The 41756-nt window shown below is 42.7% G+C and carries 52 protein-coding genes, 1 tRNA gene and 1 pseudogene; 34 read left to right on the top strand and 20 right to left on the bottom strand.

Annotated features, from left to right (window positions below):
• Both A1232T_RS09705 and A1232T_RS09700 read left to right on the top strand, forming a co-directional pair.
• On the top strand, positions 1 to 283 hold a 283-nt coding region (locus tag A1232T_RS09705), incomplete at its 5' end, for a transposase (protein WP_425272051.1).
• Positions 284 to 577: 294 nt separating this feature from the next.
• Positions 578 to 1831: a tyrosine-type recombinase/integrase gene (locus A1232T_RS09700; protein ID WP_077449226.1), complete on the top strand. Its 1254-nt coding sequence runs from the start codon at positions 578 to 580 to the stop codon at positions 1829 to 1831.
• On the opposite strand, the gene A1232T_RS09695 is transcribed toward A1232T_RS09700, so the two are convergent.
• The 11 genes from A1232T_RS09695 to A1232T_RS09670 all read right to left on the bottom strand — a co-directional run bounded on the left by A1232T_RS09695 (position 1826) and on the right by A1232T_RS09670 (position 6407).
• Positions 1826 to 2125 carry a hypothetical protein gene (locus A1232T_RS09695; protein ID WP_077449225.1) on the bottom strand — a complete coding sequence of 100 codons (300 nt, stop codon included), beginning with the start codon at positions 2123 to 2125 and terminating at the stop codon, positions 1826 to 1828. The two genes, A1232T_RS09700 and A1232T_RS09695, sit on opposite strands and share 6 nt — an antisense overlap.
• A complete protein-coding gene (locus A1232T_RS14155) occupies positions 2112 to 2279 on the bottom strand; it encodes a hypothetical protein (protein WP_167367063.1) in 168 nt (55 codons plus the stop codon). Before A1232T_RS14155 ends, A1232T_RS09695 begins: the two co-directional genes overlap by 14 nt.
• Complete coding sequence (locus A1232T_RS14150; protein WP_167367062.1) at positions 2276 to 2446, bottom strand: hypothetical protein; 171 nt, start codon at positions 2444 to 2446, stop codon at positions 2276 to 2278. The genes A1232T_RS14155 and A1232T_RS14150 overlap by 4 nt, the downstream gene beginning before the upstream one ends.
• Positions 2447 to 2448: 2 nt before the next feature.
• Entirely contained in the window at positions 2449 to 3417 is a 969-nt protein-coding gene (locus tag A1232T_RS09690; RefSeq protein WP_077449224.1) for a hypothetical protein, read from the bottom strand.
• Between the two features lie 22 nt (positions 3418 to 3439).
• Positions 3440 to 4456: a YqaJ viral recombinase family nuclease gene (locus A1232T_RS09685; protein WP_077449223.1), complete on the bottom strand. Its 1017-nt coding sequence runs from the start codon at positions 4454 to 4456 to the stop codon at positions 3440 to 3442.
• Positions 4449 to 4610: a hypothetical protein gene (locus A1232T_RS14145; RefSeq protein ID WP_167367061.1), complete on the bottom strand. Its 162-nt coding sequence runs from the start codon at positions 4608 to 4610 to the stop codon at positions 4449 to 4451. Before A1232T_RS14145 ends, A1232T_RS09685 begins: the two co-directional genes overlap by 8 nt.
• Positions 4607 to 4768: a hypothetical protein gene (locus A1232T_RS14140; protein ID WP_167367060.1), complete on the bottom strand. Its 162-nt coding sequence runs from the start codon at positions 4766 to 4768 to the stop codon at positions 4607 to 4609. Before A1232T_RS14140 ends, A1232T_RS14145 begins: the two co-directional genes overlap by 4 nt.
• A gap of 10 nt (positions 4769 to 4778) precedes the next feature.
• Complete coding sequence (locus A1232T_RS09680; RefSeq protein ID WP_077449222.1) at positions 4779 to 5114, bottom strand: hypothetical protein; 336 nt, start codon at positions 5112 to 5114, stop codon at positions 4779 to 4781.
• 131 nt (positions 5115 to 5245) lie between these two features.
• Positions 5246 to 5398, bottom strand: a complete 153-nt coding sequence (locus A1232T_RS14135) for a hypothetical protein (RefSeq protein WP_167367059.1) — start codon at positions 5396 to 5398, stop codon at positions 5246 to 5248.
• Positions 5395 to 5580 (bottom strand): hypothetical protein, encoded by a 186-nt coding sequence (locus tag A1232T_RS09675; protein WP_077449221.1) that lies wholly within the window; start codon positions 5578 to 5580, stop codon positions 5395 to 5397. The genes A1232T_RS14135 and A1232T_RS09675 overlap by 4 nt, the downstream gene beginning before the upstream one ends.
• 386 nt (positions 5581 to 5966) lie before the next feature.
• Positions 5967 to 6407, bottom strand: a complete 441-nt coding sequence (locus A1232T_RS09670) for a hypothetical protein (protein WP_077449220.1) — start codon at positions 6405 to 6407, stop codon at positions 5967 to 5969.
• A 206-nt stretch (positions 6408 to 6613) separates the two neighbouring features.
• Between A1232T_RS09670 and A1232T_RS14130 the strand changes: the two genes are divergently transcribed.
• Positions 6614 to 6790 carry a YdcA family protein gene (locus A1232T_RS14130; RefSeq protein WP_167367058.1) on the top strand — a complete coding sequence of 59 codons (177 nt, stop codon included), beginning with the start codon at positions 6614 to 6616 and terminating at the stop codon, positions 6788 to 6790.
• 111 nt (positions 6791 to 6901) lie between these two features.
• On the opposite strand, the gene A1232T_RS09665 is transcribed toward A1232T_RS14130, so the two are convergent.
• From A1232T_RS09665 to A1232T_RS09645, 4 genes are all read right to left on the bottom strand, one after another.
• Positions 6902 to 7606, bottom strand: coding sequence for a DUF1828 domain-containing protein (locus A1232T_RS09665; RefSeq protein WP_167367057.1), 705 nt, complete (start codon positions 7604 to 7606; stop codon positions 6902 to 6904).
• A gap of 1 nt (position 7607) precedes the next feature.
• Positions 7608 to 8105 (bottom strand): hypothetical protein, encoded by a 498-nt coding sequence (locus tag A1232T_RS09660; RefSeq protein WP_077449218.1) that lies wholly within the window; start codon positions 8103 to 8105, stop codon positions 7608 to 7610.
• A gap of 448 nt (positions 8106 to 8553) precedes the next feature.
• A complete protein-coding gene (locus tag A1232T_RS09655; protein WP_077449217.1) occupies positions 8554 to 8955 on the bottom strand; it encodes a hypothetical protein in 402 nt (133 codons plus the stop codon).
• 236 nt (positions 8956 to 9191) lie between these two features.
• Complete coding sequence (locus A1232T_RS09645) at positions 9192 to 9851, bottom strand: LexA family protein (RefSeq protein ID WP_077449215.1); 660 nt, start codon at positions 9849 to 9851, stop codon at positions 9192 to 9194.
• Between the two features lie 104 nt (positions 9852 to 9955).
• Between A1232T_RS09645 and A1232T_RS09640 the strand changes: the two genes are divergently transcribed.
• From A1232T_RS09640 to A1232T_RS09500, 30 genes are all read left to right on the top strand, one after another.
• Entirely contained in the window at positions 9956 to 10153 is a 198-nt protein-coding gene (locus A1232T_RS09640) for a helix-turn-helix domain-containing protein (protein WP_041773321.1), read from the top strand.
• A gap of 2 nt (positions 10154 to 10155) precedes the next feature.
• Positions 10156 to 10500 (top strand): CII family transcriptional regulator, encoded by a 345-nt coding sequence (locus tag A1232T_RS09635; RefSeq protein WP_077449214.1) that lies wholly within the window; start codon positions 10156 to 10158, stop codon positions 10498 to 10500.
• A gap of 5 nt (positions 10501 to 10505) precedes the next feature.
• The gene (locus A1232T_RS09630; protein WP_143513979.1) at positions 10506 to 10937 is read left to right on the top strand and encodes a hypothetical protein; all 432 of its coding nucleotides are present in this window, start codon (positions 10506 to 10508) and stop codon (positions 10935 to 10937) included.
• A 65-nt stretch (positions 10938 to 11002) separates the two neighbouring features.
• The gene (locus tag A1232T_RS09625) at positions 11003 to 11887 is read left to right on the top strand and encodes a replication protein (RefSeq protein ID WP_077449212.1); all 885 of its coding nucleotides are present in this window, start codon (positions 11003 to 11005) and stop codon (positions 11885 to 11887) included.
• Positions 11832 to 12452 (top strand): hypothetical protein, encoded by a 621-nt coding sequence (locus A1232T_RS09620; RefSeq protein WP_244152446.1) that lies wholly within the window; start codon positions 11832 to 11834, stop codon positions 12450 to 12452. Before A1232T_RS09625 ends, A1232T_RS09620 begins: the two co-directional genes overlap by 56 nt.
• The gene (locus A1232T_RS14125; protein ID WP_167367056.1) at positions 12449 to 12601 is read left to right on the top strand and encodes a hypothetical protein; all 153 of its coding nucleotides are present in this window, start codon (positions 12449 to 12451) and stop codon (positions 12599 to 12601) included. Before A1232T_RS09620 ends, A1232T_RS14125 begins: the two co-directional genes overlap by 4 nt.
• 117 nt (positions 12602 to 12718) lie before the next feature.
• Positions 12719 to 13063 (top strand): DUF1064 domain-containing protein, encoded by a 345-nt coding sequence (locus A1232T_RS09615; protein ID WP_077449210.1) that lies wholly within the window; start codon positions 12719 to 12721, stop codon positions 13061 to 13063.
• Positions 13064 to 13065: 2 nt separating this feature from the next.
• Complete coding sequence (locus A1232T_RS14120) at positions 13066 to 13239, top strand: hypothetical protein (RefSeq protein WP_167367055.1); 174 nt, start codon at positions 13066 to 13068, stop codon at positions 13237 to 13239.
• Between the two features lie 37 nt (positions 13240 to 13276).
• Positions 13277 to 13666, top strand: a complete 390-nt coding sequence (locus tag A1232T_RS09610; RefSeq protein ID WP_077449209.1) for an antiterminator Q family protein — start codon at positions 13277 to 13279, stop codon at positions 13664 to 13666.
• A gap of 548 nt (positions 13667 to 14214) precedes the next feature.
• Positions 14215 to 14937 carry a terminase small subunit gene (locus A1232T_RS09600; protein WP_077449207.1) on the top strand — a complete coding sequence of 241 codons (723 nt, stop codon included), beginning with the start codon at positions 14215 to 14217 and terminating at the stop codon, positions 14935 to 14937.
• Positions 14927 to 16348, top strand: a complete 1422-nt coding sequence (gene terL / locus A1232T_RS09595; RefSeq protein ID WP_077449206.1) for a phage terminase large subunit — start codon at positions 14927 to 14929, stop codon at positions 16346 to 16348. Before A1232T_RS09600 ends, terL begins: the two co-directional genes overlap by 11 nt.
• 6 nt (positions 16349 to 16354) lie before the next feature.
• Positions 16355 to 18517 carry a portal protein gene (locus A1232T_RS09590; RefSeq protein WP_077449205.1) on the top strand — a complete coding sequence of 721 codons (2163 nt, stop codon included), beginning with the start codon at positions 16355 to 16357 and terminating at the stop codon, positions 18515 to 18517.
• Positions 18518 to 18652: 135 nt separating this feature from the next.
• Positions 18653 to 19513: a hypothetical protein gene (locus A1232T_RS09585; protein ID WP_077449204.1), complete on the top strand. Its 861-nt coding sequence runs from the start codon at positions 18653 to 18655 to the stop codon at positions 19511 to 19513.
• A 3-nt stretch (positions 19514 to 19516) separates the two neighbouring features.
• Positions 19517 to 20800, top strand: coding sequence for a P22 phage major capsid protein family protein (locus A1232T_RS09580; protein ID WP_077449203.1), 1284 nt, complete (start codon positions 19517 to 19519; stop codon positions 20798 to 20800).
• A 2-nt stretch (positions 20801 to 20802) separates the two neighbouring features.
• Complete coding sequence (locus A1232T_RS09575) at positions 20803 to 20997, top strand: hypothetical protein (RefSeq protein ID WP_077449202.1); 195 nt, start codon at positions 20803 to 20805, stop codon at positions 20995 to 20997.
• A gap of 84 nt (positions 20998 to 21081) precedes the next feature.
• Positions 21082 to 21297 (top strand): Acb2/Tad1 domain-containing protein, encoded by a 216-nt coding sequence (locus tag A1232T_RS09570; RefSeq protein WP_077449201.1) that lies wholly within the window; start codon positions 21082 to 21084, stop codon positions 21295 to 21297.
• A 9-nt stretch (positions 21298 to 21306) separates the two neighbouring features.
• Positions 21307 to 21789, top strand: a complete 483-nt coding sequence (locus A1232T_RS09565) for a hypothetical protein (protein ID WP_077449200.1) — start codon at positions 21307 to 21309, stop codon at positions 21787 to 21789.
• 3 nt (positions 21790 to 21792) lie between these two features.
• Entirely contained in the window at positions 21793 to 22203 is a 411-nt protein-coding gene (locus A1232T_RS09560; RefSeq protein ID WP_077449199.1) for a packaged DNA stabilization gp4 family protein, read from the top strand.
• A 1-nt stretch (position 22204) separates the two neighbouring features.
• A complete protein-coding gene (locus A1232T_RS09555) occupies positions 22205 to 23623 on the top strand; it encodes a packaged DNA stabilization protein (RefSeq protein WP_077449198.1) in 1419 nt (472 codons plus the stop codon).
• Positions 23610 to 23981 (top strand): hypothetical protein, encoded by a 372-nt coding sequence (locus tag A1232T_RS09550; protein WP_077449197.1) that lies wholly within the window; start codon positions 23610 to 23612, stop codon positions 23979 to 23981. The genes A1232T_RS09555 and A1232T_RS09550 overlap by 14 nt, the downstream gene beginning before the upstream one ends.
• Before the next feature lie 7 nt (positions 23982 to 23988).
• The gene (locus A1232T_RS09545) at positions 23989 to 24285 is read left to right on the top strand and encodes a hypothetical protein (RefSeq protein ID WP_077449196.1); all 297 of its coding nucleotides are present in this window, start codon (positions 23989 to 23991) and stop codon (positions 24283 to 24285) included.
• Positions 24286 to 24290: 5 nt separating this feature from the next.
• Positions 24291 to 24716, top strand: coding sequence for a hypothetical protein (locus A1232T_RS09540; RefSeq protein ID WP_077449195.1), 426 nt, complete (start codon positions 24291 to 24293; stop codon positions 24714 to 24716).
• A 1-nt stretch (position 24717) separates the two neighbouring features.
• Positions 24718 to 25326, top strand: coding sequence for a hypothetical protein (locus A1232T_RS09535; protein WP_077449194.1), 609 nt, complete (start codon positions 24718 to 24720; stop codon positions 25324 to 25326).
• Positions 25326 to 26963: a hypothetical protein gene (locus A1232T_RS09530; RefSeq protein ID WP_077449193.1), complete on the top strand. Its 1638-nt coding sequence runs from the start codon at positions 25326 to 25328 to the stop codon at positions 26961 to 26963. Before A1232T_RS09535 ends, A1232T_RS09530 begins: the two co-directional genes overlap by 1 nt.
• A 10-nt stretch (positions 26964 to 26973) precedes the next feature.
• Positions 26974 to 27906 (top strand): hypothetical protein, encoded by a 933-nt coding sequence (locus A1232T_RS09525; RefSeq protein WP_077449192.1) that lies wholly within the window; start codon positions 26974 to 26976, stop codon positions 27904 to 27906.
• 11 nt (positions 27907 to 27917) lie between these two features.
• A complete protein-coding gene (locus A1232T_RS09520) occupies positions 27918 to 30104 on the top strand; it encodes a hypothetical protein (RefSeq protein WP_077449191.1) in 2187 nt (728 codons plus the stop codon).
• 133 nt (positions 30105 to 30237) lie between these two features.
• Positions 30238 to 31242, top strand: a complete 1005-nt coding sequence (locus A1232T_RS09515; RefSeq protein ID WP_077449190.1) for a hypothetical protein — start codon at positions 30238 to 30240, stop codon at positions 31240 to 31242.
• Between the two features lie 115 nt (positions 31243 to 31357).
• Positions 31358 to 33718: a hypothetical protein gene (locus A1232T_RS09510; RefSeq protein WP_077449189.1), complete on the top strand. Its 2361-nt coding sequence runs from the start codon at positions 31358 to 31360 to the stop codon at positions 33716 to 33718.
• Positions 33719 to 33882: 164 nt separating this feature from the next.
• The gene (locus A1232T_RS09505; protein ID WP_077449188.1) at positions 33883 to 34275 is read left to right on the top strand and encodes a hypothetical protein; all 393 of its coding nucleotides are present in this window, start codon (positions 33883 to 33885) and stop codon (positions 34273 to 34275) included.
• Positions 34276 to 34330: 55 nt separating this feature from the next.
• Complete coding sequence (locus tag A1232T_RS09500) at positions 34331 to 34894, top strand: M15 family metallopeptidase (RefSeq protein ID WP_244152445.1); 564 nt, start codon at positions 34331 to 34333, stop codon at positions 34892 to 34894.
• Positions 34895 to 35004: 110 nt separating this feature from the next.
• Here the strand turns inward: A1232T_RS09500 and A1232T_RS09495 are convergent.
• Together A1232T_RS09495 and A1232T_RS09490 are read right to left on the bottom strand one after the other, a co-directional pair.
• Positions 35005 to 35081, bottom strand: a tRNA-Ile gene (locus A1232T_RS09495).
• Positions 35082 to 35176: 95 nt separating this feature from the next.
• Positions 35177 to 36388, bottom strand: a complete 1212-nt coding sequence (locus tag A1232T_RS09490) for a tRNA nucleotidyltransferase/poly(A) polymerase-related protein (protein ID WP_077449187.1) — start codon at positions 36386 to 36388, stop codon at positions 35177 to 35179.
• A 194-nt stretch (positions 36389 to 36582) separates the two neighbouring features.
• Here A1232T_RS09490 and A1232T_RS09485 point away from each other — a divergent pair, with 194 nt between their 5' ends.
• Positions 36583 to 37233, top strand: a complete 651-nt coding sequence (locus A1232T_RS09485) for a BLUF domain-containing protein (RefSeq protein WP_077449186.1) — start codon at positions 36583 to 36585, stop codon at positions 37231 to 37233.
• Positions 37234 to 37362: 129 nt separating this feature from the next.
• Here A1232T_RS09485 and A1232T_RS09480 read toward each other — a convergent pair whose 3' ends face one another.
• From A1232T_RS09480 to A1232T_RS14440, 3 genes and pseudogenes are all read right to left on the bottom strand, one after another.
• On the bottom strand, positions 37363 to 39702 hold the full coding sequence (locus tag A1232T_RS09480; protein WP_077449185.1) for an NADP-dependent malic enzyme: 2340 nt from the start codon (positions 39700 to 39702) through the stop codon (positions 37363 to 37365).
• A 273-nt stretch (positions 39703 to 39975) separates the two neighbouring features.
• The gene (locus A1232T_RS09475) at positions 39976 to 41514 is read right to left on the bottom strand and encodes a protein adenylyltransferase SelO (RefSeq protein WP_077449184.1); all 1539 of its coding nucleotides are present in this window, start codon (positions 41512 to 41514) and stop codon (positions 39976 to 39978) included.
• A 160-nt stretch (positions 41515 to 41674) separates the two neighbouring features.
• A pseudogene (locus A1232T_RS14440) lies at positions 41675 to 41756 on the bottom strand (RNA-guided endonuclease TnpB family protein); the annotation flags it as partial.

The raw sequence follows: 41756 nt of genomic DNA, 5'->3' as shown, positions 1-41756 counted from the left end.
TCGGCATGCCGTGGTGGTCATGGATGGGGCGCTATGGCACCAACCAAGTTTGGATCAAGACAATGTGACCATGCTTAAATTGCCTCCCTACTCACCTGAACTTAACCCTGCTGAACAGGTATGGCAGTACCTTAAACAGCATTGGTTGTCTAATCGCTGTTTTGAGAGTTATGATGCGATTGTCGATGCGGCATGTGACGCTTGGAATGCATTGTGTAATGAGACTAACTTAATTAGGTCTATCACTCAGCGGGAGTGGTGCGACTTGAGTGTTATTTTTTAGAATTGGTATTAGCAGCAGCCACTTTATTTTAGGAATTAAAAAACCCTTACAACCGTTGAGTTGTAAGGGTTTGAAGTTGGTGGGCCCAGCTGGACTCGAACCAGCGACCAAAGGATTATGAGTCCTGACCAATGGGCATAACTGACTATCACCCAGTATCACTTAAACGCTAGATATGTAACCGTATTACGGGGCTTAGCGGTTAATGGCTTAAAAAAGTATCACTCAGTTTATCGCACTTTACCGCAAAAGAGGGTACTATATGGGTACTAAATTAGTACCCGAGTTAGTGCCATGAAAACCAAACTTACTACAAACAAAATTGAGAAGCTGCAACCCCAGGACAAACAGTATTTTGTCTATGATGACAAGTTTGCAGGCTTCGGCTTGCGAGTGTCTCCTGGCGGCTCAAAATCATTTTTCTATCAAGGGCGTATTGGCGGGATAGGCCAGCCTAAGCGTGTAACTTTAGGCAAGTACCCGTTAATGAGTCTGCAGGACGCAATTGACGCAGCAAGTCTGATGAGTAAGCAAATGGCGGGAGGGATTGATCCAAGACGTCAGAAAACCGAGCAGCTTGAGAAAAACAAGAAGTTTGCAAGGGAGCAAGTTAGAAAATCGCTTACTTTTGGTGACTTATTCACTCACTATATAAATACTCACAAATCTGAATGGTCAGAGGGTTATCTTAGGGATCATTTAGAATCTGCTAGACCCTACTTAGATGATAAAACTTATAAAGCTCAGCCAATAGGTAATATCTGGGAAGTACCTCTAGCAGAACTAACTCCGGACTTTGTTGAATCTTGGATTAGAAAAGAAAGCGAGACAAGGCCTACAACTACAGCTAAAAGCTTTCGCATGTTCAAGGCTTGTGCCAATTGGGCAGAAGATACTGAAAAGTATTCAGGATTGATACCTGCTAAAACCTACAATAGCAGGAAAGTTAATAAAGCAGTGCAGGGGGTAAGGCCACACAAAGGCGCCCTACAAAAACAGCAGTTAAAAACTTGGTTTGAGGTTGTAGATCAGATTGATGAAGTACAAAGAGCTGCATTAATCTCTATGCTGATTAATGGCTCAAGACCAGGAGAGATGCTATCGCTTGAGTGGGGTAGTGTCGATTTTGAATGGGACACTATTACTATTATAGATAAGGTGGACCAGTGGGAACGCGTGATACCGCTTACGCCCTTTGTTAAGCAGACAATCAAGGCGCTACCAAAAGTTAATGAGTATGTATTTGGTAGTCTTAATACACATACCGGCCATGTTGAGATAACTAAGAAATATAGAACGCTATTGGTTGAAAACGGCTTACCTAATCTACCACCAAAAGCCATGCGCAAATCATTTAGAACATTGTCGGAATGGGTGGAAATGCCTCACGGTGTGGCCAATCAGATTATGGGCCATAGACCAAGTGCTATTGATGAAAAGCACTATGTAGACCGGCCCATTGACTTGCTTAGAATGTGGCATACTAAAATTGAGGACTTCATACTAAAAGAGGCCGGAATAAATACCGACCTCTTTGATAACTCATAAATCTAACAATTCACGTATATCCCGCATACGCCAATACGGTGTGCCATTAATATACTTAGGCGATAAGGACCCATTTGATTGACTGCACCAGTTGCGTAGGGTAGCAGGGCTGTAGCCAAGCATACTTGCTGCCAAAATATGATTAACGTGAGGTGTGCCCGCATAAATAGCGGTATGTACTAGCTTTTCGCCATCGTACCGCAGTATCTTATGTGCGTACTTTACAAGCTCAAGCCCACGTTTACCAGATGCCTTTAATTTGTCGATATTAATATCGGTTTCAATAACTGCCATTTGTACTTAACTCCCATTCTTCTAAAAAATCATCAACCCATGCTTTGTTTGTCACTACCAAGCCATCATGCATATATTGATAAATCACATAGCCATCACTTGCATCGATAACTGTGCAAGTGACGCCAGGCTTTGATTTGTGTTTATATGTCACGCCATCGCCTCAAACATATCCAACTGACCAGACTCTTCAGGGTTTAAGTTACGCTCCAGCCGACAGGCTAAAGCGTAAGCTAGTGAGTCATAACCCTCATCTGTTGCCAACGCTATCAATTCAAATTCAGATGCATTAGCGAATCGGCGGTTCATTAACAGGTCCATGATTAACCCTCAGCACCAATTTCTTCAGCGATCATGTCTAGCGTGTCGCTAAGTAGCTGTAAATCAGGCTGTGCAAAGTCACCAGACTTGTCTTCAATTACACCGCGCATACGCTCAACATCATCTAATGACTGGCATGATTTGATGTTATTCATAAGATTGGCGTACTCAAGCTCCAGCTTTTTATCTTTCCAAGCTTGGCGTAGTTCTGCTAAATCATCATCTTTCAAAGTGATGCTACTGTTCTCAGTAAGTTCTTTAATTTCTTTGCCGATACCATTAATCTGCTCTAAGTTTTCAGCTTGGCCAATAAAGTTGATTAATTGAGTGGTATCAAAATACTCAATAGCCGGCGCTTCAACTGTTGCCGCCTTTGCTTTGACACGCTCAAGCAGGGCAGAGGCACCGGCGTTTTTGGTCTTAACCGGCTTGGCTGGAGTAACGTCAATCGCACGGTCTTTTTCTTCTTCAGTGATGCCAAAGCCACTTAGCACGTCAGCGAACTTGTCACGTAGAGCGTAAGCACGTGCACGGTTTTTCATCATGCGCTTGGGATACTGAGTCCAAGGACCTTGTTTCCCAGCCAACCCTGCTTTTTTAGCGTCTTGCATACTAAAGGTTACGCTGTGTGGCTCTTGACCAATACGCTTAACAGTGACCGTTGCATATTCATCGGTGACTTCTTCAGTGATATCTTCAAGCATTCCTGAGCTTTGGCAAATGGCCACTACAGCATCACCCCAGATAGTAGGACGGCCATTAACTACAGCGATGTTTTGCAATGATTGCAGGGGTTTTAATCCGATCTCGCTACCCATTTGCATAGCGATTAAAATATCAGCCGGTTTACCTTTGAAGTTTTTGGGCACCATTTCAGATGCTGCTAACATTTCGCTAAACTGCCAGGCTTCTTGATAGTTTTGAGGATTGATAAAACCAGATGATTGAGTTTGTTGAGGTAAGTTATTCATTGTTTTGTTCCTTATTTAATGATTATTTGATTCGCATCACACGGCTGGCTGACTGTTTGACGTACTTGGCAGCAAGCTCGGGCATATCTTTTTTAAAGCTATTGCTATCAAATCGATTGCTGACCTGAGCCTTATATGTCACTGCAATATCACCATCAATCGCCAGCGCTTCATTGTCACCAATCGTGCAAATAAGCTTGGTTTGAGCGGCTTCAATCTGTTTTTTAAGTAGCTTTTCAGCTTCTTTGAGCTCAACGTATTCGTTAAACACTTTGACTTCTTCGCTATCAATATTCACATCAACCACAGTATCAGGGTTGTGAGTGGGATACTTATTCTTAGCGTTTTGAAGCGTGGTTGGCTCCGGTGGCACACCTGCTAATACATTGTTAACCCAAAAGTCTTCGGCCACTTCAAACAACACATCGATTAACTCTTGATTGCGCTCGATGCGATACTGACGGTACTTATTACCACCGATTAAAACAGCCATGTAGCAAACTTGGGTATCAGTCACGCCCATATACCACTGTGCTTGACACATATACTGATCAGGTACTTGATCAGATTCTTCATCCCCCCAGTCTTTAGCGACGTACTCAGATGCTGTCTTAATCTCTAAGATAGTATCGGTAGTAAGCTTGCCGTCTTTAAATCTAACGTTGCCGCTAATCTCTGGATTGATAACAGCGCGGTCAATGTTGGCAACTGCAAATTTATGGACCGGATGACGCATCATGAAGTTGACGTTTTGGATCTTAAGGTCGTTGCGCTTAGCAAACTCAGTAGCGACTACTGGTTCTAAGGTGGTGCCCCAGTAAGCAGGTTCGCCGGCGGTATCTTCAACTGGCTGCGTTTTGCTGACATAAACATCGTAGGCGGTAGCGTAGGGGTTAACACCCATAATTGCTGATATATCACTGCCACCAATACCGGTTTGACGAGCCGTTAACCATTCTTCACGGCTCATGTTTTTGGTGCTAAGCGCAAGGTTTGATGCGTACTTTTTAAAGCTTTCTAAGATTGCTAAATTACTCATAATCTTTTGCCTCCATTTGGCTCATTTCATAATCGTAGTTATCAATGAATTGTTGTTGATTGTCCGCTTGCTTATCGAGAGTAAGCAGTGCGACATGGGTTGAACAGCCACCTACAATGGCTGCTAATAGAGCTGTAGCTAATGCCTTCATCATGCGCCCACCTCGTTAACTTCAATGACTTCTTGAAAATCTACCCAGCGCTTTAAGCTATGAATGATTTGACCACGTGCTTGCATGATTGTTTCCCCATAGACGTAGTCAGTAATGTACGCCCCTTGGTCGATGTAACTGACTCGATATAACTTTTCCATCACCATCCCCTTAACCGTATAAAAAATCAGAATTTGTGAAACCAAGACTGGCCATAGTGTCACGCTCTTCATAAGGCTCTTCACCCCATAGCATTGGCTCGATTTGGTCACGCATGATGTTGAAAATCTCGTCAGTGATTTCGAACTGCATTGGCTCTTCACCGTCTTTTAATGCTTCAATAACTTCCAGCTTTTGGATATTGCCGTGTTCGTCTGAGACGAAGGCCACTTTGATAAGGTCCCAGCCTTGCTCAAAATGAAAGTTGCCGGTTTTTTTGCGATAACCTTCGTTAATTTCGTAGTCATAACCAAGGTCCAACTTGAGTTTTTCTAAAATTGCTGTCATAATGATTTCCTCGCTTTAGTGAGAAGCCCCTTTGATGTCCAGTCGTGAGGGGCTTTTTTGTGGGTGACTGTTTAGTTAGTACGCGATAGCCGTCGATTAAAACGGCTATGACTTACTAGCTATTGCTGCACCTAAAAGGGTAGATTGACCGTAAAGCCAACCACTCTGTATTTCTGTTTACGCGCTTTAATGACATTTCTGATAGCTCTGATTGCGTTGTCATCTTCTACATACATACAACCTTCACCATTCCATAACTTAAACTCGAACCACTTACTTCTCATGCAGACTCCTTTTTAATATGCTGATAGACAGCGCGGTGGCAGCCTTCTAATAACTTCGTTGTCACCTTTTGTCTTCCGCTTTTAGTGAAGATGTTGTGCTTGGTATCTACATAATCAGTATCAAACGACTCTGCGTAGTAAGCTGCCTCATTACGTAAACCTCTTGCTTTTCTTCCGTTCATATCTCTATCCTCGTTGTGGTCATAGACCGTTGGTTAACACACAACAGCCGACTACTTGAATCGGCTGTAATTTGTTAGCCTTTAATCATGTTTTTATATAGTCACTAGCATCATCGTCTGATTGCTTGTCTTTGTTGATGTTTATTAGTTTAACAAATTAAACCTTTGTGTCAAGAAAAAAGTTCAATAAATTAAACTTATTTATTAAAGGCAATAAAAAACCGCCCTCAAGGCGGCTTCGTTCACATCATTTTGTGTTTTTTAAGAAACAAAGGATTTTGCTTCTTGAATTGCGGGCACAAGACACTCTTTATGAGGGCTTGGTGGCAGGGTTTGAGTATAGAAAAATCAGTAATAGTTATTTATTGAATTAAAGTTTATCAACTCTAAATTAGATCATTTATCATGCTATAGGCACAAATATTTCTAACTATCCTCTCTCCAACCGTATCAGGATAGGCTTTAGTCAAACTTCTGCTTGTAAAATGCTTCTCATTGGAGTTCATTAAAACTTCATTTTTAGATCCATAAATAACTGTACTAGGAGAGAAGAGAGATATCTTGTCACAATCAACGATGTAAAAATTATAAGAATAACTTCCTCCTAGTGGTTTAAGTCTATGGCCTTTCAAATAATCATATCTAATAAATGCCGACGAATAGCTTTCACTAGAAAAAAACGGCTCATCGTAGTATTTTCTTGCGGATTCGATATCAATAAAAGTTTGAATATCCTCTTCAGCTGATTTCCCCAAATCAACCCAATGAGCCGCCCCCGCCGAAACGCTAGCAGCTCCAGCCAACATCATTGCAAGCAATTTTTTCATACCCAGTCCTTATAAGCTTAGATTATTGTTGCTTTTTTATTGCTACTATATTACCCAATAATAACTGACCATAACAAGCCATGAGAGGGGAGGCAATAAGAAGCCGCCACTGGAGGCGGATAAAACCCTTCAAATAATTGTGGATAAAAGAAGGGCTTAATGCTATCGTTTAAGACTACTTTATTTCATTATTAAGGTGGTAGTTTATGAAGGTTTGGTCAGCACTGCTTATCTCTATGCTTATGATGGCGCCAGTAATGGAAGCGAATGCTCGTAACCAACCGTGCTCTAAAAGCATGGGCGGAGTCTCGCACTGTAAGGACGGCAAGTTTGTCTGTAAAAATGGCAAAATCAGTAAGTCTAAGCAAGTGTGTAAGATGTAAAACAGTGGTTTAAGAGTAATTTGATACCTATCGGCTTATTTGAGTTGATAGGTATTTTTTTGATAATAAAAAACCGCCACTGGGGCGGTTTAGAAAAAAATAAATTATTATTTATGCAGCCGTTTGAATATTACTTAAGGGAACGACTTTTGCAACTGAAGAAAGGATTTTAGCTTCTTGAATAGACTTTTTATTGTTTCGATCGTCTATAACTACTTCGAACTTATAGTCAGACTGAACAAGATTATGAACATCATGAATCTTTCTGAGCAAGGATCCAGTAGCACTATGATGACTACTTGTAAAGTCCAGTAAAACATCATCAGCTAAGAAATCAAACACGTACTCACTGCCTGAAATTCCATTGATATGATAATCATACGTAACTTCATCATGATTTTTTTTAAGATATGAAAATATATCCTCAAGAATCAAGTCGCGATTAATTTCAACAGTGGTCTTAGGTTTATAATTTGTTAAATAGCTAAATAAACTTAAGAATTCTGCTAAAGCATCAGTTTTTTCAAATACTTCAGCTCGTCTAAAAAAATTGTATCCATTAAATTCAATTTTATTATCAAACTTACTTAATATGTTGCTGATTATTTTTTTAGACTGACCAGGGTTTGGAAGAGAGAGCTCAAGTGAATGAAGATTAACCCCGTAATCGTCAAGAATTAACTGCTCATGTTGACGAAGAATGTAAAAAGACACAGGGTCTCCACTAGCAAAAGTTTGAGGTGTAGTGACACAAATTGTGTCCTCAAACTGCCTAGTATTGAAGCCTAAAGTTTCAATTTCTTTAAAAAGGTTCATATTATAACCCCAATCCATCACTAATTATTGGCTCGTAATGACGACCCTGAATTGTTATGTTTGTCGCATTGCAAAAATACTTTAGCCAGTCATACCAAGTATCACTATTATAGTTCATATTGTTTATCTTTTCTGTGTTATAGAGGTTGTGAGTGTGGCTGCCGTAAATCTCAACACCACCTTTTTCTCTATGGCTGAGCTTAAAATCAGGATACACTTCAACTTGAAAAATAATATTTACATGCTTTTTATACACTAATTGCAGTGCAAACGAATGGTATACAAAATCAGGATAAGCCCTGCATTCAATTTCTACGAACAATCCCTCTTCAACATTTTTATCCATCAATGTATGTGCATTGCGCCACTTTAAAGCAAGCTTGTAACTGCCTTTCCTGCTATATCTTGTGAAATCAATATCTTCATATATATATTTCTGTTTCTCAAGAAATGTTTTTAAGGCATCAATAGGTAGATTGTAACTTCTCTGTTCAGACACGCTTACTTCCTAATATCTATGGTTTATATTAACTTCTTCTTGTGCTCGATCGCCACACCTAAAACATCAAAGGTTATGTTGGAAGAGTTCTCTATATATCATTCTGCTAGTGAAAAGTTTGTTGCCTGCAGGAAAATGGCAAGATACAGACATAATGCCTCCAGTTTTAAATATCAAATCTTTACCAGTCGGAGACGTTATAACCGTACTTCTTGGCAAGCTCAACAGTATCACCGTCAAAATTATGACAAGCTTGCGCATAAAGTATGCCGTCACCATACAGAATCAGGGCAATCGCACTATAGAAAATAGCTGCTTTAAATTAGGTTATCTAAACTAAAAGGATTAAATAGTTAGAAACTATAACTAAAATATTTTTATATATCTCGTGTTTTTGTTATTTGCGTCCGAAAGTTGGTGATAACATCTGTAAAAGGTCAATAATTAATTAAAATGTAGCTAAAATTAATTTGTAGTGCGATTGCCCTGCATACAGAACGCCAGGCATTGCCATATCTGTATTAATAGGCAGTGTTGTGATTTGGTCCCCATTTTGAACAGTAGGTGAGGATAAAGAACAAGTTATAAATAAATTATGGGAGTGATGATTCCAAACGATTTTCTTAGAGTCCCAAGCCTGTCTACCACCGACAACGTTTAGTTTAATGAGGTGATAACCAGGCTGATTTTCAATTAATTCAAACTTCATGACCTTTGCAATGCTGCAGGGGTCGTGATAACAATTTTCAGAAATTGCACCTTTTTGAATGCCCCTATGATCAAAGGTAGGAGCAGCGAACGCAGATGTACTTAGTGCACTTAAAATAGTAATGAATAGCATCTTCTTCATAATATATCCTTATTAATTATCCCATAAATGACCATTCATACCGCAGTTCCTTTCCAGTGCGTTTATGATCTCTTCTGACTCATATTCGCCAGCACGCCAAGAATCTACGCTACGTTGAATATATGACCGACAGTTACTAGGCAAGCCTGAATCATTAGAAAATTTAGGCTCGCTATTGGGGTCGCCACTGCACCCAGCCAAAGATATTAATGCGATAGATAATGCAAATAGTCTAATCATTTTAATTTCTTCTTATGTTCAACAGCCACGCCACAAACTGTGAACGGAGTATGCCTACTATCAATGATAGGGAAGTCAGGGTTTAGAGGTACCAGCTCACAATACTCAACGCCCTCATCATCAAACCCACGTGGCCGCCATTTTTTAAACGTTACAGCATTTTCACCTGCCTTTTTAGCAACGACATAATCACCAGGTGAGGGTTGCATATCGGGATTAATAAGAACTAATTCCTCGGGATAAAAGTCCGGAATCATGCTAAGCCCGTTGAGCTCAACCCAATAAGAATTTTTGGGGTGTTTTGTGCTTACAGGCTCAAACCTATCAGCAATCGCGTCGTCAAAATACTCACAAAACTCACCGGCTTGGACATAGTTAAGCACAGGAGCCATTCTGATTTCATGCTTATCTACCGGCCTTACATTGCTAAAAGAATGGTTTTTAGACTCCCGTCCTGTAACTAACCAATCTACTGACACTCCAAGCGCTTTTGCCAAATCCCCCAGGGCTACAGTATCGTCTGGGGTAGTTTTGCCGCTTATCCAGTTTGAGACTGTGCCCTTACTAACTCCCGTCGCTTTAACAAGATCAACTTGCTTCAATCCCTTCTCATCTTTGGCGTATATCAACCTGTCTCTAAATGTATCTAGCTTCATAACTAAACCTTGTTTAACTTATTAAACATAATTTACCACTGTCAGTTGATAAGCGCTTAAACTTATGGTTTAATATATTAAACTAATAGTTTAAGGAAATGAACATGACAGTAGATGACCTAAAAAGGTTTTATAAAGTCAAAACCTTGGAGGAGGTGGGCAAACGAGTTGGCAAATCTAAAGGGTCAATCAGTCTTTGGAACGCCAATGGCATCCCGCCTGAACAACAAGCAATTATCCAGATTCGGACTAACAACAAGCTCAAAGCTGATTTATCAACTTTAACCATAGAGGAGGCTTAACTATGTGCCATACCCCGATATATGCATTATCAGATGAATTGCGTGAAACCGCACGAGAGAACCATCGCATTTTATTGCAGCGACTTGCAGATGTTGGTCAAAAAACAGTTGCTGAAATTGTTGGTATTACTGAAAGCAAGATGAGTCGTTTGAAAGACACGACAGACGGGAAGGGTGACCTTGAGCTCTTTGCTTCGATTGCTGCCGTGCTCGGTATAAAGCTGACAGATAGGGATGCCGTTTACTGTGACCGAGACATGGCCCAGGCAATGGCCACTATGCTACGCACGAGCGTAAACAGCCCTGATTTTATCGACATTATTTTTAGCGGTGGAGATAAGAAGTAATGGCTATGAAAATCACTCATCCGCTACAAGCCAAGGTTGATCAGATTATAAAAAAAGAGCTTGGCACAGAATTGGTGGAAGGCGTGCAGATATCGCTCACAAGTTTTGAGCATATTCGAAACAAAGAATACGTGCGCAGACGATTAGAGCAGAGGGGGTTTAAACAGATAAAAGGTTCAACTATCAGATACTCGTATCAGATAGTGATCGATGAACGCCCGCCAAGTTGCCGCAAGTACAGCAAAGAAGATGTGCTTAATCGATTTAAACATGAGGCTGGGATTATCTCGAACGAAGGGTTAAAGCTGTCTGAAAGAAACAAACTATCCAGGACTATTACTTATCTTAGACAGATTGGATATGTGATTGAGTCAAAAAGAGACTGGTCAAAAAAGGCGGGTACAGCTGTCACGACCTACAAATTAAAAAACCTCTGATAACTGCGAATTATCAGAGGCGTGTTAATTAACCATCAAAAAGTAACTAACAAGGATATTTAATCATGAATACGGTTTATAGGCAATCACCAATGAGAGAAACAGGCTATACGCAGATTGATAACAAGATTTTTGACGCACAGCCATTCTTATCGCCCGCTGCATTTGGTGTTCTTCTACGCATGGTGAGAATGATAGACGGTTATGGAAATACCGATAAATCTCTATCGAATAGCTTTTTACAAGAAACCTGTAATTTGAGCAAAAACACGGTTTCAAAAGTAGTAAATGAGCTGGTTGATTTTGGCTTTTTAACTGCCAAAAGACAGCAAAGAAAGACAACAATTTACAGTCTAAATTATGAAAATATCGCCAATTTCGACCCCAAAAAACTAGGTCAAAATTTAGCATCCCAAAATTTAGCATCCCAAAATTTGACCATTAGATTCCCAAAATTTGACCAAGATAGCTCCCAAAATTTGGGAAGTAATAAAGAAAAAGAAAGAAAAGTAATTAAAGAAAAGTATAAAGAAAAAAATAATAAAAAAGAAAAGCCAGCCGAGCCTGACAAATCCAAAAAAACAAATCAGTTTGTTAAGCCTAGTGTTAATCAGATTAAAAGTTATTTTTCTGAACTAGGTCGTAGTGATTCACAAGCAATTGCTGAAAGGTTTTTTGATTACTACGAATCGAACGGCTGGAAGGTTGGTAGATCATCGATGAAAAGCTGGCAAGCAACTTGTCGCAACTGGAATCGAAATAACAAGCAGACCGCAGCTAAGCAAAACACAGGAAATCAGAATACAGGACTTAATCATGCAATCAATCAACCAGCTAACAACCCAGCTAACGAACAGACAAAGAAATCAAGCGCAGACATCTACGCAGAAAACCTTGCCAGAGACCTTGCACAGCAGTACCCAGACGAATTCGCAAACGTGCCTTTCTAAGCAGCAGATAGCCAGTTTGTTTGCAGGGTGGAAAAAGTTATTTAGATCAAAAATCAAAGATGAGGACTGGGGTGTTGACACACTGACCGTCTGGTATATCGCATTAACCGACCTAGGCATGACACAAGACGAGTTCAACCAAGCTAAGCGTAAGTCGTTAAGTCTTTCATGGCCACCAACAGCCCCAGCTGATTTTTTAGAGTTAGCGAGAGCTGGCAAACAAGGTGAGTACCTAGACACACAAACCGCATTTGAGACAGCCTGTAGATGCGCAGGAATGCGCGGAGACGTCGAAAGAGACTGGAGGCACCCAACTGTACTAGAAACTGCAAATCGCATTGGATGGGGAGTGTTAGCTCAAGCTACAAACGGATTCATCAAGTATTTTGAGCAAGTTTATTCAGGAGTTATCGCAGAACACCAGAGTGGTGCTGAATTTACCATACCAGAAGCTAGACGCATTGAGGCGCCAAAGAAAACCAAGCTCGATGACGATAGCCCGGTAGCTCAAGACTGGGAAAAACTAAAAGCAAGAATGTTAGGGAAGCGGAGAGAGTCAGCATGAAAAAACACATCGGTACAGGCAAGGAAGTCAAGAAATCCGAATGGCTAGGGGTTAACAAGGTGAAAGTCACTTACTCAGACTTATCAAGCGAAGAGTTAACGCGCCAGGCTTATGAGCAGGTTATTAGGGAAGTTAGGCAGGACAACTAATCAAATAGGCAATTAAAAGAGCGTGAGTAGCTCAAATTTAATTAGAAACTCAAAATATGAGTAAGGGTAGCCAAAGGAATTTAAACGCACGTTAGAACGCAAATAAGGGGGGATTTGGTGAAGAAGTACAGAAATAAACCAAAGGTGCTAAACGGCATCAAGTTTGACAGCCAGAAAGAAGCCAGGCGATACCAAGAATTAAAGCTGCTTGAAAGAGCAGGGAAGATTAAAGACCTAGAAGTTCAGCCAAGGTTTAGCCTGATAAGAGGGGTGAAGTTTAGCAGCGATAAGCGAGCCAAGCCGGATTTGCGTTATTTTGCAGACTTTGCTTATACAGACATGGAAACTGGCGAGCGGGTGGTTGAGGACGTGAAGTCAGTAGCCACGAAAGAAAGCACGGTCTACAAGATGAAGCGGCACATGATGCTGGCAATACACGGGATTGAGGTTAGGGAGATTTAACGATGGACTATCCAATCAGAATCTTAAGCGACATACGCGGTCAAATCGTGGCAGTAGTGGATGTGAACGGCAATGAGTACACAGTGCAAATGAATTCAATTGGGGTGCCGACAGCTGAAAGAAATGAGTTGATCAGGAAGCTGGCAGTTGAGCAGGCAAACAAGGCGGTCCGGTAATTTACTTTAGTTTACTTTTATATTGTTTCGGGGTTTTATGATTGATTTAATTAATGACTGCTCAATTGAGGAGATTTTAACAGCTTGGGGTCGATGGGCTGGTCAAGGTAACTCTAACGGCTCATATCTTGGCTATAAGTCGTTTCACAGTGTTATATTTGGCTCATGTGGTGGAGGTGGCGTCAGTGTCAGTCAAGACGATGACATGATGGCAGTTGGTAGGGCTATGAGTCAATTAAAAGCCCTTAATCCGTTTTATTTTAAGATGCTCAAGCTTAGATACTTGTACGGCTACAGCTACACAAGATTGGCGAGTAAGCTAAGCCGAGATTTACCGGAGTATCGCAATAACCACAAACGCATGTGTCATAAGACAGCCAAAGTTTTGGTTGGTGAAGCACATGAGGCTATTGAAAGGCTGCTATGAGAACTTTTGGCTATGACCCTTGTAAGCTTTCAAAGCATTACACGCTCGATGAATTAGAACGAATGTTAAAAGAAGTGACAGAGCAGCACACCAAAAGCGATGAAGAGCGGGCAAACCAAACATGCATGGAGAGGCTGTATCTGATTGATAAAAAAGGGCGTTGGAAGTGTGATCAGATAACGTGGGCCATGTATTATTTAACTAAGAATAAAAATAATTCTTGATTTTCACCCGAGGAAGTAGTACAAATGTGCTATATTGGCACGAAGTTATGAATAGGCGACAGGTTAACCACCTTGTCGCTTTTTTTGTGCCTGAATGTTTGTCCTTACCCACGTCTAAACAGCGTGGGCTTTTTTATACCTGGGATTTATCATGGCTCTTTACTTGATATCGTCTAAAGAGATACATGATAAGCATCACCAGGCTGAAAATTACGCAGCCAAGAATGCATACAAAGAGATATTGCGGTTAAGGGCAGAGCGCGGAAGTAGCGAAGCTAGGTATTATTTTAATCTTATTAATCGGAGTTTAGCGGAGGGCTGAGCATGTCAAAGTCTAAAAAACTAAACTCTAAATTAATGCAGTTGTTTGTGCTTGAGTACATCAAAGATTTCAATGCAGCCCAAGCAGCTATCAGGGCAGGGTATAAATCTGACACTGCAAGACAAAAAGCTTATGGGTTGCTAAAAGATGAGCGGATCAAGCAAGCGATAGCTTCGTCAATCGCAGAGCGAAAAGAGCGCCTGCGTATTGACGCTGACAACGTGCTTTACAAGTGGTGGCAGATTGCAACCGCTGATTATAACGAGCTGACCCAATTGCGACGGGTTAACTGCCGTTACTGCTGGGGGAATGAGCATGAATATCAATGGACTCCGAAAGAGTACGAGAAAGCTTGTCATGAATCTGAAATTAACATGGCTGCTGATCCGACTAACATTGGCGGACTAAACTTTGACGCGAACCGTCCACCGCACCCTGATTGCCCAGAGTGCAACGGCAACGGAGTTGAACAGGTTTATATCGCAGATACTACCAAGCTGTCACCTGAAGCTAGTTTGATTTATCAAGGCGTTAAGCAAACCAAATTCGGACTTGAGGTTACAACAGTGGACAGAATGAAGGCGCTGGATAATGTCGCTAGGCACCTTGGGATGTTTAAAGATAAGGTCGAGCATACTGGCGCTGATGGTGGACCTATCGTTACTGCAAACTTAACGCCCGATCAAGTTATTGAGCGGATGAAAGAATTGGATGATGAATACTAATGCTCAAGACTTACTTGCTAAACAGGCTAAAGCTCAGACTGATTTTTACTGGTTCAGTCGCTACATGTTTTACCAGCGCAAGCACTTTAAGTGGATGCACAATTGGCACCACGAAGAGATTTGTCGCAAGTTAGAGGCGGTTTACCGTGGCGAGATCACACGCTTAATTATTAACATGCCGCCGCGTTACTCAAAGACTGAATTGGTTATCGTAAACTTTATCGCTTGGTGCATGGGCAAGACACCTGACAGCGAATTTATTTATACGTCATACAGCGCGGACTTGGCTCATAACTACAATGCTCAAGCAAGGGATTTAATTAAGACTGAAGCCTATCAAGAGTTGTTCCCAGATACTCAAATTGCGACAGATAAAGATGCTAAGGGGCACTGGGGTACTACTAATGGTGGTGTGGCTTATTCAGCCGGTGTAGGCGGTACGATGACTGGTTACGGCGCTGGTAAGATGCGTGAAGAGTTTGGTGGGGCTATCTTAATTGATGATCCGCACAAGGCATCTGAGGCGCGTAGCAAGAAACGCAGGCAAAATATCCAAGAGTGGTTTAGTGAGACTCTTAAATCACGTCTTAACGACCCTAAACGCACGCCAATGATTTTAATCATGCAGAGATTGCATGAAGATGATTTGACGGGTTATTTGCTATCAGGCGGTGACGATGACGAGTGGGAGCACTTGCTATTACCCGCTATCCAAGCAGATGGCACAGCGCTATGGCCAGATAAGCATGACATAACCAAGCTTAAAGCAATGCAAGAGGCGAATCCTTACATGTTTGCAGGTCAGTATCAACAGACACCAACGCCAGGCGAGGGTGGTGAGTTCAAGGTTGATAAGCTTGAGATTGTTGACGCATTACCGGCCACTGCTAAGAAGTCATGTCGTGGTTGGGATTTGGGAGCGACTGCAAATGATGGCGACCCGACAGCGGGTGTAAAAATCTGGGACGGTGGTGACGGTTATTACTATGTTGAGGATGTTGAGCGTGGTCAATGGGACAGCAGTACAGTCCGCTCAACGATTAAGCTAACTGCCCAATTAGACGGCAAATTAACCGCCATTAGACTACCGCAAGACCCTGGACAGGCTGGTAAGGACCAGGCCAAGTCTTATACAAGATTGTTAGCCGGTTACAACGTGGCAATTCTGCCAGTTAGCGGTGACAAAATTACAAGGGCCGAACCATTTGCAGCACAAGTTAACGCGGGTAACGTTAGGCTAATTAAAGGCGATTGGAATAAAGCTTACATTGATGAGCTTAAGCTATTCCCACTGGGCGCTAATGACGATCAGGTTGATGGCAGTGCTGATGCTTTCAATCATTTATTTGACTTTGAAAATCAAGACGACGCACCTCCAGCACCGATTCCTATAGTCACTAATTATTGGTAATAAACTATGAGCAAGCAAAACGAAAAACTGCATGAGCGCTTGCTTGAGCGTATCGATGCAGACTATGAGCAATCTCACGACAATCAACGCCAGTCTTATGATGACCGGCGTTTTTGTTTTGTAGCGGGCGCACAGTGGGATGGCGATATTGGCAGACAGTTTGCTGGTCGCCCAAAGTTTGAATTTAATAAGATTCAACTTAGCGTTATTCGCATCTATAACGAATGGGCTAAAAACCGTTTTACGGTTGAGTTTAGACCGCAGAACAACATTGCCGACAGTGAGACAGCTGATAAGTTGCAGCAGCTATTTAGAGCTGACGAACGTGATAGTAATGCTGATGAAGCATACTCTACTGCGTTTATGGAGGGAGTATCAGGCGGCATTGGTGCGATATTACTCGAGGCTAAATATGAAGATGAAGATGGTGATGATGACGAGTATCAACGTATTCGTATTAAGCCTATCTTTGAAGCCGATACGATGGTTTATTGGGATGCTAACGCCCGTCGGTACGACAAGGCAGATGCTAAGCATGTGACTATCGTTACATCAATGAGTAAAAGCCAGTTTGAATCTAAGTACAAAAAAGAGCCTGCTAGTTTTGATGACTTGCAAGGCTATCGGTTTGATTGGCGTGATGGTGATAACGTACGAGTTGCCGAGCATTATGAGCTAACCGAAAAGAAAGTCGAAGTTACTAAACTTTCACATCCCGAGGGTGGCGAACCAGTCAAGCTATACGCTGACGATGAAGATTACGATCAGCAATTAGATGACTACATGGCGCAAGGCTTTGAGATTGACTTTGTTAAAAAGGTCAAGCGCAAACAGGTTGAGGGCTATGTATTAAGCGGTAACGGGATTGTCGAGAAACTAGGCGTCATTGCGGGTAAGTATTTGCCTGTAGCGCCTTTTTACGGCAAGCGCATGTATGTCAGTGGTCGAGAGGTAACACAAGGGCATGTAGGTCTATCTCGCGACGCTCAGATAGCATTTAACCTCAAAATGTCAGGACTGATTGATCTAGCAAGCCGTCCACAAGATGAGCTGCCAATCTTTACGCCAGCACAGATTAAAGGGCATGAGCAGCAGTGGGCAAATAAAGAAGTCGCACGAGTACCATACCTAACAGTTAACCCGACGAAAGACGCAAGCGGTCAAGTTGTCGGTGTTGGTCCAACTGCCTACACTAAAGCGCCAGTCATTCCGCAAGCAATGGGCGCACTGATTGAGTCTAGCGGAGCGTTAATTGGTGAGCTGACAGGCAATCAGGCAAACGGTGAGCAGTTAGTTAGTAATGTATCAACCGAAGCCGTTGAAATGGTACAAGACAAGGTCGATGCGCAGGCATATATCTATCTTGATAACTTTGCTAAAACCATTGCACACGTTGGCCGAATCTGGCTATCAATGGCACAGGATGTTTACGATGAAGAAAGCCGTGAAATGGCAGGCGTTGGTCATGATGATACTGATAGTAAGATTATTATCAACAAGCCCACTATCAAAGACGGCGCACTTGCATACGAAAACGATATGCAGGGCGGTAAATATAAAGTAACCGTTGATATTGGCGAAGCGTTTAGCACACAGCGCGATAAGACAATTAAACGTCTGCTTAATCTTGTGCCAATGGTGCAAGACCCACAGATGCAGTCAGCGCTACTTAATACTATCTTGGCTAATCAAGATGGCGAGGGTATGCACGACTTGGCTAAGTTTGCTCGCAAGAACAACATCAACATGGGGATTACTGAACCTGATGAGCAAGAAGCCAAAGAAATGCAAGCAGCGCAGCAAGCAGCCGCTAATCAGCCGCCTGATGCACAAACGCAATACTTTGAGGCTGAGGCAGCTAAAGCACTCGCGGGAGCGGAGAAGGCGAAAGCTGACACGCAAAAGGTACTTGCAGAGGTTGATGAGACTCGCGCTGATACGGCTAAGACTTTGTTTGAAATGCAGAAAGAGCAGCAGCAAACACAGCAGACCATGCAAGAAATGATGGTCATACTGCAAGCCATGCAGCAATCACAGCTAGCGAATGAGCAGCAAATCAAACAAGAAGTTACGCCGCCGCCTGAACAGTTAATGCCTGATATGGGGCAGATGGAACAGATGATGGAGGGCGCTCCTGATGACCTGCCACCAATGGAAGGCATGATGTGAGATTAAATTCATTACTATGCGCTGATGACAAGCTGTCATCTAGTGCTAATGACAATAGGCCGCCTAACTAGCGGCTTTTTTGTTGCCAAAAATTAACCAACGGCCACCAGATGCCTAATCTGAGGAGATAGAAACGTGAGTGAATTTGACGACGACAACCAAGACTATCAAGAAGATATCGAGCAAGTCGATGACGAGCTGTTAGACGACGAGCAAGACATTGAAGACAGTCAAGACGATGAGCAAGATGCCGACGGTGAAGAAGCCGAAAGCCAAGATGATAGCGACGATGATGCGCTTGATTTTAGCTTTGATGATGATGGTGAGAGCAGCGACCCTTTCAAAGGACAAGAAGCACCCGAGTGGGTGAAGAAAGTTCGAGAGGAAAACCGCGAGCTGAAACGTCAATTAAAGCAGCGTGAAGCACAGCAAATGCCGCAACAAGTGTTGCGTGAAGAACCGACGCTTGACGACCATGATTATGATGACGAGGCGTTTAAGCAAGACTACGCCCAGTGGTTGCAAGAAAAGCAGCAAATTGATGCGCAGGTACAAGCCGAGCGGCAAAAGTACCAACAGTATCGTGAGCGCTATAAAGCCGATGTTGACGCAATTAAGGCCAAAGCACCTGATTATGACGAGGTAGAGTTATCCGTCGTTGATGTGCTGTCTGAGCAAAAGCAAGGCTTACTGCAAATGCTAGTCGATAATCCTGCCAAAGTGGTTTACGCGCTTGGCAAAAACTCACCGGCACAACTGGATAGATTATCAAAACTTGATGACATTCAGTTTGCTAAACAAATTGTCTTAATGGAGATGCAAATGTCGTCCAAGACCAAATCACGTAACCAGAATAAGCCAAAACCGAAAACGCATGAGCTAGAGGGCGCAGCAGGAGGGGCTGATACTCGACTAGCTAAGTTAGAAGCAGAGGCAGACAGAACAGGCGACCGCTCAAAAGTGGCTGCATACAAAAAACAAATGAGAAAGGGGTAGATTATGGCTGGATCAACTAAAAACCAGTTATTGAAGCAAGAATTAGTAATGTTCGATGAAGTCATTGCTGATTTTGAAGAAACGTTAGTTTATACACAAATGGCAGAGCGTTTTAACATCGGTGATGCCGCTGTATCAGCTCGCGCTAACGATACCGTATGGCGTCCAATGCCGCTACAAGTCGATAGCCAAGAAGGTTTAGACCAAACGGGTAACTTCTTAGGTCATACCGAGCTTGCAGTACCAGTGACTGTTGACCGTGTGCGCTCAGTACCAGGGACTATCAATAGTCGCGAATTGCGTGACCCAAGCGTGCTACGCCGAAAAGGTAATGCCGCTAAGCAAAAGCTCGCTAGTGATGTGAATGATGCTTTGCGCCGTCAAGTGGCTTACTACGGTTCTATTGTTGACACTCGCGCAGGCGCTGCAACAGGTTTTGACGATGTTGCCTCGCTAATGGCTAAGTTTGATGACTTAGGCGTACCAGAAAACGACCGCATGGCGATTTACTCAAGCCGCGACATGGTAAAAATGGCAGGTGATTTAGCAAGTCGTCAGACGCTATCAGGTAAGACGCAGACAGCGTATGAAAAAGCCTATATCAACGAGATTGCAGGTTTTGACGTACATAAAGACGCGTCAGGTATTTATCTACCAGCGGCAACCGTAACAGGTGCGACGGTATCAGGTGCTAATCAGCGTCATATTCCGACAGCAACCAAGAAAAACCCAGCGACAGGTGACGAGCATAACGTTGACAACCGTTCAATGAAATTGACCGTTGCAGCTACAGGCGGTGCATTCGCTGTTGGTGATGCGTTCACGATTGCCGGTGTTTACGCCGTTAATATGAAAAACAAGCAGCAAACGCAAGAGCTTAAAACGTTCCGCGTTATTGGTGTTGATAGTGCAACTCAGATCGAAATTGTACCAGCTATCGTTTGTGATGATGGTCCTAACCCTACCGGCGCAGAAGAAGCGTACAAAAACGTATCAGCGACGCCAGCAGCGGGCGCAGCAATTACCATGCTGAACAAGAAAGCGAGCTATGCAAACAGTGCGTTTGTTAAAGGCGCGCTTGAGTTTATCCCGTCAACATTGGCGCTTGATGGCCAAGATGGTTGGGCTACTACTAAGGCGACTCTTGATAACGGCTTAACGGTTTACTATACCCGTCAAGGCGATATTAACGACCTATCAACTAAGTATCGTTGGGATATTGTGTTCGGTACAGCATTGCTTAACCCAGAAATGGCAGGCATTCAGCTATTTAATCAAGGAGCTTAATAATGGCAAACCCTACTTTTACAGCAGCAAAAATCACTCGTGATGGTGTGACAGGCTTGTATCATTGCGAGTTTACCGTATCAGGAACAGATGTTAAGGCGGAAGGCGTAGGCGATACTGAATACCAAGCCAAGCGCCATGCAGTCGTAACATATCGCAAGGCCAATCCGCTTGCGTTTCTTGATATCCCTGCTTAGTAGTTAATTATTAGATTTATGGTTATATGTACTGGCTTCGGCCGGTGCATATTGCGATGAATTTAACCAACCAGGAGTACAGCAATGTCAAAAGTTACAGGGCATAACCCATTAACACCAGAGCAAATCGAACTTATGAACAAAGTCAAAGCTAAAGGCAATGAGCTTGGTGAATTGATTGACGAGCTTATGGCTTTAGATGATACCGATAAGCGGTCACTGGCTACTGGTAAAACGAACATTCAAACAGGTCTAATGTGGCTGGTGCGCTCAGTTGCTAAACCTTCTACATTTAGCTAGGAGAATACAATGTCAAAGATTATGATTTATGCCGCGCTATCAGCTATCGGCGGTACGATTGAAAACGTATGGGGCACAGAAATGCGCGTCAAGTCGATTGATTCAAGTGATAAAGACGCCGTAGAGCAGGCTAAAGCAGACGGTTGGACAAACAAGCCGCAAGACGTTATCGATCAAGTAGAAGCCGAAAAGCTGCAAGCTGAAAACAAAGTTATGAAAGGTCAATTAGGCGATAGTAAGCGCATCAAAGAGCTTGAAGAACAGTTATCGCAAGCATTGACCGAGGTTGCAGGACTTGAAGAAACTGTGACTGAGCTAAAACATAAGGTCGAAGTTTACGAATCAGCCAAAGACATCAACGGCAATGGCAAGGTCGACTACGAAGAAATGACCAATGCCGAACTACAAAAACTACTTGACCAGCGCAAGGTCGAATACAACAAGCGCGATGGTAAAGATGCGTTAATCAAAGCAGCTAAAGAGAGCGAGTAAATTATGAACATCACAAAGCGCGATATTGTTGACAGGGCGTTCAAACTCTTATCCATGTCGGGCTTTGAGTTGGATGACGCGCCCGAGGACGAGCAAGACATTCTACAGACGCTCGATGACATGATGGCAGAGCTACAAACGGATAACTACGACTTTGGTTATCTTTTTGCCGAGGACGTAACCGAAAGCTATTTAGGCGATTTAGCAGGCATTAAGCGTGACGCCATTAGCGGCATTGCTCATAAGCTCGCATTACGCATCTGTAGCTTGTTTGGAAAGACGCCGCCAGTGTTGCTACTTAATCAAGCTGACGACGCTTATAACGCATTATTGACACGCTATCAAAAGATACCAAAAGTCACTGAACGCGAAGAAAACTGGTTTTATGGCGTGGGTAATAAGGTAAGGTGGTGATATGCAAATCCCTATTGTAAACGGCATCTATACTGATGTAACGGCGGATTATCGCACGTCATACCCGCTTAACCTTGTGCCAGTGCCAAAACAGAACGGTATCGCTAACGGCTATCTACGCAAGGCAGATGGTATCGCGTTGTTTTGTGACATGGAGAAAGGCGGCATTGATAGAGGCGGTATTAATTGGAACGGCGTTTGTTATCGTGTTATCGGATCAACGCTATGGCGCATTGATGAACAGGGGCATTGCACAAGTATTGGCACGGTATCAGGTAGTGAGCAATGCAGCTTTGCTTACTCGTTTGACCGATTAGGCATATCAAGTGGTGGCAAACTTTACTACCTAAAAGACAATAAACTTGAGCAAGTCACTAACGCCAATCTTGGCGCCGTGGTCGATGTTGAGTGGATTGATGGTTATTTTGTCACAACCGATGGTGAGTTTATTATCCAAACGGAATTAAACGACCCTACGCAAGTTAGCCCAACAAAGTACGGCTCAAGTGAAGCAGACCCTGATCCGATTGTTGGCTTGATGAAAGTCCGCAATGAGCTTGTCGTTTTAAACCGCTATACCATCGAAGTATTTAGCAACACAGGCAGCGCGGGTTTTGCGTTTGCCCGTGTCGATGGGGCGATGATGACCAAAGGGCTCATAAGCACGCAAGGCAAATGCTTGTTTGCTCAGTCATTCGCGTTTGTTGGCAGTGGTAAAAATGAGCCTTGCAGTGTTTATCTTGGTGCTAATGGCGGTCTATCAAAGATTGCCACTCGTGAGATTGAGCGCATTATCTCAGAGTATAGCGACGCACAACTAGCGACCATTGTGCTTGAAGCTAAAGAGCAAGAGATGCACCAGCATTTATATCTACATCTGCCCAACAGAACGCTAGTGTTTGATTTTGCAGCCACTCAAATCATGCAGCAACCTATTTGGTTCGAGCTGTCATCATCAACTGATGGCAAGGGCGCGTATCGAGCCATTAATCATGTGTGGTGCTATAACAAGTGGATAGTTGGCGATAGGTTTAACAGTAACGTAGGCGTGCTTAGCAACAAGCTATCAAGCCACTACGGTGAGCCAGTTTGTTGGCAGATTGACACAACCTTTATTTATAACGGCGGTCAAGCAGGACAAATCAAATCAATTGAGCTTGTCGGCTTAACTGGGCGCACAAATGATATGCCTGACCCAAAGGTATTCTTATCGTGGACAAAGGACGGTTTAACATGGTCAAACGAGCGATTGCATCGGCAAGGTATGCGCGGGCAGTACAACAAGCGCATTATTTGGCTACGAGCTATTGGTATGTTTAGGCAGGCGATTGGCTTGCGATTTCGTGGCTGTGATGACTCCCTAGCGAGCTTTACAGCGATTGAGGCAGACGTGGAGGCTTACGGTAATGGCGGTCAATAAAGTATATAAAATCCCGCGCGATGTTCTAGCCAAGATGACGGACAATAACCCGCAAGCAATCGCGGCATTGGAAAACAGTCAGAACATGGCTGAGCGCACGCCGCAAGAAATGGAAGATATCCTTATCAGGATTGAGCGAGCAACAGAACAAGCAGAACAAGCCGCACAGATTGCCACACAGTCAACCGCTATCGCTCAACAGCTAGTAAGCGACCTTGCACCACAATTAAACGCTGTGAGCGTACCACAAGAGCAATCAGACGCATTAAACGCGGTCAATGTATCAATCGAGCAAAATAATCAACTGCAACCAGTCGGCAACTATCAAGACTGCCCTATTCAACTCATGCCAATTTAGGTGATATATGAAACTAATTAACAAACAGGCTGCAAATATCACTTTGGCAGCCGAAAGCAATACCGTCTATCTACCAAAGACTGACGCACAGATTCGAGCCTTAACCATTCATAATCCGACCGCTGAGCCTATCGATTTAACGATTGAAGTTAGCGGTAAATCAATGATCAAGAAAACCATTACAGCAGGTGCAACCGAGGTTATCAGCTCGCTATTTAATCAGCAATTGGTCAAAGACGAGCCATTAACCATGACAGGTGAGGGTGCCAACGTACTGATCACAGTTGTTGAAATTACGGAGTAATTGCCATGGCAGTCAGGCAGGTTAAATTCGCAGAATATCAGACGGAAATTACAGCAATGATGCTTGATATGCTGCATCTTGAGCCGCAGCCGGTTGAGATACCGATTCAATATTACATCAACATTGATGAGGCAGGGGTATTAAAGCCAATGCTATGGTTTGATGGCGATGTTATCAAAGGAGTGGCCTTGATATTCGTTTCTACATCTATGCGTAACGAAGCCTTGCTTGATGCTCAAACAGATGTGTTATGGGTTAAGCCTGAATATCGCGGTAATAGCTCAGAGTTTATCGATGACATACGCTCGCATTTAAAAGAGATTGGCGTAAATTTTTGGTATGCGTCAAGCCGTGATACTTCACCGATTGATAGCTTTTTAATCAAAAACAAATTTAAGCCACTAGAACGGCTATTTTATTGCGAGGTGTGACATGGGATTTATTAAAAAAGGTTTTGACAGTATAACGGGTAAAACAGCCGCAAAGAACGCCAGTAAAGCGCAGCAGCAAGCAACACAGCAAGGCATGGAGGAACAGCGCCGCCAGTTTGATATTATGCAACAGCTCATGAACCCTTATGTCCAAGCAGGGCGGCAAGGGCTGAGCGGTCAGCAAGACTTACTAGGATTAAACGGCTTTGATAAGCAACAAGTCGCTATCAGAAACATTGAAAACAGCCCATTCTTTAAATCGCAATATCAGCAAGCAGAAAACGCGCTATTACAAAACGCAGCAGCGACTGGTGGATTGCGCGGCGGAAACTTCCAGGAAGCCTTGGCAGATAATCGCTCGAATATGTTATTTAATAACGTCAATCAGCAATTACAAAACCTATCAGGCGTGGCTAGTAATGGTCAAAGCGCAGCAGCAGGTCTTGGTGGTAATGCCTTACAGTTTGGTAATAACATTGCGCAAGGCTATCAAGATATTGGTCAGGCTCAAGCAGGGTATCAGTTAGCTAAAGGTCAGGTTAATAGTGGATTGCTAGGCGGCGTACTGAACACTGGTTTTGGACTAGCAGGATTTAAGGGGTTCTTCTAATGCAACTAGCACAAAGTTACTTACAAGGCATGGCAAGCCCTTTTGATAATATCTTAGGTGCTTACAGTCAAGGTCAAACGCTACGCCAAAATAGCGACCTACTCAAATCCCAACAAGCAGAACAGGCGCGTAAGATTGCAGCGCAACAGGCGCTTGAAACGATTGATTGGAATGATAAAAGCGCTATCGCTAGAATAGTAGCGCAATTTCCTGAATACACTAAAGGCGCAAAAGACTACTACGATGCGCTTGAGCAAAAAGAACAACAAGCCCTGCTCTATGATATGAGTACGTCTATATCGGCATTGAGCAGCGACCGTCCTGATATTGCTGTCCAAAATATGCGCGATAAAGCAAACGCTTATCGTGACGCAGGCAATGAAGAAAAAGCAGAAGAATACTCGCAAATGGCAGCATGGATGGCTCGGGACCCGCAAGGTGCAAAGAGAGCAATGCAGATGAATTATGCAGTGTTAGCGGGTGATAAAGCGGTGTCCGGCTATAAATCTTTTGTTGATGCTGATATTGCAGAAGACGCCGCGCCAGTCGATAGAGCAGCAACGCAAGCCAAAACGATGGTTGATCGTGTTAATGCAGCAGGTGGCGTTAATAAGCTAATCTCTACCGCTGCACTGACAGACGACCCCAACACATTTATGGAAATGATAGACACGGCTTATGATTCAGGGTTAATTACACCAGAGAAATATAATAGCTTGCTTGAATCTGTATCAGGTGACGGCGAGGAAGCAGTGGCAACGCTTAGACGGTTGGCGCGCGGCAATCCTGATATTATTGATAAGTTATTGCCTGATGTTAAATACATTGATGTAGGCGACGGTATCACTGTTAATACGTTCGACCCACAGACAGGCGGAGTTAGCACACTTGGAACAATGACCAAAGGCATCAACCCCGAAACTATCTACAAAGAAAATGCCGAAACTGATCGTAATACCTACTCGCAAGATTCAGCCACAAACAGGGCCGGAATTCAGGCGGAGACCGCACGATACGGTGTAGACATGCAAGCTGAAACCGCAAGACAATCAAGGGAGCTGCAAGCATATTTGGCAGAACAAAAAGCTCAGTTAAGCAGCAATGAATTTACGCAAAAGGTTATGCCTGATGGTCGAGTTCTGCTTTTTAACAAACAAGGGCAGTGGAAGCCCGTCTTAGACACCAACGGTAAGCCGATGATATCCAAACCAAGTGTTGCTGATAAGCCGCTAAATGAATCGCAGGCAAACGCACTAATGTACGGCAAGCGTATGCAGACAGCCAATAAGATACTAGAAAACTTAGAGGCAAAAAACGACACTTGGGATATTAAAGGCGGTAACCTATTGGCAAGAGTAATCCCTAAAGCCGGCTCAGAGGACTTCAAGAAGTATGAGCAAGCTAAGCGCAACTTCATTAATGCCGTACTACGTAAAGAATCGGGTGCAGCTATTGGTAAAGATGAATTTGAAAGCGCTGATAAACAATACTTCCCGCAAATCGGCGACAGCGAGGCGGTTATTAAGCAGAAAGCTGCTAACCGTAGGCAGGTGACTAACACTATGCTGTCTAATGCGGGTCCAAAAGGTGAAGCAGCTAAGAAAAATAAACCTGTAAAAACCAATGATTTATTTTAGGTGGTGATCTATGGCAGCATATAAAGGTAGTAAGTTACCGGACGGTACGCCGCTTAATGTGGCGGTTTACAAGGCTTATCGCAACGCAGGGTTGTCACATAATCAGGCGTTAGCGGTGACGGCTGAGGTAGGGCGCGAGAACAGCTTTAGTGCTGGCACATTGTTTGGCAATCATACCGACCCTGCTGCAACTAAAGGCGGCAAGCCAATTCGCAATCTTGGTATGCTGTCATGGAATCAAGGGCGTGACAAAATGCTTGAGGATTACTTGGTTAAAAATGGCGTCATGAAAAATGGCGTCATGGCTCAAAATCAAGCCAATCTCAACGCACAGGCGGCATTTAGCGTTAGAGAAATGAAGAGCCCTCGTTATGCAGGTAAGCTTAAAAACTTTTGGAACAACCCAAATGCAAATCCAGATGTTTACGCTAGAGAGCTTGGCAAGCATTACATCGTATGGGCTTATGGTCAAGACACTATTAAAGCGAAGGGCGGTGGTCGTACAGCGTTTGACTGGAGAAAACACGATAATAGGCGCAGGGGTCATTTAAACACGCTTGCCGGTATGTTAGGCGGTAAAACTAACTATCAGGCTCAAGCGCAGCAGCCAACATTTCAAGCACCATCTTTTAGACCTGCATCGGAATTAAAAGTTGCTAAACCTACTTTTACAGCCCCATCATGGCAATCACCGGAAGCACTTAAAGGCGCACCAGTTGCACCATCGTTTAATCCTCCCAAGTGGCAGACAGGCGGTGATATTAATCCGCCTAGCGATATACAGCCAACAGGATTTAAACCGCCTGAATGGAATAGCGAGCCGCTAGAGCAAGAGTTTAAAGCGCCGGCGTTTAAACCGCCTGAATTTATGCCTCCCGAGCAATTACAGACAGTACAACAAACAGCAATGCCAGAGCTTGAACCGCAAGAGTGGCAAACCTAACAGGTGATACTATGGCAAAGATACCAAAAGAAAAAGTCGTTAGAGTAATCAAGGCTAAGCGTGCCACCGGCATGACTGACAAGCAAATTTTTGACGAGTTTGTAAGACGCAAAGACGGTCTAGGTAATAATGTACGCACCTTGATTAGTCGTTATGAAGATAACGAGTCACCTGACGCCAGAGAAGAAGCTGCCAGGTTTTTCGGCTTAGATATTACACAAGTGAAAGGCAACTCGCAGCAAGGCTCAGCCAATAAAAACGCAACCGTTCTCGACAAAGCTAAGTCTTATGCAGCTAGTGCCAAAGCCGGTCTTGCTAACTCGACCGTGGGCTTGTTTCAGCTCAACGATATGGTAGCAGACGGGCTTGGCAAAGGTATCAATAAAGTCTTTGGCACCAATATTGATACGAATGCGTTAGCAAGAACCAATGCGGCCAACGATGAGCTTAACGCGCGAGCAGATAGGTCTCGTCTTGCTGCTAATCGCACTGGTGGCGACTGGGTAAAAGGAGGCACAGAAATAGCTGCGACATTGCCGCTTTATATGGTTGGTGCAGGGGGTGCCACAAGAACTGCAAGAGCAGTAGAACAAGGGGTAAGAGGCGCAGGTGTTGCGGCTTTAGGTAGAGCGGACAACAACGAAGAACGCCTATATAAAATGGGTTTGGGCGCATTGGGTGCGGGTGTAGGGCAACTAGGTGGCGAAGTGGTCGGTGCAGGTCTATCAAAGGTCGCCGGTAAAGCTGCAAACGTCAAAACTGGTAAACTTAAACCTAAATACCAAGAAGTCGATAATTTGGGTAAAAAGTATAACGTACCGACATCGCCAGGGGATCTAGTAGGAAAAGGTGTTCTTCAGAATACTGAATCCCATCTAAATCGCTTGCCCGTAGTCGGTAACAGCAAATTTATGGAAGGTCAGGCAAAAGCAACCGAAAAAGCATCTAAAAAGGTTGTTAAGAAATTAAAAGACACAATGAATGCTACTGACTTTAAAGCCGTCGCTAAGATTGAGAAGGCAGCCAATGCGGGCGACCCTAACGCTAAGCGCGTTTTAGGCGTTATCAACAATGCAGGCGATGATAGTGACAAAGTTATTCAAGCGAGCCTAGAGGTTACGAAATGGCGTAAAAAGCAGATAGCAAAAAACCTATATAGCAACGTGGCCAAGGAAGTTGAAAAAACAGGTAATGATATTGTCGATGTATCAAACACAAGAGCCGCTTTAACAAAGGTGCTTGACGAGCAAAATTCTTCAATATCACCTAACAAGGTAGTGGTTAGGGAGGTGTCCGAAATGCTTGAAAACCTTGATGATGTAGCAAGGCCGCTGACATTCAAGAATATTCGTGAGTTACGATCTAAACTTGGCAATCTAGCCGACGAGTATGGCAACCCAACAGGTAAAGCGGATAACTTCGCGTCAAGCGTGTTTAGCAATGCAAGACAAGCGGTTACTAAAGACCTTGATAATTTCGCCGCCACATCAGGAGGGAAGGTTAAAGAGGCGTACAATAAGGCGGACAAGTTCTACGCTAAAGCCATCGCCAATACAGACAAGTCTATTGAATCAGCCATTAAGACAAACAAACCTGATGAAATATACGATAAATTCTCAAAGGCTGGTAAAGGCGATAATGCGCAAATATTAGTAGGTAGCTTAGATCCAAAAGGTCGTGATGCATTGCGCTTACGCATGGCAGAGAAGGCGATGGATAAGGCGTGGCATGAAACAAGCGAATCCTTTAGTCCTGCTAAGTTTGCCGGTGAATTTGAAAGGCTATCAGAGCCTTACAGTAAAATATTTACCGGTGAAGCCAAAAAAGAAATGGATGGTTTTGTGAAGCTTATGCGTCACGTTGAACGCGCAGGTTCGTTTAAAATGAATCCGCCCACTGGTGTGCGAGCGACTGATATTGGTATTGCAGCGACCGCTATTGCTAGTCCAACAACCGCTGCAACGGGTGCAGGTATCGCATTCCTTGCTAAGACCCTACTAACCACTCGCGCAGGAAAAAACCTATTGTTAGCAGCCAGCGAGTTGCCACCTACGCAAAAGGCAGCGTTTGACAACATCATGAAAATTGCTACTAAACTCGCATCGTCGTCAGGCTCGAAAAAGGGTCGTGACACTGCCGAACGTGTAGCAGGCACCAGAGTAAGCGAGCAGGATAGCAAGTCGCTACAGTCTTTCTAATTGCTGTATCCTGTAGTTTTGGTTATATTGCTTTAATGGGTATTATAGTAAATATTCTGTAATGAGATAAACATCGGGAATATGATAGCGTTAGAAAAATAACTAGTGCTATCCACTTTTTAAAGGTCGAAGTATGGAGTATTTACTATTAATCATCGGAGTTGTTGCCGGCATCCTAGCTTTAGTGCTGCTGGGCTATTTGGCAAAAAGCCTTTGGCGGTTTGGTCAATACCTAAAGATTAAAGCACCTGCAATTTGGTATATTTACAAGGTTTTTTGGGTTTTATTGTTACTGGTCATCCTGATAATAACTTTTGCTAGTGCTGTCAATTATTACAATCAGGAGAAAAGAAGAAAAGCCGAAAAAGTTTTCTTAGAATCCAATTCAACGCTCATAAATACAGCTGCGAGTGACTTTGTTGATTTGATTTATCGAAACGACGATATTTATATTGATGATCACCTTGAGCACTTAGAGAAATGCATTCCAAGTTACATCAAGTTAAAGCAGATTGATGTTAACGACTTCTATTTTGATGCAGGTTATACTGTTGTAGATCGCGCTAACAAGTTGAGAGAAGATATCACTCCTTGGAATAATTTAAGCGATGAGGAGCGACTAAGGATCACATTGAAAGAGCTGGATTGCGATAAAAAACTAGGGAAGCTAACTCCTGAGGAGTACAACTTAAGAAAAAAACACTATCTAACAAAACCAAAAGTTATATCTAGGTCCCAAGTTGAGAAAGTAATCCAAGAGCTAAAGGATAAAGGGCTTTCTGACAAATCTATTATGAAAGAGTTGCTTGCAAATGAGAATTTCAAAGGGACTCTCAACTATATGATTACAGGTTATGATATTAGCGGCTCACCAAATCCTGTTTATGTAGTAGGGAGGGAGTTTGGCTTGGATACCGATTCTGATATACCTAGAATAACCAAAGCTATGAGGGACAAAAGACTTAAAGATATGGATAAAAGAGATGAAAACCTGCGATTGAGCATAGATGCGCTAGGCGCCACGCCGCGTCCTGATTACTCAAGCGCAAGACCAACACCAGCGCCCGAAGTTATTATCGATAACCCTTACGTGGTTCCAACTCCTGAATCCGATATTTTGGAACATGATAGTGAATAACCAGTAATATCTGAACCTCAACCACATCAACAAACACCGCCCATCGAGGCGGTTTTTTAATGCCCACAATCCCGCCATGCGCGGGTATTTTTTTGCCTAAATTTTGGAGATTAACATGGCATTACGCACCCCTTTAAGCGTTACCCCGCATTTATACATGGGCGATAGTACAGGTCGCCCGCTTGATAAGGGCGTTGTTTACTTTGGAGAGCAAGATAAAGACCCCGAGTTTTATCCTATTAATTTATTTAGTGATGATGCGCTGACCAAGCCGCTAGCACAGCCAGTTCACACCAAAGGCGGTTATCTTTACGACAAAGGCGATATGGTAGAGCCTCATGCTAAAGAGTTGATTTACAGTGTAAAGGTCCTTGATAGTTATGGCCGCAAAGTGTTCTACAAAGGCGCGATGATGCGCAATAGCTGGAATGATGATGTTATTGAGCAGATTAATACAGCTATTATTGGCTCGGCTGATATAGCTAGACAGATTGCTACAAATATAACCAACGATGCCATCAACAGCACAGCAGTCGAGGGTGGCGTTTTAGCTGATACATTTGTTGTTGTTGACAGCTCTTTGTCACAGCGAACTATAAATAAAGGCTTAGAGTCAATCGCTGACTTATCCACTATTAAAAATCCTAAAAACGGACTACGGGTTTATGTTAAGTCATACCATGCAGGTCTTGGAAAGGGCGGGGGTTATTTTACTTATGATAGCTCAAAATCTAGTGTTAATAATGGTGGAACTGTTATAAATGGGTGGGTAAGGAGTTACCAGTTGCTCGATGTAACTATGTTTGGAGCAATAGGAGATGATAAACAGGAGTTATACGATACTAATTACAACTCTGATTATGTAAGTCAGCCTTCAAAGATAACCCAGCAGACAGCAGACGGTTTAGCCATAAACAAAGCTATTATTTACGTGAGAAATGCAGGAGGTGGTTCTATCTATTTTCCAGAAGGGACGTACAGAACTTACGGGTATTTTGAACGTATTGACTTTCCATGTGTAATCTATGGAGCAGGTTCTAGCTCGCTAATCAAGAATTGTGATAATTCTCCGACTGACAAAAATGGTTACGGTATATTCCATATCCAACCAGAGTTTGTTAGTGAAATAACATTCATGAACTTAAAGGTTGATGGGAATGGGCACGCCAGAACAAAACCTACACAAGAGTGGCGAAGTTACAATTTTCATGTATGCGGCTTACCGCAATTGCGAATGCTTAACGTTGACTCTGTGAATGCTGTTATTGACTGTTTATGCTTGCGATATCGTAGACCGTTTGAGTTGACAAACGATGCTGGTGACTACCCTTTGAGTTGTAAGTTTGTCAACTGCAATCTTACAGATGCGTTTAGAAACACTCTTACATTAGCGGCAGGAAATAATGTCAGTTTTGTTAACTGTGATATTACAGGCGGTGGTTACGTACATGATGGAATTAACCCAAGGGTTTGCTTAGATATTGAACCTACAACTGGATATGCCCAGTATCACGTTTTAAATGTCTCATTCACTAATTGTTTATTTGCTAAAGCTATAAACGGCATACTAGGAGGTACTTGGGGGCAAGCAGTATTCACCGATTGTACGATTGATGCGAGTCATAAACACGCCGTTAATGCGAATAAAAAGGGATATCCGTGGGCGTTAATTATGTCATCTATAGGTCACTGGACTTTTAATAGTTGTAAGATAATAGGGAATAAAGAGGAAAAAGAGACGTACTGCTACCACTCAAATGCACACGATTTAATATCTGACTTCGCAGAAGAGGGTGGCTTGTTCCTCAATAATACCGAATTTAGTTATTGTGGATTCAGTGCAAATGGGCGTAGATTAGAAATTAATAATGTAACTTTTAAAAACTCTAAACGTCCATTTAGTATATCTCCAGGAAATAAGCCACCACAAGGGGATGTGAAGATACGGAATTTAACATTAGTAAATGTATTTGAAACAACAAACACGTCTGGTGCATACTCATCATTTTCACTCAATAGTTTTCATAAAGGAAATATTGATATTGATGGTTTACGCGCTATTGTTGATAAATCCCAATTGCTTAAAAACTTTACTGAGTCTGATTTAGTTGATCGTGTAAGTTTTAGTGGCATCACATTAAGACGAGGTTTAGATTACTGTGCTGCTAATGGCTACCTGGCGGTGGCTAAAAACATCCACTCGGAAGGTTACTACAAACGTATAAACAGTATTCTTACAATTCCTAAGGATAACAAAGATTGGGGAGACCCTTCTTTACCTCCTGCTGACACGCAAGCGTCACATACAGCAAGTATTGTTGGGAAGTTAGTTGATGGGGCAGTTGCCCAAAACATAGTGACTAATACTAATATTTCTGGTACAGCAACGTCAATTGATAACCCTTCTAGTCGGGTTTTGGGCGGACGAACAACTGGGTATTATCAAAACTGTACGATGTGGGGGGGTTACGATTAGGTTATACATGCAATAGAAATCTTTTATCGTTAAAAATTAGCAGGGGCAATACCGCTTCTAAATGTCTTTTACGAATTAGCCAGACTTCGTGTCTGGCTTTTTTGTGCAACCAACATGGAAACCCTCTTTTGAGGGTTTTTTATTATCAAAATTTAGGAGATCCAATGCCAAATAATACACCCTTCTGGGATATCATTTTACTAAAGCTTTTGGCATTCTTGCCTAAGGTTTTTGCAGCCGTTATTGGTGCTATTTTTGGTCTGATGCTGAGCGGAGACATCGGCAAAGACGGAAAAATACAGGTCAATATGTCGGTTATTATCAAGTTCACCATAGCAGTAACTGTTTCGCTCTTTGGCGGTGCAGCGCATATCGAGCTCATGGACTATCAAAAATATAGCGTCATGACACATGGAGCAATCATGTTGCTATGGGCCGTCTTTGGCATGTTAGCGATTGGTATTGTTTATCAGTCTGTAGCATTGATGCAAGGTAAGCCCTTGTCAGCAGTAATCAAAGAGATTAAAGACGCAGCACTCGCAATAATCAGCAAGTAGTGATTACCAACTAACTGGCCCCTTGATTGGGGCTTTTTTACGTCTGGAGAAAAAAATGAAAGAAGCGACAGTTAAGAATCTGCAAGCTACTTTAAAGCACAATGGATTTTACGATGGTGAAGTAGACGGTGTTTGGGGCAATATGAGCCAGGCTGCATTTTATGCGATGGTAGAGGCAGCGAATCACTGTAAGCAGCATCAGGGCGTTGATGCAACTCAAGAAAAATTGGAGCCGACAACCGGTAGTAACTACAAGCTATCAGCTAAAAGCTTAGAGCGACTGCACACTACTAAGCCAGAGCTTCAGCGACTAATTAAAAGAGCGATTGAGATTACTCCGATTGATTTTGTTGTTTTAGAAGGCAAGCGTGACATTCAGCGTCAAAAGTGGCTGGTAGCAAATGGCAAATCTAAGACAATGAATAGCCGACACTTGACTGGCGATGCTGTCGATATCGCACCAATTAAGAACGGTGCTGTATCTTGGGATTGGAATGACTACTATCCGCTTGCTAAAGCAGTGAAGCAGGCAGCCAAGGAGCTAAACATTCGTGTAGAGTGGGGCGGGGACTGGACTAGCTTTAAAGATGGCCCCCACTGGCAGTTGCCGTGGAAGTAAAAAATAGCAACGGCGGGTACTATTGGGGTACTTTTTGAGTACTCATAAAAATAGCAGACAATAAAAAAGGCTCTCAGTAGTCTGAAAGCCTTTGATATCAATGTATTAACTGGTGGGCCCAGCTGGACTCGAACCAGCGACCAAAGGATTATGAGTCCTCTGCTCTAACCAACTGAGCTATGAGCCCTGATAACAAGCTGTTTAATCAGCTTTATTAGACGCATTATATTACCTGAAAAATATAATTTTGCAAGCGTAACTCGCTAAATTTGTGACAGTTTTTTATTTAATTTTGGCAATCGCCTCAACTCTAGCTTGATGTATGGCCTCACCAATGGCACTGCCTTTTAAACCCTCATCCACATCATTAATGGTAATGGCCTTAAAGGCCTGAATATACTTGCTAAATTGCAGCTGCTGATAGCTAAGTTGAACCACCTTGTGTACTTGTAACAACTCACTAAGCTCAAGCTCGCTTTTATCCGCTTTAGTTATAGTAATAAGTTTGGCAATGTCTTCTGCTGTAAGCTGAGCATAGTGTGTCAAATACGGATAACACGTGATATAAGCCTGTGCAAACTGGGCAATCTTTTTAGGCACTTTCAATAACTGGGCTAAGGCTTTGGCTTCTGCTAACCAAGATTGACACCCCTCTAAATTGACTGAGCTTTCTAGTTGATCCATGGGTTCTGTGGTAAACGCTAACATCAAAATAGCCCAGCGTTGAGCCAAGTTAAAGTTCTGCTGGCCAGCTATCTGCAAAGCACCAAATACCAAGTCTTTAGTAGAATTATTGCTTAAAGCCTCAGCCAAATTAGGCATAACATGGGGGAGGGAGCCGACTTTCATCAGACAGTCGATATAAGCTTGAGGTGAGTTTTGTAGTAAGGCGCGACTGGTTTCTTGCCATACTCGCTCAGCAGTTAAATGTTTAAGCTCATCACTATCATTGATTTTCCCAATTAAAGCTATGGTTTCTGGGGCAACAATGAAGTTATGCTCATTTTTATCCTGCTCAAGTTTTGGGTCATAAAACCTGCCATAAAATCGGGCGATTCTTAATACTCTAAGGGGGTCTTCGCTAAAGGCTTCGGATACATGGCGTAAGACCTTGTCTTTGATATCTTGCTGACCGTTATAAGGGTCAACAACCTCTCCTGTGATGGGGGTGTCATCCATTAATCCTTTGACTTCAATGGCCATAGCATTAATGGTTAGGTCGCGGCGTAATAAATCTTCTTCGATAGTCACTTCAGGTGAAGCATAGACTTCAAAGCCTTTGTAGCCCTTTCCAGATTTACGTTCTGTACGAGCCAGCGCATATTCTTCTTTAGTTTTGGGGTGCAGAAATACTGGGAAGTCGTCACCTACCTGAATAAAGCCTGCCTGTAGCATCTGCTCCGGTGTGGCACCGACTACCACGAAATCTTTATCAGTATAAGCTCTTTTGAGCAATTTATCGCGAACTGCGCCCCCAACCATGTATACCTGCATAACCTTCCTCAATACCTTGTCTATACGGATTTTTTATGGGTAAAATTAAACCCTATTTGTTTTTAAGCTAACATTTAAAAAATGTGAATTTTAATATATGCTAAATTATACAGCCGTTAAATGGACCAGTTTGTTATAATGCAAAGCCTTTCAATAAATGCTTTGAGTAATGAGCCATAACGGAGTTTAAGTAAATGATGATTTCAAGCTATGATCACTTGAAAAAAGCCATGAATGAGTTTAATGATACCACCTTAATTAGACTGGTGTATGTAAGTAATATTAGTAAACAAGCCTTGCCAGACCCCTTGCTATTTGAGCATATTCGTACTCACTCTGAAGACTATAACCGCAAAAATAATATTAAGGGCATGCTTTGTAATAATCAAAAATACTTTTTACAGTGCTTAGAAGGTACCAAGCAGGCACTGCTGCCCTTAATGGACAGAATATTTCAAGATAAAAGACATAAAAAACTTAGGGTTAATTTATTAAAGCCTATTGAGCATTATAGCTTTGATGATTGGCGTATGCGTAGCTTGAGCTTAGATGAAAGTTTGTGGTGTAAAGGGACAATACAAGCCCAGTCACCTGAACTAATGAAGTTTATCCCTTTTAAACCTTTAGAGTGGTCTGAATGGTTTCTTGAACATTTTTTAGAGATCATGCGTAAGTTCGATGATGTGAATCAAAGCTATGAGGCGCAGCAAAAAAGCTATAATATTGTGCGAGACCCCAATGCTCAGGTAGTCTCTATTTTAGATTCAACGTTATTGCACGCTTTCTTATTGGTCTTGGTGCTGGCTGTATTGTTGGGTGTTTTGCGGATGAACGCAATCATTTAGTCAAAACTGTTTAGGGCTCATCTATATAGTTAACGAATCCAAGTGACCTATATTAAAATTTAAAGCATAAAAAAAGCCAGCATTGCGCTGGCTTTTTTATTGAGTAATAAGCAAAGGTTATTTGGCTATTTACTCAGCGTTATTTGCTTCGATATCTTGAGCTTCAGTTACTGCTAAAGCGGTCATGTTAACAATACGACGAGCAGTAGCTGATGGGGTTAAGATATGAACTGGTTTGCTTGCACCCAATAAGATTGGACCAATGGTGGCACTGCCAGTCGCTGTCTTCAATAGGTTGAAGGCAATGTTAGCCGCATCCATGGTTGGCATAATCAATAGGTTAGCAGGGCCATTTAAGACACTGGCTGGCAAGTCTTGGGCACGGATACGGTCATCTAATGCCGCATCACCATGCATTTCACCATCAAACTCAAAGTCTACGTTCATTTCAGTCAATAGTTCGTATACTTTACGCATTTTAACCGCACTATCACGGTTAGAGGTACCGAAGTTTGAGTGTGAAAGTAGAGCAACGCGAGGCGTGATACCGAAGCGGCGCATTTGATCTACTGCCAAGATAGTCATTTCAGCCAATTGTTCAGCAGTTGGGTCTTCATGGATGTAAGTGTCAGCAATGAATAGGTTACGGTTTTGCATTAACACCGCGTTCATTGAGTAGAAGTTATTAACCCCTTCTGACTTACCAATCACTCTTTCTACAAAGTTTAGGTGTAGGTTATAGTAACTGAAGGTACCACAAATCATACCATCAGCAGCGCCTTTTTCTACCAATAATGAACCAATTAGAGTGGTTTTACGGCGAACATCACGGCGAGCAAGTTCAACACTTACGCCCTTACGTTTGTTCTTCTCGTAGTAGTGCTGCCAGTACTCTTTGTAACGAGGATCGTCATCTTGGTTAACGATTTCGATGTTAGAACCTGCTTTTAGACGTAGGTTTAAGGCATTGATTTGTGACTCAATAACACTTGGGCGACCGACTAAGATAGGTTTAGCTAGACCTTCGTCTACCACTACCTGTACCGCACGTAATACGTCTGGATCTTCACCTTCACAGTACACAATACGTTTTGGATCTTCTTTCGCACGAGCGAATAAAGGCTTCATAACGAAGGCTGAGTTATAAACGAACGCCGAAAGCTTCTGACGATAGGCATCAAAGTCTTCGATAGGCAAGGTTGCTACGCCTGAATCCATCGCTGCTTTAGCAACGGCAGGAGCGATTTCAATAATTAGGTTTGGCTCGAGCGGACCAGGAATTAGATACTCTCTACCAAAGCTCTTGCTAGTATCAATGTACTTCTGACCTTGTAGAGGGGTTGCTTCTACGTGCGCCATTGCTGCAATAGCGTGTACACAAGCAATCTTCATCTCTTCGTTTACTGTCGTTGCACCCACATCAAGAGCACCACGGAAGATATAAGGGAAACAAAGAGCGTTGTTTACCTGGTTTGGATAGTCTGAACGACCTGTTGCCATGATAACGTCATCACGAACAGAATGAGCCAACTCAGGCATAATTTCTGGAGTAGGGTTAGCTAGTGCAAAGATAATTGGATCACGAGCCATACGCTTGATCATATCTGGTGTTAGGATACCTGGCATTGATAAGCCTAGGAACATATCCACATCATCCATTACATCATCAAGGCTAGTGGCATCTGTGTCACGAGCATAACGCTGTTTGCTTTCATCTAAGTTGTCACGTTTGGTTGAGATGATACCGCGTGAGTCTGAAACGAAGATGTTAGATTTCTGCACGCCTAGGGCACAAATTAAATCTAAGCAAGAAATAGCTGCAGCACCAGCACCAGAACAAACTACTTTGATGTCTTCAATTTTTTTATCAATAAGTTGTAGGGCGTTGATTAAAGCAGCACCAACAATAATTGAAGTACCATGTTGGTCATCATGGAACACAGGAATGTTCATGCGCTTACGTAATTCGCGCTCGATTTTGAAACATTCTGGGGCTTTAATGTCTTCTAAGTTAATACCACCAAAGGTTGGCTCAAGAGAGGCTACCGCTTCAATGAACTTGTCAGGATCGTTTTGAGCAACTTCAATATCGAATACATCAATACCCGCGAATCTTTTGAATAGAACGCCTTTACCTTCCATTACTGGCTTTGAAGCTAATGGACCAATATTACCTAGGCCCAATACAGCTGTACCGTTGGTAATAACACCCACTAGGTTATTACGAGCAGTGTATTTTGCTGCAAGTTTTGGGTCTCTTTGGATTTCCAAACAAGGAACCGCCACACCTGGAGAATAAGCCAGAGCTAAATCGTGTTGGTTAGCAATTTGCTTAGTAGGAGTGACTGAGATTTTACCTGGGATAGGGTGCTCGTGGTAATGCAGGGCGGACTGCTCGAATTGCTCTTTATTCATCGAATTGATGTCGTTAATTTCAGTGGTGTTTGAATTAGAAGTGTTATCGCTCATGTTTAAGACCAATTATCTTTAGAAAAAGGAAATCCGCAAACGGGAGACTCAAATTTGTGGCATTTGACCCCTATATATTAGCATTTTACGATACTAATTTTAGGGGGTTAGTCACTAAATATTATTAACGTTATTAATGACGTGTGCAATGTTTAGAATTGTCTATTGCGTCAGTAATAGGGTGATTATACAGATTCTCAGAGTATATATCTTGTATTACAGGCTTTAATCACAGTTTTTTACATGAAAAATATTTGGCAAAGCCCAAGATAATTATGATGAACAGCTGATGATTAAAGGTTTTGCCTCTTTATCTGGGGCAGTAGTATCCTCAGCGGTTGCTTTTTCATGTTGTTTGTGGGGCGTGGTTAGTAGCTGGAACAATCTATCTACCTCACTAAAGTCCCCTGACTCAGCTTTAGTAATGGCACGCTGCGCCATGCTATTGCGTAATACATAAACTGGGTTGGTGTCTTTGAGATATTTAACGACCTCAGATTTATTTGCATTTATTGATTCAAGATGAGTTAGATAGCGCTGTTGCCACTGAGCCCAAATGGTTTGTTGCTCAGCATCTAATTCGGCATCTATTGCTTTTAATAGTCCGGCTTCATAAGGATTGCTGTCACTATCAATGATCGCAATTAAGGCTCTAAAGCTATTGGTATAGTCCAGCTTATTGGTTTCCATAAATTCTAGAAGCTCAAAAGCCAATTTCAACGTCTCGTTAACCACTTCGGTTATTGAATCATTACCTGTTAGGCTATCCCAAGGCAGACCTAGTTTTTTACAGATGCCTTGTTGATAGTGCGACATAAAGCTTGTCTCGTATTTGGCCAGACACTGAGCCAAGACTTCGCGGCTTAGGGTCTCTTTATTGTCATTAAACAAAGCTTTGCCAGACAGTTGCATAAAATGCATCATCCATACATTTAGGTTCCAATGACCAATAGCTGGCTGATTTTGATATGCATAACGGCCTGAATAATCTGAGTGGTTGTTAATCCAAGCAGGGTCAAATCTTTCTAAGAAGCCAAATGGGCCATAATCTAACGTAGTGCCAGTGATGGATAAGTTGTCAGTATTCATAACCCCATGAGCAAAGCCAATCAATTGCCAATCGGCAATCATGGTAGCGGTACAGGTCACTACTTCCGTGATAAAGTCAGCGACCGGAGTCTGTGACGTGGTTAGCTCAGGGTAATAAGCCTCTATCATATACTGGGTAAAGCTTGGCAATAAGTCAGGAGCGAAGCTTGCGATCCATTCAACATGACCTAAGCGAATGTGGGTATCTGCTACCCGCATCAGTGCCGCACCTTGCTCTACTGTCTCCCGTCTAACTGAGGTATCGGAGGTAACGAAGCCTAAAGAGCTAGAGGAACGGATACCCAGACAAGACATGGCATGACCACACAAATATTCTCGAATTGTGCTACGTAATACAGCTCGGCCATCTCCCATTCTAGAGTAGGGTGTCAAGCCAGCCCCTTTTAAATGTAAGTCTGTAAGCTCACCTTGTTTATCAATAACTTGAGCCATCAGTAGCCCGCGACCATCACCAAGTTGTCCGGCCCATTGACCAAACTGATGACCCGCATAAGCCATAGCCAAAGGATCAAACTCTTCAGGCACATAGTTACCCGATAATATCTCAACCCAATTTTCTATTAAATCTGGATCTTCATCCCAGCCTAAGCGCTTAGCAACCAGCGGATTAAAGTGTCCTGCTCTTGGATTACTTAAGGCGGTAGGTGGCTGTCGGTTATAAAGGCGGGGATCTAAGGTGACGTAACTGTTTTGATAATTCATAATTTTGGCTTTTTTATGTGAGGTATGGCTTTTTTTTGAAAAAGAGGTTGTTGGCTATAGTTAAATTTGCAGAGCTTTAATGACTTTTGATTATATCAAATCATGGGTTAAGCGACTGTGGTTTGAATGTTGTTGATGGATTTTTGACCTCCTCCCCTCGCTAAACCGAGGGGATTCCTACAGCTAGACGGTCAAGCCCGACCGCAAGGATGTTCTTAGCAGCATTGATATCTCTATCATGC

This window comes from Psychrobacter pasteurii, assembly GCF_900162815.1.
Taxonomy (GTDB): domain Bacteria; phylum Pseudomonadota; class Gammaproteobacteria; order Pseudomonadales; family Moraxellaceae; genus Psychrobacter; species Psychrobacter pasteurii.
The sequence above is the reverse complement of the archived record's forward strand: the minus strand, read 5'-3'. Positions and strand labels throughout refer to the sequence as shown.

Bases quoted from the DNA above. Each gene is read 5' to 3' on its own strand.
- A1232T_RS09700 (WP_077449226.1), top strand. From the start codon at position 578: ATGAAAACCAAACTTACTACAAACAAAATTGAGAAGCTGCAACCCCAG.
- A1232T_RS09695 (WP_077449225.1), bottom strand. From the start codon at position 2,125: ATGGCAGTTATTGAAACCGATATTAATATCGACAAATTAAAGGCATCT.
- A1232T_RS14150 (WP_167367062.1), bottom strand. From the start codon at position 2,446: ATGGACCTGTTAATGAACCGCCGATTCGCTAATGCATCTGAATTTGAA.
- A1232T_RS09690 (WP_077449224.1), bottom strand. From the start codon at position 3,417: ATGAATAACTTACCTCAACAAACTCAATCATCTGGTTTTATCAATCCT.
- A1232T_RS09685 (WP_077449223.1), bottom strand. From the start codon at position 4,456: ATGAGTAATTTAGCAATCTTAGAAAGCTTTAAAAAGTACGCATCAAAC.
- A1232T_RS14145 (WP_167367061.1), bottom strand. From the start codon at position 4,610: ATGATGAAGGCATTAGCTACAGCTCTATTAGCAGCCATTGTAGGTGGC.
- A1232T_RS14140 (WP_167367060.1), bottom strand. From the start codon at position 4,768: ATGGAAAAGTTATATCGAGTCAGTTACATCGACCAAGGGGCGTACATT.
- A1232T_RS09680 (WP_077449222.1), bottom strand. From the start codon at position 5,114: ATGACAGCAATTTTAGAAAAACTCAAGTTGGACCTTGGTTATGACTAC.
- A1232T_RS14135 (WP_167367059.1), bottom strand. From the start codon at position 5,398: ATGAGAAGTAAGTGGTTCGAGTTTAAGTTATGGAATGGTGAAGGTTGT.
- A1232T_RS09675 (WP_077449221.1), bottom strand. From the start codon at position 5,580: ATGAACGGAAGAAAAGCAAGAGGTTTACGTAATGAGGCAGCTTACTAC.
- A1232T_RS09670 (WP_077449220.1), bottom strand. From the start codon at position 6,407: ATGAAAAAATTGCTTGCAATGATGTTGGCTGGAGCTGCTAGCGTTTCG.
- A1232T_RS14130 (WP_167367058.1), top strand. From the start codon at position 6,614: ATGAAGGTTTGGTCAGCACTGCTTATCTCTATGCTTATGATGGCGCCA.
- A1232T_RS09665 (WP_167367057.1), bottom strand. From the start codon at position 7,606: ATGAACCTTTTTAAAGAAATTGAAACTTTAGGCTTCAATACTAGGCAG.
- A1232T_RS09655 (WP_077449217.1), bottom strand. From the start codon at position 8,955: ATGAAGAAGATGCTATTCATTACTATTTTAAGTGCACTAAGTACATCT.
- A1232T_RS09645 (WP_077449215.1), bottom strand. From the start codon at position 9,851: ATGAAGCTAGATACATTTAGAGACAGGTTGATATACGCCAAAGATGAG.
- A1232T_RS09640 (WP_041773321.1), top strand. From the start codon at position 9,956: ATGACAGTAGATGACCTAAAAAGGTTTTATAAAGTCAAAACCTTGGAG.
- A1232T_RS09635 (WP_077449214.1), top strand. From the start codon at position 10,156: ATGTGCCATACCCCGATATATGCATTATCAGATGAATTGCGTGAAACC.
- A1232T_RS09630 (WP_143513979.1), top strand. From the start codon at position 10,506: ATGAAAATCACTCATCCGCTACAAGCCAAGGTTGATCAGATTATAAAA.
- A1232T_RS09625 (WP_077449212.1), top strand. From the start codon at position 11,003: ATGAATACGGTTTATAGGCAATCACCAATGAGAGAAACAGGCTATACG.
- A1232T_RS14125 (WP_167367056.1), top strand. From the start codon at position 12,449: ATGAAAAAACACATCGGTACAGGCAAGGAAGTCAAGAAATCCGAATGG.
- A1232T_RS14120 (WP_167367055.1), top strand. From the start codon at position 13,066: ATGGACTATCCAATCAGAATCTTAAGCGACATACGCGGTCAAATCGTG.
- A1232T_RS09610 (WP_077449209.1), top strand. From the start codon at position 13,277: ATGATTGATTTAATTAATGACTGCTCAATTGAGGAGATTTTAACAGCT.
- A1232T_RS09600 (WP_077449207.1), top strand. From the start codon at position 14,215: ATGTCAAAGTCTAAAAAACTAAACTCTAAATTAATGCAGTTGTTTGTG.
- terL (WP_077449206.1), top strand. From the start codon at position 14,927: ATGAATACTAATGCTCAAGACTTACTTGCTAAACAGGCTAAAGCTCAG.
- A1232T_RS09590 (WP_077449205.1), top strand. From the start codon at position 16,355: ATGAGCAAGCAAAACGAAAAACTGCATGAGCGCTTGCTTGAGCGTATC.
- A1232T_RS09580 (WP_077449203.1), top strand. From the start codon at position 19,517: ATGGCTGGATCAACTAAAAACCAGTTATTGAAGCAAGAATTAGTAATG.
- A1232T_RS09575 (WP_077449202.1), top strand. From the start codon at position 20,803: ATGGCAAACCCTACTTTTACAGCAGCAAAAATCACTCGTGATGGTGTG.
- A1232T_RS09570 (WP_077449201.1), top strand. From the start codon at position 21,082: ATGTCAAAAGTTACAGGGCATAACCCATTAACACCAGAGCAAATCGAA.
- A1232T_RS09565 (WP_077449200.1), top strand. From the start codon at position 21,307: ATGTCAAAGATTATGATTTATGCCGCGCTATCAGCTATCGGCGGTACG.
- A1232T_RS09560 (WP_077449199.1), top strand. From the start codon at position 21,793: ATGAACATCACAAAGCGCGATATTGTTGACAGGGCGTTCAAACTCTTA.
- A1232T_RS09555 (WP_077449198.1), top strand. From the start codon at position 22,205: ATGCAAATCCCTATTGTAAACGGCATCTATACTGATGTAACGGCGGAT.
- A1232T_RS09550 (WP_077449197.1), top strand. From the start codon at position 23,610: ATGGCGGTCAATAAAGTATATAAAATCCCGCGCGATGTTCTAGCCAAG.
- A1232T_RS09545 (WP_077449196.1), top strand. From the start codon at position 23,989: ATGAAACTAATTAACAAACAGGCTGCAAATATCACTTTGGCAGCCGAA.
- A1232T_RS09540 (WP_077449195.1), top strand. From the start codon at position 24,291: ATGGCAGTCAGGCAGGTTAAATTCGCAGAATATCAGACGGAAATTACA.
- A1232T_RS09535 (WP_077449194.1), top strand. From the start codon at position 24,718: ATGGGATTTATTAAAAAAGGTTTTGACAGTATAACGGGTAAAACAGCC.
- A1232T_RS09530 (WP_077449193.1), top strand. From the start codon at position 25,326: ATGCAACTAGCACAAAGTTACTTACAAGGCATGGCAAGCCCTTTTGAT.
- A1232T_RS09525 (WP_077449192.1), top strand. From the start codon at position 26,974: ATGGCAGCATATAAAGGTAGTAAGTTACCGGACGGTACGCCGCTTAAT.
- A1232T_RS09520 (WP_077449191.1), top strand. From the start codon at position 27,918: ATGGCAAAGATACCAAAAGAAAAAGTCGTTAGAGTAATCAAGGCTAAG.
- A1232T_RS09515 (WP_077449190.1), top strand. From the start codon at position 30,238: ATGGAGTATTTACTATTAATCATCGGAGTTGTTGCCGGCATCCTAGCT.
- A1232T_RS09510 (WP_077449189.1), top strand. From the start codon at position 31,358: ATGGCATTACGCACCCCTTTAAGCGTTACCCCGCATTTATACATGGGC.
- A1232T_RS09505 (WP_077449188.1), top strand. From the start codon at position 33,883: ATGCCAAATAATACACCCTTCTGGGATATCATTTTACTAAAGCTTTTG.
- A1232T_RS09500 (WP_244152445.1), top strand. From the start codon at position 34,331: ATGAAAGAAGCGACAGTTAAGAATCTGCAAGCTACTTTAAAGCACAAT.
- A1232T_RS09490 (WP_077449187.1), bottom strand. From the start codon at position 36,388: ATGCAGGTATACATGGTTGGGGGCGCAGTTCGCGATAAATTGCTCAAA.
- A1232T_RS09485 (WP_077449186.1), top strand. From the start codon at position 36,583: ATGATGATTTCAAGCTATGATCACTTGAAAAAAGCCATGAATGAGTTT.
- A1232T_RS09480 (WP_077449185.1), bottom strand. From the start codon at position 39,702: ATGAGCGATAACACTTCTAATTCAAACACCACTGAAATTAACGACATC.
- A1232T_RS09475 (WP_077449184.1), bottom strand. From the start codon at position 41,514: ATGAATTATCAAAACAGTTACGTCACCTTAGATCCCCGCCTTTATAAC.